Genomic DNA, 46,668 nt, shown 5'->3' with positions numbered 1-46,668 from the left:
CCTAGGCCTCTAGACGAAGGGGACCCTGGACTGAAACTTTACTCTGTTTCCTGAGGCGGTATGAAACCTGCTGACTCCTTTATTCCACCGATATAAGGCTGTATCAGTAAAATTGGCATCCCGAAGGACCCTGAATAAGAAATTGGTGGAGCTATGCGGGATCGAACCGCAGACCTCTTGCATGCCATGCAAGCGCTCTCCCAGCTGAGCTATAACCCCTAATCTCTTAAACATTTGAGCATGCTACAGCGAACTGTCACCCATGTCCCAAGTGCGAGGCGCATTCTATGCAGCACACCCAAATGTGTCAACGCATTTTTTAGGAATTTAATCTGGCTGCTACAAATTCAACCGCTTTGGAGATTCTTTGCTCGCAGCGCGCTTTTCCGATAAGAAACAGCGTAATATCTAAGGATGGAGATTGGCCGACACCAGTCACGGCAACACGCAGTGGCATACCCACTTTACCCATACCCACATCGAGTTCTGTCGCGGTTTCTTCAATGGCCTGATGCACCGCTTCCTGAGTCCATTCGGGTAAAGCGGCTAGCTTCTGCTGCACCAATTTTAATGGCTCCAGCGCCACCCCACGTAGATGCTTTTTGGCAGCGACTTCTTCAAACTCAGCAAAGTCTTCATAGAAGTAGCGGCTATGCTCAGCCATCTCCTTCAATGTTTTGCTACGTTCTGCCAAAGCAGTCACAACAGCAGACAATGCTGGACCATTGCTGGTATCAATCTTTTGATCCTGCATATGCCATTGCAAGAAACCGGCAACATACTCAGAGTCCAGCGTCTTCATGTAATGCTGGTTCAGCCATTGCAGTTTCTCGGTATTGAAAGCAGATGCGGCTTTGTTGATGTCATCCAGCTTGAAGTACTGCACCATCTCATCAAGAGAAAAGATCTCCTGATCGCCATGGGACCAACCCAAACGTACCAGGTAGTTCAACAATGCTTCCGGCAGATAGCCATCGTCACGATATTGCATCACACTGACTGCACCATGACGTTTTGACAATTTGGCACCATCATCACCAAGGATCATGGACACATGTGCGTACTCAGGAATAGGAGCGCCCAGTGCTTTCAATATATTGATCTGTTTCGGTGTATTGTTGATATGGTCTTCACCACGGATCACACAGGTGATCCCCATATCCCAGTCGTCCACTACCACACAGAAGTTATAGGTTGGAGTGCCATCACTACGTGCGATGATCAAGTCATCCAATTCTTCGTTGGCAATTTCAATACGGCCACGCACGTGGTCATCAAACACCACGCTGCCTTCTTGTGGCATTTTAAATCGGATTACGTAAGGCTCGTCGGTGTCACGCGGAGCGGCATCACGACAGCAGCCATCATATTTCTGACGTTCACCTTTAGCGGCCTGCTCTTCACGTAGCGTTTCCAAACGTTCTTTGGAGCAGTAACACTTGTAGGCTTTACCCTCTTCCAGCAGTTTTGCAATCACTTCATTGTAACGGTCAAAACGCTTGGTCTGGTAATAAGGGCCTTCGTCCCAATTCAGGCCAAGCCATTCCATACCTTCAAGAATGGCATCCACTGCTGCCTGGGTTGAACGCTCCAGATCCGTATCCTCAATACGCAGTACAAACTCACCCTTATTGGCCCGTGCATGAAGCCAGGAATAAAGAGCTGTACGGGCACCGCCCACATGTAAATAGCCGGTTGGGCTAGGAGCAAAACGCGTCTTGGTGGTCATAATCGAACACAAACCTTATTGATAAGGAGCCTGTTCACAGGCGAGTGAAAAAAGAGCGCTTATTCTACCAGCCCTGGCAACAAAGGGGAAAGATCAAACCGTAGCGATATCTTGGTGATACCTCATTGCTATTGCGCAGTTAAATGGGTGGAATTCCACCCATCGACCATTTAAATGTGAGCCATTTCTCACACATATATATTTTACATGTGACATACGTCAAACAATCTACACTTTAAGAACCAATAAGTTACAGGAAAGTTAACAAATTGGCGCGCAACTTGCCTTTAGTCAGGGCAACCATTGGGAAATAAAGCTGTTTTCCCGGGTACAGATACGGATTTTATGGGGCTCGTATCTGGAAAACATATAAATCAGAAGGATTAAACGATGACTATAAAAAGTACTAAGCACATCAGTCTGTTGTCTCAGTCGTTGAAGACGTTGGCAAAACTGGCAATCGTCGGTTCAGTGATGGCCACCAGCTTCTTAGCTTCTGCTGAGCCGATAGAAATCAAGTTTTCTCACGTAGTAGCTGAAAATACCCCTAAGGGTCAGGCAGCACTGAAGTTTAAAGAGTTAGTGGAAAAGCGCTTACCAGGGGAATACACCGTGAGTGTTTTTCCTAACTCACAGTTATTTGGTGACAATAACGAATTAGCGGCACTGCTACTGAACGACGTTCAGTTTGTTGCGCCATCCCTCTCTAAATTTGAACGTTATACCAAAAAACTGCAGCTGTTCGATCTGCCGTTCCTGTTCAAAGATATGGATGCGGTAGAGCGTTTCCAGCAAAGTGAAGAAGGTCAGAAGTTGCTGGGGTCCATGAAGCGCAAAGGCCTTGTCGGTATTGGTTATCTGCATAATGGTATGAAGCAGTTCTCTGCGAATGAACCATTACTGTTACCAAAGGATGCAGAAGGTAAGAAATTCCGCGTAATGGCATCTGATGTGTTAGCCGCACAATTTGAAACATTGAACGCTATGGCTGTTAAAAAGCCATTTTCTGAAGTGTTCACGCTGCTGCAAACTCGCGCAATCGACGGTCAGGAAAACACCTGGTCTAACATCTACTCTAAGAAATTCTACGAAGTTCAGTCATACATTACAGAAAGTAACCATGGGGTGCTTGACTACATGGTGGTGACTTCAGATACCTTCTGGAAGAGCTTACCTGCAGATAAACGCAAAGTAATCAAAGAGTGTATGGATGAAGCAATTGCCTACGGTAACAAAATGGCCGCAGACAAAAACGCTGAAGATCGCCAGGCCATTATTGATTCAAAAGAATCAAAAGTGGTTGAGCTGACGCCGGAGCAACGTCAGGCTTGGGTTGATACCATGAAGCCTGTATGGGGCAAGTTCGAAGATCAAATTGGTAAAGAAGTGATTGACGCTGCGGTAGCAGCCAACCAGTAAAGTTGTCTGGGGGCTGGCGACAGCCCCCCTTTTCCACTGGGGATGGATTATGTTATCTCGATTCTTTGCTTATTTCGAAGAAGGCTTTCTTAATGTGCTGATTTCCGCCATGACCATTCTGGTTTTCGTGGAAGTCGTCGCCCGGTTCTTCTTTAACGTTGGTTTTCTGTGGATGCAAGAACTAACACTCACCATAGCTGGCTGGTTTGTCCTATTTGGGATGTCCTATGGCGTCAAAGTAGGTGCGCACATTGGTGTAGACGCCTTTGTGAAAAAACTGCCCCGCAGAGGCCGCAAATATACCGCATTGGTAGCCGTCATTATCTGTCTGGTGTATTGCTGTCTGTTCCTGATCGGCAGTTGGGATTACCTGAAGCAGATGTATGAGACGGGTGTTCCAATGGAGGATATTTCTTTCCCGCAAGCCTGGATGGCAAACCTTGATGCAGACAAAATCTGGGACACCTGGCGCATAGATGTGGAAGATCCCCGAGTGCCATTATGGATGTCACAAAGCATTCTGTTATTCGGCTTTTCAATGCTGACCTGGCGCTTTGTCGAACTCTTCATTGCCGTAGTACGTAACCAATCTATTGGCTTTAGCTTCCATGATGAAGCCAAAGAAAGCATGCAGTTGGCGGATGAAAATTCCAACAACGGTAACACCCACGACAACAATCATTCAGATCCACAGGTGAAACCATGACAATTGCTACGCTGTTTATCACACTGTTTCTCTGTATGCTGCTCGGGATGCCGATCGCAATTGCGCTGGGTTTCTCCAGCATGCTGACCATTTTGTTATTTTCCAATGATTCGCTAGCTTCCGTGGCGCTAAAGCTTTACGCCTCGACTTCAGAACACTATACCCTGTTGGCAATTCCATTTTTTATCCTGTCTTCGGCTTTTCTATCGACCGGCGGTGTTGCCAGACGCATTATCGATTTCGCGATGGATAGTGTCGGCCATATCCGTGGCGGCCTGGCAATGGCATCCGTCATGGCGTGTATGTTATTTGCTGCGGTATCAGGTTCATCACCCGCGACCGTAGCTGCCATTGGTTCAATTGTAATCGTCGGGATGGTTCGCGCCGGATACCCGGAGAAATTCGCCGCTGGGGTTATTACCACCTCGGGAACACTGGGGATCCTTATCCCACCATCCATTGTGATGCTGGTGTACGCTGCCGCGACTGAAGTCTCTGCTGCCAGAATGTTTATGGCGGGCTTGATCCCAGGTCTGATGATGGGTGGTTTATTGATGGTTGCCATCTATATTACAGCCCGTATCAAAGGTCTGCCGTCCCAGCCATTCCCGGGATTTAACAAATTGTCCATCTCTTTTGCCAAAGCAATGGGTGGACTGATGCTAATCGTCATCGTCCTTGGCTCGATTTACGGTGGTGTAGCCAGTCCGACTGAGGCGGCGGCGGTAGCGTGTATCTACGCCTATCTGGTTGCAGTCTTCGGTTATCGAGATATCGGGCCATTGAAAAATGTCGCTTGGCGCAACAAAGGTGAAGCACTACCGGCAGCGATTCTTCGCAACCTGTGGCATGTAGTACTGGGTATCATAAAAACGCCGACGGATAAGGAAGTGCGCACAGTGGTGCGTGATGGGGCCAAAGTGTCCATTATGCTGCTGTTTATCATCGGTAACGCGATGTTGTTCGCGCATGTGCTGACGACCGAACGCATTCCGCATCATATTGCTGAAGCAATTGTAGGCTGGGGACTACCAGCATGGGGCTTCCTGATCATCGTTAACTTGCTGTTATTAGCAGCAGGTAACTTTATGGAACCCTCCGCGATTCTGCTGATCATGGCGCCAATTCTGTTCCCTATTGCCGTCAAACTTGGTATCGACCCGATCCACCTGGGCATTATCATGGTGGTTAACATGGAAATCGGTATGTTAACGCCACCGGTAGGACTCAACTTGTTTGTGACGTCGGGAATTACCAACAAAAGTATCGGCTGGGTCATCAAAGCCTGCCTGCCATGGCTGCTGTTGTTACTGTTCTTCCTCGTGTTAATCACTTATGTGCCGCAGATATCGCTGGTACTGCCAGAGTTTCTTGACAGTCTGCGAAATCCTTAGCCCTTGAAAAAACATGAAGTATCGGCGAGTCTAGGCCAGACTCGCCGTAATTCAAGGCAATGGCCCGACATGCAAACGCAATCCTCTCCGCGTAAGCGCCTGCTGATCAGTATCTTGCTGATCGCAGGGCTTATTGCGATGTTAAAACTGACATATTGGTATCATTTGGAACAGGGCTTCTCCAGAGCACTGCCATTGGCCAATCGGCAATTAGAAGAAGTCATTAATTTCATTGATGGCGCCTTAATTCGCTACGAAAGCATTCCCCATGTACTGTCAACCAACCCGCTGTTGGCTAAAGCATTGAAACTCAGTAATGACAGTAACGAAATAAAACATATCAATCGCTATTTTGAAGAAATTCAGCACGTCACTGAAGCTTCGGACATCTATCTACTCAACCAAAGCGGCGATGCCGTGGCGGCCAGCAATTGGCAAAAACCTTACTCATTCATCGGGCAAAATTACGCCTTTCGTCCTTACTACACCGAAGCAATGGCTGGCCGACTGGGCAGTTACTATGCAGTGGGAACATCCTCTGATACTCGCGGCTTTTATTTCTCCTATCCGATCCAGGAAAAGGGAGAAGTCCTGGGAGTAATTGTGGTCAAGGTCGATATCGCTGATATCGAAGAACAGCTCACTGGCCTGGCAAAATCAGGACAATATGAACTCGCTATCAGTGGTGACGATCAGGTGATCTTTGTTGCCAGCATGGACAGTTGGCGGCTCAAATCTCTGGTTCCGTTAGATGAGAATAGTCGTCAGGCAATCTATCAAAGTCGCCGTTATGCTAACCGGATCATTACGGCGCTCACCGTAAAGCCGCCCTACTCGCCTTTTGAACATTCGGTAACAGCACCGATTTATCAAATTCCCACCGATGATGGTAAAGCTCAGTATATTGATTCTCGCAGTGAAATGACCAAAGCTGGCTGGAATGTGCATGTCATGACTCCGGTAAAGCCATTATATTCCGCGTTACCGCCGCTACTGATGTTATCTGCTTGCCTTTATCTATTGGCGGCGTTGGGATTACTGTTCAGTCTTGAACGTCGTAAAAACATGCAGCGAATGCAGTTAGCACAACAATTGTTGGAACATCGGGTTCAGGAACGTACACAAGAGTTACAAGATGCCAACGATAAGCTTCAGGAAACACAAGACGAACTAGTTCAGGCCGCAAAACTGACGGTTATAGGCAGCCTTTCTGCCAGCATTAATCATGAAATCAACCAGCCGTTAGCCGCGTTACGCAGTTATGCGCAAAATACCCAAATTTTGCTGAGCCGCAATATGCAGGATAAAGCGCAGGAAAATCTGACCACTATCATCAGTCTGGCTGACCGACTGGCGGATATTGTCTCGCAATTCAAAAGTTTTACCCGCAAAAACAAAGGTCAGGATAAGCTTACCGATATTCGTGCGACCGTCGAAGATGCATTGACCATTGTCACTCCGGAAATTGAAAAGCAACATGTTGAATTGCAGATACAAATACCAGACACCCCATTACGGTTTTTTGGTGATAAAGTAAGATTACAGCAGGTGCTGGTAAATCTAATCAGCAATGCCATCACCGCGATGCAGCAATCTGTAGAGCGGCGGCTAAACATCACTATCAGCGCCGGAGACCAACTTTGTATTGAGATCCGCGATTCCGGTCCCGGGGTAAATGAAAGCCAAATGGAAAAGATATTTGAACCGTATTTCACAACCAGCCAACGACAAGGACTAGGATTGGGCTTGTCTATCTCCCGAAGGATTGTGGAATCGATGAATGGCAGTATCACCGTAGCCAATGCCGCTAGCGGCGGTGCCGAATTTAAGATCTTGCTGCCATTATGTCCTGCAGAGGAACACGCATGAGCAATGAAGACATCACTGTGCTTGTTTTGGATGATGAGCCTCACATCGGTACAGTGTTAACACAATTATTTGAATTAGAGGGTATTTCTGCCAAATCCAGTACCCAGCCTCAAGACATTTTAAAACTGCTTGATAGAAACTGGATGGGCGTTGTCATCACGGACGTCAATATGCCGGGGATGGATGGCATCAGTGTGATGCATCAGATCCAGCAGCGAGATGCCGATATTCCGGTGATTTTAATTACCGGTTTTGGTGATATAGCAATGGCAGTCAGTGCCGTAAAACAAGGCGCTTATGATTTCCTGGAAAAGCCGTTTAACAACGAACACATTCTTGATGTTGTCAAACGGGCATTGGAGAAACGAGCACTCACATTAGAAAACCGTAAGCTGAAACAGGAACTGGAATCCCAGAGTCTGCCGGGCCCCCGCATCCTCGGTAATAGCCCTGGGATCCGCCAGATGCGTCACATCATCCATCAGGTACTGGATACCCCCGCCGATATATTGGTACATGGCGAAACGGGGACAGGGAAAGAGCTTGTCGCTCGTTATCTGCACGACCACAGCCCCAGAGGTGCCGCTAATTTTGTTGCCATTAACTGTGGTGCTATTCCAGAAACCATTATCGAGAGTGAATTATTTGGTGCCGAAGCCGGCGCGTTTACTGGTGCGGAAAAGACCCGCATTGGGAAGTTTGAATATGCTAACGGCGGCACTTTATTTCTGGATGAAATCGAAAGCACGCCAATGTCACTGCAGGTTAAATTATTGCGGGTTCTGGAAGATCGTAAGGTGGTACGTCTAGGATCTAATAAAAGTATCGATCTGGATATTCGCATTATCGCTGCAACTAAAGTGGACCTAAAAGCCCTGTGCGACAAAGGGGAATTTCGTCATGATCTCTTCTATCGGTTGAATTTAGTAACCATTGAAATCCCGCCGCTGCGAGACAGGAGAGAAGATATTTCGTTGTTATTTCTGCATTTTTCCAGAGTAGCGTCCGCCAGGTATCACAAAGAGCTCATTGCATTGGATGCGTCACAGGTTGCCCGATTAAGTACTTATGAATGGCCAGGTAACGTGCGCGAACTGCGTAATCTTGCGGAACGTTATGTGTTACTTGGCGCAGACGCAGCTTTTGGAGCCATGAGCAGTGGTGACCCACTCCACAGTGGTATGTCACTCACTCAGCGGGTGGAGTTTTTCGAACGCCTACTGATTGAAGATGCCCTTAACCATAATAAGGGCTCAATTAAAAACACCATGGAACAGTTGGAATTGCCACGTAAAACGCTCTACGACAAAATGCGCAAATACGGACTGGAACGCAAAGATTTCATTAATGATGAGCTTTAACTAGCTGAGGTTGTGATGCAGCGGCGGCCAGCCGTTGCTCACTGCCCAATCGCCACACCGCTATGGTTATCACCACCATCAACAGTAATGAACCCACCACAATGCCCTGCCAGGCATTATGATGCCAGAACATCATCAGATAAGGCCCCCCCATCGCAGCGCCAAAATAGTAAAAACATAAATACAGAGATGTTGCCTTAGCTCGGTGACGATTTGCCCGCATCGCAACAAAAGAGTTACAACAACTGTGCGTAACAAAGAAGCCACAGCTACTGAGCAAAAAGCCAATACAAATGGTGATTTGATTTTCTACCAGTGTCAGTAAGGTGCCGGATAGCATCAATAACAAGGAGATCTTGAATAACGGTAACTGCCCATGGCGTGAAATCCAGCGCGCGGTAAAATATGAGGCAATGGTACCGCTGGAATAGCAGAGAAATATCAAGGTAGCCTGAAACCGGCTCCAGTCATAAGGTTCATCCATCAACCGCAATTGAATGAAACTGTACTGGTTCACCATCATCATAAAGGTCACACCACCGATGATATAAGCCAGCCGCATTTGGCTGTCTTGCAGATGCCGCCAGAAGCCGCGCAGATCGATGAGGCCTTCCTGGCTGAATTGCCAGTGCCGAGCACGATGTTCTCGCTTGGTGGCACTGTCAGTACTGGGCAGCAACCATTGGGTAATCGCCACGCCAATCATGCTTACGACTAACAGCACCCACATAGCACTTTGCCAATCCAGATACTGAGATAACGCCCCACCAAGTAACCGCCCGACAATCCCCCCAAAACTGTTGGCCGTGATATAGACTGCGGCGGCTTTTAACATGGTCTGCGGCTGCAATTGCTCTTTGAAATAAGCCATTGCAATTGCCGGTAACGATGCCAATAAAACACCTTGCAACAAGCGCACAGCAACCAGGCCATTAAAACTATCCACATAAATCAGCAACAGATTGGACAATGCCAATGCCCACAGGCTCCAAACAATCGGCTTGTGGCGCCCAATACGATCCGAGATTACCGCATAGATAAGCAACGAAAACGCTAGCGTAAAACTGGTGACAGATAACACCAAGGTAGAGCGGGCAGTCGATACATGAAAGTGTTCAGCGATCAGCGGTAACATCCCCTGCATCATGTACAAATTGATGTAAATGCCAATTGAAGCTACGCATAACGCCCAGATCAGCCGGGTATCCCGAGACATGCGTGCCAGTGAGCCGCTTACCATGATGTGACATACCTCAAACTTTTTATCAACTGCACTAAGATTAGCACGCGCTAAAACATAACAATAATAGATAAAAAATATGACTTTCATTGTTTTTTGTTATGCTAGTCACTACCCATCCTTACCTTTATTGATAAAGCCGGGCAATGGACATCAAACAGCTGAAACATCTGGAAGCACTTATCCGCTATGGCAGCTTCACCCGTGCGGCGGAGAAACTTAACATGGCACAGCCAGCGCTGAGCCAAAGCATTAAACGCCTGGAGCTGTCATTGGGGGTAACGCTGGTAGATCGAAGTCAGCGTAAGCAAGAAAGCGGCCTCAAATTAACGGCTGAAGGCGAAACGCTACATCAACATGCACTGTTAATTCTGAAACAGGTACAACAGGCCGAAAACCACATCCGTTCGATGGCCCAATTGTCATTGGGGGAAGTACGCGTCGCCGTGCCTGGCATGCTCGGTTCTTTTTATCTCCCCAGTCGTCTGATGGCATTTCGGCACAAATATCCTGGACTGAAACTGTCGCTATTTGAGGGTGGAACCCGCGATGCATTGCGGATGCTTGATCAGCAGGAAGTCGATATTGCGATCATCACTGCACAGGATCTGAAACCTGAATTTGATTCGAAAGTACTGATCAACGAACAGATGGTGGTTGCCACGTCACCAGAACATCCATTAGCAGAGCAAAGCAGTGTTACCTTGGCACAATTCTTTGACCATGATTTAGTGATGTTCAAACGCGGCTATTACCACCGTGAGTGGATCCTTCAACAAGCAGAAGAGTTAGGGCTACATCCGAAGATCGCATTTGAAACCAACCTGATCAATCTTATCAAGCAGGTCGTCAGTCAGGGATATGCCATTACTACCGTATTGGAAATGGTGATCACCCCCAAAGATGGCATCGTGGCGTTACCTTTTTTACCGCCAGTGTATCTGGAACTGCATATTGCCTGGAAAAAACAGCGACCATTAAGTCAGGCCGATCAAGCGTTTGTCGCATTTTTGCTAGAAAACACCTGATCGCTTCAGCTCATTCCTTATTGATGCCGTAATCACGCAACTTATTAGCAATCGCGGTATGTGATACTCCCAGCTTTTTGGCCAGTTGCCGGGTGGATGGATAAGCGGGATAAAGACGACGCAGCAAGTTGGCCTCATACTGTTTCATCGCTTGCTCCAACGTCCCGTCGAACTGAGCATCGACGTAACCTTGAGCTTCATCATGATTAGGCAGTTTAAGCTGTTCAACTGACAGTTCACCGGCCCCATCCCACATAGACACCGCGCGGAAAATAGCATTTTTCAGCTGCCGTACATTTCCCGGCCAAGCGTATGACTGCATAAAGCTACGACATTTAGGGGATATCCGGCGTACCGGACAAGATAACTGAGCGCAGTAATGTGCCAAAAACATCTCTGCCAACGGCAAAATATCGACTTTGCGTTCCCGTAACGCTGGTAGATGAAATGCCAGCACATGGATCCGATGATACAGATCATCTCGAAACAGTCCTTGCTGACAGCGAGCAGGCAGATCCTCTTGGGTCGAACAAATAATTCTGACATCCGGTCGGACATCCTCTTCGCCCCCGACACGTCGAAAACTGCCATCCTGCAACAATCGCAACAGTTTTACTTGCGCCGCAGAAGACATCTCGGCTACTTCATCCAGAAATACGGTGCCGCCCTGGGCTTCCTCAAAAAATCCACGCTTTATCAGCTGGCCCTGACTGGCATATCCGAACAGTTCTTCTTCAACCGCACTATCAGGGATCGCCGCACAGTTGATGGCAACAAAGGGCTTTTCCCGACGCATACTGGCGTCATGACAAGCCCTGGCCATCATCTCTTTTCCGGTTCCAGTTTCCCCGGTGATAAGTAGCGGCGCATCAAGTTGCGCCATGCGTTCTGCTTGTTTGAGCACTTGCTGCATACGCTCACTCACAGCCAGCACATTGGCAAATCCTTTATTCTGACTTTGCAGTGCATTGAACTGCTGACCGACCCTGGCCGGACTTTTCAGCATCACCACGGCTCCGGCCCGAATTTCTCCTTCTTCGTCATCCGGTAGCATCACAGGTAACATCTCGGCCAGATATTCACTGGTGCCAATACGAACTCTGGCTGACTGTGGCAATAACTGCGGCTCACCCAGCCAACGTCCAAAATTGAATCCTTGCACCCAGTGATTTAAAGGTTCATCCAAAATTTCATGAACCTGCATTCCCAACATAAACTGGGCAGCGTCATTAGCAATACGTATTCGGCCTTTGGCATCGAGAGAAAAGACACCATCCGGCAGCGTCTTCAGCAGTGTTTTCAGCGCATAGTGCTCCTGCTCTGAAGGCATAAAGGCAACCGTTCTGACATCGTAGACAGCTTCGATTTTGCGGATCTGCGGCATCAGTGCGCTGAGCACATCAAATGAAATATCGGCAAATTGCAGATAGAAAAAACCTTTATTGCTGGCATCGATAGACATCAGATTGATGCCGTACGTTTCCAGCACAATCAATATATCTTTCGCCAGACCGACTCGATCCTGACAGCTGATTTCCAGACGCATAATGACGGCATTCCCTTATGATCTTTTAAGGCTTTTAGTTGGTGCTGCGGCATCTATCAGATACCCACACAGACTCGTTTATAACGTTAGAGGGTTCTGATCAAAGTGGCAAGACATCTTTACACTCAAAGATGGATTTGCACGTGACTGCCGAGAAAATAACCACCGCTACTAAATAACGATCCCGTTGTTAACCCCCTATAATTTTTATCGGATAAATCAGTTAACTCTTAGCCATGCAGGTTAAAACTGTCATGAAGCCCTCACGATTCACATAGCATTTATTTGCTGTTTGTTTACAATGACAAGCTTTCAGATGGCCTAGAAATAAAGGAAATGGAAGCCAATGAAATCCAGCATTATTCGTAAAGCCGTTATCCCTGTCGCCGGACTTGGCACCCGTATGTTACCTGCAACCAAAGCAATCCCTAAAGAGATGTTGCCGGTAGTAGATCGCCCGTTAATCCAATATGTTGTGAATGAAGCCATTGCCGCGGGTATCAAAGAAATTGTATTGGTGACACATGCCAGTAAAAATTCTATTGAGAACCACTTTGACACCAGCTTTGAGTTGGAAGCCCAACTGGAACGTCGTGTAAAACGTCAGTTGCTGGATGAAGTTCAGGCAATCTGCCCGAAAGACGTTACCATCATCAGTGTCCGTCAGGCAGAAGCCAAAGGACTGGGACATGCCATTTTATGTGCTAAACCTGTGGTCGGTGATAATCCCTTTGCTGTATTGCTGCCCGATGTCCTCATCGATGAAGCCAGTTGCGATCTTAAGCAAGATAACCTAGCCGCTATGGTTAATCTCTACGGTGAAACAGCTAATGGGCAGATCATGGTCGAAGGGGTACCACAGGAATTAGTCGATCAGTATGGTATTGCCGATGTCAGCGGTCAGAAGCTGCACCCAGGTGATTCAGCGCCGCTAGCAGAACTGATTGAAAAACCTGCCGTTGATGAAGCACCGTCTAACCTCGCCGTGGTAGGACGTTACGTCTTGCCAGCGGAAATCTGGCCACTATTAGCCAAAACACCTAGTGGGGCCGGTGGAGAAATTCAGTTAACTGATGCCATCGCTATGTTGATGCAACAGCAGCAAGTTAACGCTTACTACATGAAGGGTAAGAGCCATGACTGCGGTAACAAATTAGGATACATGCAGGCGATTGTTGAACATGCCGTACGCCATCGTGATTTAGGCGTCGAATTTACCCGTTATTTGAAGCAATTTGTGAAAGGATTGGATTGATGAACGTTTTGGTTACCGGTGGCGCTGGCTACATAGGCAGCCACACTTTGGTAGAAATGCTCAACGCTGGCATGGATGCGGTGGTTGTCGATAATCTTTGCAATTCATCGGCTGAATCGCTGTTACGTGTGGAGCAATTAACTGGAAGAACCGTACAGTTTTATCAGGGCGATATTCTCAATAAACCCTTGATGCAAAAAATATTCGCTGATCATAAATTTGATGCGGTTATTCACTTCGCTGGTCTTAAAGCTGTCGGAGAGTCCGTCGCAAAACCGTTGAAATACTATCAAAACAATGTGTGCGGCACCTTAATTCTGTGCGAAGTCATGCAGGAAGCCGGTGTGCATAATCTGGTATTCAGCTCTTCTGCTACAGTTTATGGCGATCCTGCCAGTCTGCCGATCACGGAAGACTTTCCCACCAGCGCGACCAACCCCTATGGTCAGTCCAAACTCATGGTGGAAAATATTCTGGCAGATTTTCAGCGCGCAAACCCACAATGGAATATCGCCCGGTTACGTTATTTCAATCCAGTAGGTGCGCATGAAAGCGGCATTATAGGGGAAGATCCCAATGATATTCCTAACAATCTGATGCCTTACATTTCACAAGTCGCCATCGGCAAAAGAGAAAAGCTCAGCATTTTCGGCAATGATTATCCAACTCCTGATGGAACGGGTGTCCGTGACTATATTCATGTTGTGGATTTAGCCATTGGCCATGTTAAAGCCCTGGAAAAGCTACAAACATCCCCAGGATTAGTCACCTATAACCTGGGCACCGGTCAGGGTTATAGTGTGCTCGATATGGTGAGTGCTTTTGAAAAGGCATGTGGTAAGAAAATTCCCTATCAGATAGCGCCACGCAGAGCGGGTGATATTGCCGCTTGCTATGCCGATCCTACATATGCGTTGCAGGAACTGGGATGGAAAGCGACACACACGCTGCAAGATATGGTGAATTCAAGTTGGCACTGGCAATCTAAAAATCCCAATGGATACCATGCCTAATGGTTGACTCTTTCCGTCGCCGTTTATTTTCTGGCAGTTCCAAAGCGGGCTCACTAATAAGACCGCCTTGGAGCGTGCCAGAAACAAAATTTACCGATCACTGTAGTCGCTGTAACAAGTGCATAGAAAGCTGTGAAACAAGCGTTCTGGTCATCGGTGATGGCGGATTCCCAGCCATTAACTTTCAGCGGGCAGAATGTACATTCTGCGGGAAATGCGCCGAAGTCTGCCCAGAACCGGTGTTTGAGTCCACGATTCTTCCACCATGGCAAATCGTGGCCAGTATCAAGCCAACTTGCTTAACATACCAAGGCGTCGCTTGCCAAAGCTGTAAAGACTTCTGTGGCGAGTCTGCAATCGCTTTTTCTCACAAAGTGGGCGAAATGCCGCACCCCCTTGTGAATATCTCACAATGCACCGGGTGTGGAGCCTGCGTGAGTGCCTGCCCAATATCCGCAATTAATATCAGTATCCCTAATACCTGATCCAATGACCAAATAAAGCGAAAGTTGTTTTGCTGTCGCCTGTCAAATCTTTGTGGTTTTGCTAAGGATAATTTCCCGATAACATCATGCTAACTTTGACTGCGATAAAAGGTTCGATAATGTTTGGTAAAAGCAAAAAAAACGCAGAAATTACTTATATTGCCGCCGGATGTACCATCACTGGAGAAACCGAGTTTATCGGCAACGCCCTGATTGGTGGCACTATTTTTGGGAAAGTGGTCGCAGAGCAGAATGTCACCATTGAACCTAAAGGTTTGATTGATGGCCAACTTGCCTGCCAAGAATTAAAGGTATCCGGCATATTTAAAGGCAAACTTCAGTGTGAACGACTCATCATTACCAGTTCTGGCACTGTGGAAGGGGAAGTGGCAAGCAAAACCATGGAAATTTTTGAAGGTGGCCAATTTATTGGGGTTCGAGTCAAAGAAGAGATGAACCTGCTGCAAGATCTTAATAGCGAAAATAAACTTAATAAAAACAATTTGTTTGAAGGGCTTGAGTTGCAATCTGAGTAATTGAGCAAAATTTGAATGTAATTTTGTCTAACCACGTGGCGAGGCTTATGACATAGATCACAATTTTATTACATGAAAAGCTGAAATACGCATATAAGGCGGGTTATCACAGTTATTTTCAAAACTTATGTTTAGAATTACATGATATTTCGTAAGTTAATTAACTTTAACTAGATTTCAGCTTTCGAGTAGATATCTCTATGGCAAGCCGACTTTTAAAGCAATTGTGTGATTTAGACATTTTCACACTCATGGTGTTCAAAACCATTTACGAAACCGGACATGCGAACATAACGGCAAGGGAATTGTCAGTCTCAGCTCCCAAGATTAGTCGTTGCCTTAGTTCTCTCCGCCTCGCCTTTGATGACGAGCTGTTTTATCGACGCCAACAGAAACTGAAAGCAACACCGCTGGCAGAAAATCTGTATCGTCCCGTATGTGATTTCATCCAATCAGTTTACCAACTGGAGTTGCAGGCTAACGGCAGTCGAGATTGCCGTGCTGAAGGTTGTCTGCACATCGCCGTGGGTTACGGTTTGATGAGTGCCCTATCCAAAATATTTGGTCAGAAAGACATGGCCGACAAACTCGGCAAAGTGCGCTTGTATAAATGGCAGAGTGACTCTGCTGATCTGATCCACAGCGGAGAGCTCGATCTTGGGATCAGTATGGATTTGCCTGAAAATCAGGAATTGCAACTGACCAACATCGGTGAGTGCCAGGAAATTGGATTGGTCTGCAGAAAAGACCATCCGATTTGGCAGCAATCCCCGAATATCACCTTGGAACAGATAGCACGTTACCCCTTCGTGTACATGTGCATCCGCAATTTTAACGAACGTATTGATCCGTTTGAACTTTATTGCCAGCAGGAAAATATTCCCACACCAGAAATGGATTGTGTTGAAGATTTCGAAGAATGGTATGCGCATCTGCTGACAATGAACAGTATTGCATTTGTACCCGCGACAGAATTGTGTCAAGCCGAAAGGATCAGCGAACTTAAATGCCGATTGTTACCTGCAAGTGAAGTGAATAAATTGCAGAGAACGCTGGCATTACCTTGCTATCAATTGATTGAAAAAGCGGACGACTATAGACGGTACAGCACAGAGCAACGCCAGCTAATTTTAGATGTTATTTCCAAGTTACTGAGCTTCAGAGCTATTTCTGACGAACGACAATTTGGCACCTAAAACACCTTTGATCGAGATGGCCAGTACCTTGCTGTAGTGGAAAGTTGGCCATTGATTCACTTAGTTTTTCTTATTTTTTAGACCCTCATTTGTAAATTTCTATAATTAAAATTACTTATTTCAGTTTTAGAAATTTCTATTTTGCTTTTTTAACCCATATTTCACAAATTGTGCATGTACTAACGTAATACCTCATTAGTTATAGGTATATTTATGGGTACTGCAAAATAGCAGTACACATATATGAACAAGGGACGCAATGATGAAAAATCATAACAAGTCATTACTCGCGTTATTCCTGGTGGGCCTTTTCGGGCTCTCTGCCTGTACATTTGATGGCAGCGATGGGAAAGACGGTGTAGACGGTACTAATGGTACTAATGGTACTAATGGTCAAGATGGAAAAGACGCTAGTTCAGCTGTTTCTGCCGCTTACAAAGCTGGCGATGTTACTTTAACGATTAAGCCAGAAGAGAGCACATTGGCAGGTGCCGGTACATTTATGCTTAAATTTACCGCCACCGCTAAAGACCAACTTGGTGATACCAAACCGCTGTCCGGTCTTAACAAAATCCGCCTTTTTGCTGCTGCCGTAGTGGCCAACACCAGCCATGATGGTCCAGCGCTGTACTGGAACCCCGTTGGCTCTTCTATGTATTGTACAGACAATGGTCTGAGTGGTTCATCAAACGCTTGTACTTTAGTTGAAGATCCTGCCAATCCAGGCAGCTATACCGGTACATGGACCTATGATGGTGCAGCCCCCATTATGGCTGCTGACGATGATCTGAATGCCCCTCATCGCATTGTGACTCGTATATACAATGTGAAAGACGCTAACAGTGTTGACGGTGCTTACATCACTGACAATATTCTCTCTACTTTAACTTATATTCCTGCGACAGGTGAAACAGGTGTTGCTTCTGGTAAAGACACTGTATCCGACAGCGCTTGTAAAGGTTGCCACGGTGAAAACCCTAGTACTGGCGGTATCTGGAATATCAAAGCACACGGCAGTTACCAAAGTGTGCAAAACTGTGTTTTGTGCCATAACCCTTCTCGTCCTGAACATACCGATCCAAAAGATAAGGTCTTTGGCCGAACAGTTGACCTGCCAGCGATGATCCACCGCATTCACGCCGGCGCAGAAATTGCTCCGACAAGAGTAGTTGATGCTGCAAGTGGCCTGACCATGGGTGATTTAGGTTTCATACAGGACTCTGAATGGGTTGATATCAAATATCCAGCTCCATTGACTGAATGTACTGTTTGTCACAGCAACGACGAAGGCAAAACCACTTGGAAGACCGAACCTACACGTGCAGCGTGTGGCGGCTGTCACTCCAATATCAACTTTGCTACTGGCGAAAACCATTTTGGAGGCATAGGTCTAGCTGATGACTCCCAGTGTAAAGCTTGCCACTCCAGTGGTAACTATTCTCCAGAAGTTGCCCACAATGTTGGTAAACGTGCTGAATATGCGAAACTGGTAACTGTAGACTTTACTAAGGCTACAGCAGCCGTGAATGCTACTGACAGCAGCAAAACAGATGTTACTTTGACCGTTGAAGTTTCTATCAATGGCACTCCAGTTACTGATGCCTCAGTACTGAAAGCTTACGATCCTAATATAACCACAAAAGATAAAAGCGGTAACGTCATCACCAATAGTGCATACAATCCTACTGGTATGTTCATGAAAGACAGCCTGATCATTGGTACTGTTGACTCTACAGGTGAAGTAACTGCATGGTCAGACAAAGGTGTTTCAACTCCTAAACTGTCTGCTTTCGATTTCACTGACGGTGTAGGCACATTAACAGTAACAGTTCCTGCTGCTATCGGCACTGGTACTATCTATGTTGGTACTGAAGATAGTTTCTGTGCTGATAATGGTGCAGCGGTTTCTTGTGGCACTGCGGATGCTCAGTTCGGTTCTGACAATCCTATCGGCGTGACTTCTACAGTGAAGTTCATTGATGTTGATGGCGGTACTGCCGTGACTGCACGTTTTGATGACCCAGCACGTATCACTGTAGCTGAATCCAAGTGTAATGCTTGCCACAGCACTCTAGACTATGCAAAGGGTTCACACGGTGTATATACCTTTGATCAATGTATGCAATGTCACAACAATACCCATGCAGGTTCAAGCACTAGACATGTTGATGGCTATGTAGATGCTGACGGCAATCTGGTACCTACTGGTGTTGTCTTCGCTAACCGTGACTTGGTAACTGTAGCTCACCGTATGCATAGTGGTCACTTTGGTGAAACTGAAGGTATCGTACTGGCTAAAGATGGTACTGTAACCGGTTACCCAGGCGTTCAAGGCGATTGCTCTGCCTGTCACAAAGACGGTGCAAGCTTCTTCGCTGCTGATGGTGGTTTGACATCAGGTAAACGCTCTATCGCTGTATTGCCATTCGATACTAACAATGATGGTACAATTGATAGCAAAGATACTACTTACTATGTATCACCAGTAGCTGAATCATGCCGTAGCTGTCATACCAGCGAATCTGCTGCGGCTCACTTTAGTTCAAATGGTGCAATTATGGCCAGCGACAAGATTGACGACCCTAATGACATATCAATAGAGTCTTGTGCAACTTGCCATGCTCAAGATAAGTCCTTCGGTATCGAGAAGTTCCACGTAATCAAGTAAGGAATCTTCTGGGCTTCCTGCAAGACCCCAGATATTCCCCCCAAAAGGAGACCCGCAAGGGTCTCTTTTTTTTTGCCCGTTACTCGTCCTAAATAACGTTTACACTTTTCAGACTTTTTGAGAATGTAATGACATCAACAACTAAAGGCACTCAAGGTGATTGTTCCTTTGCTTTGAAATTGGCTGTTGTAGACCAAGTTGAAAAAAGGCGAAATGACGTATCTTCAAGCTCAGACGTATTTAACCGCGAGTTTCCAAATGCAGAGTCCCCCCTCGGGAACTATTACATGTGCTGTACTGCTAGTCGTCCGGCAATGACATCCACGCTACTTATCGACATTCAGCGAAAGGAACAGTACGTTACTGGTCTCTTTGCAGAAAGCATGAATAAATTGGCAATGAGGGATAGAGGATTAAATCCCGATTTACTTAACCTGTCTTTTTACTTCGGTCGTAATCAAACTAAATATTTTAGAAGGGTAGGAACAATATCGGGATTGTAACGACGATATGCCTCATTCAAAAATTTATTGGTAATTTCGTTAAATATTGGGTTATCGCGAACACCATAATATAGCGGAGAGGTAAGCATAAACACCCCAAGTCCTGGATCCCCACTATCAATAAGCTGTATTGATTTTTCGAAACTCGTAAAAAGCGCTTCAGGTGAATAGTGATTGCTAAGGTAGGCCGCAAGTAAACAGCATCCAGAACCCGCAGTATAATCGCCAAAGAAACAAATTAGGACTTATTTGGGACTGTCACTATTGAAGACCTGCTGGACTTTATATTCCTTTAATTCCTTCAGCAGTTGTTGTGGTGCCATCGGCAGGAATTCGGTAGGGATATACAGGTGAAAACCAAGATATTTGTCCAACATCAAGCAGCGGCGACCAAACATCGCCAATAAGCCGCGGTATCGATCACCATTCACCACCAACGGCTCAAACTCAGCTGACAGATAGTGTTCCAGGCTTTGCAAATCTTCATCATTCGCTACTGCGGTCATCACCAATGAGCGCTGTTCTGCCAATAAGCCAGTGGCTAACCGAGGAGAAATAACATCCAGTAGCGGATTCACGGCTTTCAGCTTGATCCCCAGATAAGGCAATGTCAGCCAATCGATGCCATGCTGGATCCGCAATAAATCAAAACGCTGAACATTATCCCAAGCGACTGTCAGCTGGCCTCGGCGGTGATAAAAGGTGAGTCCCTCGGGGGCCAGCCGCAACACAATTTCTGGCTCTATGCGCTTGGCAATTCCCAGCACCAGCGCAACCGCCCCACAGGAGAAAAAAATCAATGCGGGGACAAACAGCTCGCGCCAGACAATAAATAAACATAACCCAGTGAATAGGCTGATACTTCCCAGCAAGGTTAGCGTCACAGCATTACGCTTGCTTAACGTGCGAACCTCAATTACATCATTATTCATTTTATTAGGAATGGGCCTCTAGCGGAGTTCACATACCTAACATAATACGAATGCTTAACCAGGTCATACCTAAATATTCGTGGATCGCCTTTGCAGACTTATTCAGATTCTCAGTGCTAAAGCGCCACCAGTGATCACGCCGTGCCAGAAAGTCAGTAGGTGCAGCGACTGGGTCCATTCCTGCCATCTTAAAAATCTTCATGGCACGCGGCATATGCGCTGCAGACGTCACCAACACCAGTTGACGGCCCCCCACGGCATCCTCTCCCATATCGGTCGCCGATGCACCAAAAGCTTTTCTCAATGCCAGCGCTTCTTCTATGGTGTCGCGCGCATCAGACAGTTCGAGGATCCTTTCAGCATTTGCGCCCATATCCACTGCAGCATCATGCATTTGCTGTGCATGAGAGGTTGAATTTATGCCGCCGGTCCAGCCACTCACGACCAGTAGACAATCAGGACTGTTAGCCTTCTTCACCTGAGCAACACCTTCAGTCAGTCTTGCCAATGCGGTGGTGGAAAGCTTATGGCGAGCTTCTCCCACAATTGCATCATCATGCCCAGAACCAAGCACCATCACGACACTGGCATGTTTAGGTGTATCGGTCCTTACAGCGTATTGTTGTTCTAAGGGCCAGAGTAACCAGTAACTGCCAAAACTACTGCTGAGTAATAACAGCCAGGTCATCGACACCAACACTAACCCCTTGGCAAGTTTTGGCTTGCGACGCCAGAACCACAATGCCAATAACAGCAAAATCACGGCCAGAGGTATTGGCATGAAGAGTTGAGATATCAGGTTTTTAATCAGAAACATGGGTATTCACATCTAGGGTATTAATCTTGGATCAGTGTACTGGCAAGGCTTTGTCCCGGCCAGTGAACTAATCTTCATAAAATGACTATAACGGCCATAACCAGGCCGCACCGCGGACGCCGGAAGAACTACCATGCAGGTTTTTCACCACGGGAGTTTCACATTCGCCACCTAATACATAAGGTTTGAGCAAGGCGGGTAAACGCGTATAAATGGCATCCACATTGGACATTCCACCGCCTAAGACAATGACGTCAGGATCGAGAATATTGATCATCGATGCCAACGAGCGCGCCAGACGGTCAAGAAAGCGTTCAAAAGCAGCATTGGCCTGCTCGTCGCCCCGTGCGACCAACTGCATCACGTCGTTACCAGAAACCACGTTGCCATGCGTGGCTTGATTGTAATCTCTCAGAAAGCCCGTACCGGAGATATAACATTCAGTACAGTCATAGTTGCCACAGAAGCACTTAGCGGAGCGAAATTCCTCTGGGCGCATCCAGGGTAACGGAATATGGCCCCATTCGCCGGCAATGCCATTACCACCGGCATGGACTTTTCCATCCACGGCGATGCCGCCACCAACACCCGTTCCAAGAATCACGCCGAATACCATGCGCTTACCGGCACCGGCACCATCAACCGCTTCCGAAACTGCAAAACAATTTGCGTCGTTTGCGACACGGACCTGACGATCAAGCCGCAGCCCCAAATCTTTATCCAGCGGATGACCATGCAGCCATACTGAATTACCGTTTTTGACTTCTCCGGTAAACGGAGACACGACGCCGGGGATCCCCACACCTACAGTGCCCTCATGGCCTAACTGACGTTCAGCATCAGTCACCAAACTGCAAATAGCATCAAGTGTTCCGGGGTAATTTTTAGGCGTGACCACGCGTTGCCGATGGAGCTCTTTTCCGGCTTCATCCAAAGCCACCAGCTCAATCTTAGTGCCACCTAAATCAATCCCAAATCTGATCATTCTGTCTCCCCGGACATTACTTCTGAATCTAACAACCAATCTGCACTGCAGGCAATAAACCAGGGATTGGTCAATTGTGCGGTTTGGTTATATCGTAAAGGCTCACCACCGTCGTAACGCAGTAGTTTACCACCTGCATGTTCCAACACCGCTTGCCCTGCGGCGATATCCCACCAACTGGTATCACCCAATCGAGGATATAGGTCGGCCTGCCCCGCTGCCAGCAGACATAACTTGAGCGAACTCCCCACTTCAAGCAATTCAAAATTCTGGAGAGTTGCTAAAAAGTCTTGCAGTCCGGGCGTTACATGTGAGCGGCTACTTACTATTACCGGCGTATTACGGCGCGAAGGCGCACTGGCGGTGAGCGACGATACTTGATCTTTGATGATTTTCCAACTGCCAAGACCTTTGCAGCCGCAATAACATTCACCAGTCACAGGCACATAGACCACACCAGCAACGGCTTCACCCTTATCAATAAGCGCAATATTGACCGTGAATTCACCATTTCGTTTGATAAATTCCTTAGTGCCATCCAGTGGGTCAACTAACCAAAATTGTTGCCATTCCTTACGTTGTTCCCATGCAACAACAGATTCCTCAGACAACACAGGCCATTGCGGGAAATACCGTTGGAGGTTACGGTTAATGACTTGATGGCTAAGAAGATCCGCTTGGGTGACAGGCGTTTGGTCAGCCTTCAGTTCCACATTAAAGTCTTGTGTGCGATAGACTGACATTATCGCGTTGCCTGCTGCGATAGCAATCGCCTGTAATTGCTGCATCTGGCTATGATTCAGCATAACGACCTCAAAAGTTGCGCAGTTCTACTGCGTCAGCTATTGGAATTAAAGTAATCCAGCAGATCATCTACGGTACGATGCCCCCTACCCTTCAAAAACGATAGTAACGTCTTAGGAGCGTAATTTAATAAACGCTCATGGGTATAACCCGCTTCATCAATAATGCTTAACGCTTGGTCAAACTGACCCAGCGTAAATGCAATATGGGAATCTGATCCCATCACCAACTGCGCATCATATTTAACTGCCAATTTAGCAATAGATAAACAGGTCGGCTCACTCCCCTTTCGTGAGGAAACAAACGAGGAATTATTGATTTCCAACGCCACATTATATTTAGCGGCCGTTTTAACAATAATGTCCTGTTCGATGGGATAACGTGGATTTCCCGGATGCGTAATGATGTCCACCTTGCCGCTTTGAATGCATGCCAGCAGCGCTTCAGTATGGTTAGCCACATCAGTGGGCGGAAACACCGGTTCATGAAAACCTGCCTGCACCAGATCCAGTTCGGCCAGATAATCACCGAAGTAGTCAATATCCCCCCGTTCATTGCTGATATTGGCTTCAATGCCACGCAAAATTGCAACACCGTCGACTACCCGGGGTAACACTCGAAGATTTACAAAATGCCAGAAATGAGGAGCATCGGCCATCGCCGGGCCATGATCCGTCAGCGCAAACAATTGGATGCCACGCTGTTTAGCAACCGCCAGATAATCATGTACGGTACTGTAGGCGTGGGTGGAAGCGACGGTATGAGTGTGGGTATCGACCGGGAACATAACAATCCCTGCTGCAGTAAATGGGTGACTCAGGCATTAATTTTACCGAAAAGGTCACTTAAAAGACAGATTCAAGCCATGAGACATCAGAGCGCTTTCCCATTCCGTAGGTAATGCTGTGGCATTAGGAAAACGCCGATGAACCCAGCCCCCGTTAACAAGTGAGGACTTTGCCTTTATTAATGTCCTGCTGAAAAATTGCTAACTTTTGTTACTACCGATAATCCAGATAAGGCCAAGACCCACGGTGAAATTTGAGTTTGTTTGTAACAGCGGACTGTCAGTTGCACTTGAGCCGGAGAAGTTATCATATCGCGCAAATGCCGCTAGCATCATGTGGTCAAATTTAACCGCTATACCTGACGAAAATTCGGTCACTGCATAACCCGCATGGCTACGGTATGCTGGTCTGTCACTAGTCGCGTACTGATCAGAAACGCCATAAAAATAATTCAGATACTCAGCGTTCGCCCAGTTAAACGTGAGGCGATTGCTCCAAAAGAGCGTTTTGTCATTCCAAGTTGAGATAACTTGCTCTGACTCCAACCCGAAGCCTGCACGATAACCTATCTGGTCCAAATAACTAAAATCCGTAGCAAAGGCCTTTCTACCAAAGAGTTGGGCCCGGAGATATCCTTTGCGTTTTTCGGGCTCAGTAATATAAAACAACAACCGTGGTCCTGCTTCTAGCGTCCATCCCAGATCAGGCATGCCTGTGCGTACTGAAGACTTATCGCTGTTAACCGGAATAGCACCTGAGAATGAGGCTTCCAATTTCCAACGGTTGGATTGAAATAAATTGCCTACCAACCCTTCTCGGTCAACCTTGATGTGGTCATCTTTATAATAAAAATATGGCAAAGGTAAGACATACGAATCCTGATCTTTAGACCCCGGATAAGCGGGCAAACTAACAGCAACGACTCCAGCGCCATATTCAAATACTGTTTCAGCACGCACAGATGCGCTAAAGCTGATAAGCCCCATTAACACGATTGCAATTTTTCGCATAATTACTGCATTTTCCCCTGTCGATAGAATATCCACGCAATTTTTTACTATATTGTATTCTTTAAAAAAAATAACACGCCAACCCTAGTACAATCGTCGACCAAGCTAGTTTTATCGAATAATTCCGAGAGCAAACAGTATTTAGGGCAAAGATAGGTAACAGAGGAGTTTCCCCACGCGAAAAATGACTGAATTTAACCTCAGGCTATGCAAGTTTTCGGATTAATTACTGCCATAGTTCTGTAAATGTTGAGCTTCGCTATGTAACAACTCCGCTTGTGCACGTTTTAAATTTTTTTGCGCTTTTTCAAAATAGCTAGGAGATGCATCTATTGCTTGCTTGAATATGCTAATTGCCTTGTCATATTGTCCCTCCAGCATTAGAAAATAGCCAAGATCATTTAATGCGTCAGCTTTATTCATGGTTTGTTCAAACATCGACAACGCCAAATCATCTTGGTGTTTTCTAATATATATCAGCCCAAGATTAGACCAAGCGCGGGCGAAACTTGCATCATCTTGAATTGCTCGTTTTAAGTAGCTCTCAGCCTGTTGCAAATCGCCACTAAGGTAGTAGGAATAGCCTAAGTTAGTCGCAAGAGCTGCTGAATGTGGCTGATAATCGAGCGCCAGATGGAAATAGTCTCTGGCCAACTGATGGCGATCTTGTAAGTCATTCAATACACCTAATGCATTGTAAACCCGCAGTGGCGATTGTTGATCCAGTGGAAAGTTGGCCGGTTGGGATATCGTGCTGCCTTTGTTTTCTTTTAATCGGCGCTGATCTAATTCGATGGCTTTTTCCAAATGAATACGCGCTTGGGCATATTCATGTTGATCCATTTCAATAATTCCTAGCTCTGCATGAGCCAATATAAAATCTGGATCTAACTGTAATGCCTCATTAAAAGCGCGAAGGGCAATATCTTCATTACCTCGCAATGTATGAATTTTAGCAATCTTGTAGAAAGTTTTTGCATTGGTCGGATTGAAATCCAGCGCCTGAATATATAAATAGAGCGCTTTATCCAAACGCCCTGTTTGTTCCTCCTTCAGGGCTTTATCTAATGCTTCCTGTTCACTTTGAGGAGGAGCTTTCGGTCGCGCGACCAGCCGCGTTTGATCGTCGAAAAGATCTTGTCTTTGAGGTTCCTGTTTAACTGCCTGGGGTGCCGAATGGCTGGCACATCCCGTAAGATACCCGCCAGCTATTATCAACATCCCCAAAAGAAGTGGTGTGCTAAAATTGCGAGCGTTTAGTTTCGACAATGACCCCATAGTTTCGCTCCATGCAAATGAAAGGCATCAGCCATTTAACAGTGCTTAAAATGCTTGTCCCCACACTTTCATAACTTTGAGTACTGCAGGCCCTACGGCCACAATGAAGAATGATGGCCAAATACAGAACATCATTGGGAAAATCATCTTAACTGCCAGCTTGGCCGCTTTTTCCTCAGCTTCCTGAAGCCGTTTATTCCGGTATTCATCGGAAAATACCCTCAAGGTTTCAGCAATCCCAGTCCCTAACCGGATGCTTTGTGAAATGGCTGAATTAAGCCCCTTAATATCTTCCAGACCAGTACGTTCAGTAAATTCTTGTAACGCCACCTTGATCGTCAACCCCGCACGAGCTTTAGAGCAAACCAGTTCTAATTCACTGGCCAGTGCGGGGTGACTAAACGCCAACTCCTTGGCAACGCGGCTTAATGCTGCGAGTAACCCTAAGCCGGCCTCACAGCAGACAACCAACAAGTCCAACGCATCAGGAAAACCTGTTCGCAATAGCCGCATGCGTCGAGTCGCCATGGATTGCAAAACTAACGACGGTGATAAAAAAGCAATGCCAACAATCAAACACACAATGTAAATACTGGCAAGTGCCGATAAATCCGAAAATATGTTGAGGACAAGAATCGAAATGCCGGCCCCCAGTAACAGCAATAACAGGCGAATAGCACTAAACACCGCTAACGCACTTTCAGAATGTAACCCCGCATGGATCAATAAACGCCGGGTTTCGTCATTCGAAAGGTTTAGAAATGGCTGTTTACCTAACTTACTTATCCCATGTTCCAAGGTACTTGTCATATTGTTAGAGGCCTTGGGACTCACAGCTTCATGTTGACTCAGCCCCTGCATTTTTCGCCTGACAGGCGAATAGACTCCGGAGATCAACAAGGATACTGAAATGGCTAATGTCACCCCGGCAATCGCTGCCACAGAGTAGATGGCCCACTTTACATGCAGGGGGTCATCAAAAATAGTACTGAATAGTCCGATTAAGTATTCCATATTATATGTCTATCCTAATCAGTTTACGTATCCACAATCCACCGACGACCATGCCGATGGCGCCCCAAATCAGTAATCGTCTCCCATCTTCAGTACCGGTTAATTCAGCAACATAACCCGGCGTTTGGATATAGATAACCGCAAATAAAACGAAGGGGAGCAAAATCAAAATCCAGGCAGATAAACGACCTTCTGCCGACAATGTTTTAACACGACGTCTAAAGGTAAAACGTTGACGTATTACCGTTGAAAGATTCTCAATGTTCTCAGCAAGATTACCGCCCGTTTCTTTTTGCACCATGACAGCGCTAGCAAATGCCATCGCAGAAACACTTGGAACTCGCTCGATAAACCCCAATAGTGCACGTTTAGTATCTTTGCTGTAATTGATATTGGCGAACATCAGGCTAAATTCTTTTGCCAGAGGTCCCTGCATTTCTTCTGTGACTAATTTGATTGCATCCGAAAATGAATATCCGGCCTGCAATGCCCGGCGTATTACATCCAATGCATCGGGGAAACTGCTTTCTATCGCATCCATTCGCTTTGTGATATCACGATTAAGCTTGAAGTAAAACAGCATGATAGTGACTATACCAACGAAGCCACCGGCCAATGGTTCACGTAGGTAAAACCAACTGCCGATCCCAAGCACTAAAGCACTGCCGACTGCCATCAATAGAAACTGATGACCCAATAATTTGTAATCAGCCAGTTCCAACCGGTCGCTCAAATTCTCAATAAACTCAATGCGCTCTAATGCTCGGCCTATAACCCCTACTTTGCTCAGACGGTTTCTACGTAATAGCGACGTTTCAAAATTCTTGTCACCTGCCTCCTCTGATAACTTTTTAAGACGTTTACGCACTAACGACGTATTTGCCCGCTGAGGGCTGTATACCGGTAAAAATAGCGCCTGTGAGAGAAATATCACCGCAATAAATATCAACCCCAGGAAAATAACTTCATTAGAAAACATAGGCAAAATCTCCTAATAATTCGCGAAGTTGTCATCACAGTTAAACAGCTGATAAGGTAAATCGATACCTTGTTGCTTCAATTTGCTATGGAAGCCCGGGATAACTCCCGTGGCTTCAAAGGCCCCGATGATCTTGCCGTCAGCATCAATGCCTTTACGCACAAAATGGAACAATTCCGACATAGTGATAACCTCACCTTCCATGCCGTTGATCTCCTGGATACTGGTGACTCGCCGGCGACCATCTTCCTGTCTTTCAAGTTGCACAACGAGGTCTATTGCTGACGCAATCTGAGTCCGGATATTACTGACAGGCATATCAAAACCCGCCATACACACCATGTATTCAAGGCGCCCCAAGGCATCTCTCGGACTATTAGCATGTAACGTAGTTAAGGAGCCTTCATGCCCGGTGTTCATCGCCGTCAGCATATCCAGAGCTTCGCCGCCACGCACCTCACCGACGACGATCCGGTCCGGCCGCATACGTAAGCAGTTTTTAACCAGATCCCGCTGAGTCACTTCACCGCGGCCTTCGATGTTTTGTGGACGTGTTTCCAACCGCACAGTATGAGGCTGCTGCAACTGCAGTTCTGCAGAATCTTCGATGGTGACGATACGTTCATCGGCTGGAATATAACCTGATAGCATATTAAGCAGGGTTGTTTTGCCACTGCCTGTCCCACCGGAAACCAAAATATTGAGCTTACCTTTGACGGATCCCTTAAGCAGTTCGACCATATCTTCTGTAATTGAGCCGTACTGAATAAGCTCACTCGCAGTCAGTTTATCAACCGAGAAGCGACGAATTGACAGTGCTGGACCGTCCAGCGCCAATGGCGGAATAATGGCGTTAACCCTGGAGCCATCATCAAGCCTGGCATCTACCATAGGTGATGACTCATCAATGCGGCGACCAACATTAGACACAATACGATCGATGATATTCAGCAGATGGGAATTGCTGTGAAACTTGATGTCGACGGCTTCTAGTTTTCCGTAACGTTCTACATAGACACGGTCAAATGAGTTAACCAAAATATCTGAAATCGTAGGGTCCGCAAGTAAGGTCTCCAAAGGTCCTAACCCAAGGACTTCATCAATAATTAACTTAACGAGACGCTGACGGGATGCCAAATTGATCGGCATATGCATGTCACCCATCAGTCGCTCACAAATCTCGCGGATCTGCTTTCGGGCATCGTCTTTGGAGATGGTCTCGATTAACGACAGATCCATAACACTCAGCAATTTATTGTAAAGCTGGATCTTCAGTTCCTGTTCTTCAACACTGAGGGGTTGATATGGTTGAGTCGATACCTTGCTTTCCATCCGTGATCCCCCTTATCTCTTATTTCCCGAATAGACGTGACAAAAAACCTGATTTGTTTTTTTCCTGGCTATCATGGATCGGAAGAAAATGCGTTGTAAGCGCTGTTAGATCTTTGAACATCTGTTGTCTTTTTGCCACTTGAGTGATGGGTAATCCGAGGTCAACACATTCACTTGCCAGCTTGAAATCGTTCGAGACCACAAATACTGAATCAACGCCTACCACATTCTTGATATCAGAGAGCTTGATAGCCGAGTTAGCTTTATCATATCGGTTGACCAGCAGATGAATGCGATCTTTGCTGATACCCATTTTATTGACGAGCTGATGCACCAGCGCCTGAGTTTCGCGAATGAACGCCAGATTCTGTTGTGTGACAACCAGGAGATCAGCATTACGCAGAAGTTCAGCGTTCCAGGCTTCCAGACCGCGCGAAAAGTCGATAATGACTTGAGAATAATGTTGGCGACATTTCCATATCAAATCATAGATTTTATTGAGTTTAATTTCCTCACGGGCATTCATTAAGGAGAACGGTGCCGCTGCCAATAAATGCAGACTATTCCATGAAGTCATAGCACTCTTCAGCGCGATCTCATCCATGTCATCCAATGACTGTAAGGCTTCTGCAATGAAATAGTTCGGTTCGAGACCCAATATGTGGGCCAACGAGCCATATTGCAGATCAGTGTCCAGCAATGCTAAATCGCTGTGTTCCATCTTGGCTGCAATCACCGCCATACATGCAGCAATAAAACTGGCACCGGCGCCCCCTTTGCCATTGACCACTGCCAGTACCGGCGACAACTTCGCAGTCTCGCTTAATTGCAGAGATATTTTTTGTAGCGCTTGAAATAATTCAACATCGTCGGCACCCAGCGGGATAAAATCACTTACCCCATATTGAAAAGCCAGACGAAGGACAGTTTGTGGCGAATCCTGCCCGAGAATAACAATATCAACACCATAACTTGCTGCGCATTGCAGCGCTGCTTCAGCTTGAACAGTATTATCCGGCAACACTAACAAGATGAGATTGAAATGCCGACCAGTGTCACTAGTGGTTTTCCTACGGGTAATATCAGCAGTCTTTTCCCATGTAAGATTGATGCAACTATCCAAGTTCTTTTCCAGATGCGGTAAGAACTTTTTTTGGCTGTCCAATAGCAATGCAGTAATTGGGAAGGACATAGTAATCGTTGCCTTATCATTAGGAACAGCTGATTCATTGACGTCTGAAACCAATAATTCCAACGGCTTATCCATGATTTCTCCCTTACATAAAACGCCTTATGTTTACTATAGTCGTGATCCGTAAGGTTCACTGTTATTTATTGGCATGTTGTGGTTCCTCCAGGAAAGACACCCAGACTCTCGCGTGGCAACGTGGTGGTAAATACTGGAGAATTAAGTGTGCGGTACAAACCTGGAACGAGAAACTCGTGCTGATAATTACGAATTTGCGCCTGAACAAAAGAAATATCGGCGCCATTAGCTTGAGTTGCCGCGGTACCGTCATATTTTAGGTAACGAATAAGCACATTACTGGCGCTGAGATTGGGAATTAACTTAGCGCCATTGAACAGCGCCAAATTGCTAATATCAGTCGCAGGACTACATACCACGGCGAGACGGGCAGTCCGACGTGAAGCTTCCTGCAACACACTGTAGGTGTAGAACAAACGCCCGATTTCTATTGCGCTAAACAACAGCACAAAAAAAACACCTGCGACAATAGCGAATTCCACCACATAAATTCCGGATTGCTTTTTCATAATGCAGTCACCGCGTAACTGGCATTGAGATTAAAACTCAGATCAATACTCTCGCCGAATCCAAATACCGGCAGTGTCTCAGAGAACAACGGTTGCCAATCATAGTTCGCACTTACCATGACCTGTCTGCTCCCCGAAGGCGCATTGGCAATATTGACGTTAGCGATTGATAAACCATAAAGCAGTGGCGTTCCGCTGCCAGCAATGTTGCCATATACCAACAGATTTTTAGTTTGAGTGATGCAATTGCCACAATTAGCGTCAGACAGCGGACTGGGTAATGTTGTTGTCACCCTTTTATCCGCGTTATTAGCGAGGTATCGGCCAGCATCCCTGACCAGCTTGGTTAGGGTATTGTATTGATATAACGCACGGCCTAGCTCAGCCGTGGCGAAGATCACCAACAAAAAAAACGGTAATAAAATGGTCAGTTCTACTGCGGCAACACCTTTTTGACTTGATATATGCATGTAGACCCCCTATGAATCCGGACTGTCAGGATCTCGATATAAAACAATCGTCGAGGTATTGCTGACAAAATTAGGATCCAGAGAAGCATTGCCAGCCCCGGCGCACTCTTCAACAAATTCACCGATAACATAGGCTTCATTACCTTTTTGCTCCACATCCTGCGTTAAGAAGAAACATCCTGTGGTCAAGGTCGTAATATCATTTCGCCCGTTAGTTAAGCCGTCACACTTACCAATGACTACTGGCAGATTACGTCTGCCTGCCGCTGCAGGAGGTGTTTCATCAATACAGTTGCCAATATCCTCATTAGCTAGGTACTGTGCATGCGAATAATAGGCCTGTCCTGCCGGCATCGGAATGATGTTGCCATCGCTATCAACATCCACGCGATCCCCCTGACAAACATTAAAATCCCGGGGATGATCAGTGGCATTCAGCCCCCCGCCTTGCCACTCACCAAAGCGCGTGTTAAGTCCCTGTACTACCGGTCCAACTTTGTCACCTGGCTCGGTTGGCACAGTGTCGCCAGCTTCAATACAAGTATCAGGAGAGAATTCGCCCGCCAAGGCCTTACGGATCTCATCGCCACCGGTACCGGACAGCGCAAGCAACTGAAAATTACCTGGGCCTAGCGCACTGTTCTGATTGGCGCTGGACTTCATCGCATATAGTGTTTCCGTCTTAATACCATAGGGTCCATCAGGGTCATCTGGATCATCATTCACCGCACACACCAATAATGGCACTATGCGATTATTACACACGATATCTGTACTACGACCTGCCACCGCAGATGCACGAACACGTTTATTAAAGTTCATTACCTGCGCCAGATAATTACCTAATGACACCTGTTCAACCCTCACCCGCACATATTCGGAACCTTCGGCTAGCGTGGGGACGAAGGGATCTGGAAGGGCTGAAAACTCAACAACCACATTGGCTGTCACCTGGGTGCTGGTATAGATAGGAGAATCTAACGAAATATTAGAGCGAAGCGCATGGTTTTCACCATAAGCAAGGTTTTGAGACAGGATTAAAACCGCCGCCTGACGGGCATCAGCCAGGGTACTCCCGCCCTGCAACGATTTGGCAGCACTTAATGCTGCTGCATCCACGGCATTTTGCAGTCGCCCTTTGCTAAGCAACATATCGCTACCATCTAGTGCTAGCGCCACTACAGCAATAATGGCAAACAAGCCGATGGTAAACATTACAGCAATTGCTCCGCGCTGGCGCGACTTACGTGATACCAATACCTTTTGCATGATGGGCTCCAACCGAACTCATATCATTTCGAATTCGAAATGATTGAGGTGTCCATCTGTTGACCACTAGTCGGTGCTACGCTGCTTTCTCGATAAGTCACCATCACCTTACGGCCATAGTTACCCTCGAGACTGAGGATCATGCCGTCATTGCGTTCGGCCGCGCTCGGATCGAGCACTTGCACCTGCTTGATACGGTTGTAGCTGTCGACCATTGAAAAATCGTACAAACTAGTACAAGCCGACAACAATGCCAGTGGCATTAGAACAATGAAGTAGCAGGTAACTTTCACACTTCTATATAAAAATTTCATATAGCTAGCTCCGTTCTAAAGGGAATGACCGTACTTCTGTTGGGTGCCACTGTCTTCCAAATTGGCATTAGCTTTCGCTGGGACATATGGCGTCTCACTACGTTGCTGCGGATGCTCTTTTCTAGACATCTTACCTAAGAGATAAAACTCCACATCTGATGGCGTAACAAAACCATCAGTGGGTAAGGAAATATCTTTCTTATTGAAGGGTCTAACTAACCTTGGGGTGACCAGAATGACCAGTTCACTTTGACCACTGGTAAAGCTCTTACTCGAAAATAGTTGCCCCAAGATTGGGATATCGCCTAACCCGGGGAATTTATCGACGTTTTCCTGTAAGTTATCGCTGATCAATCCACTAATCGCTATTGTCTGCCCATCAGCTAATTCAACAGTAGTGGAGGTATGGCGTTTTACCAGCGCTGGAACCACCATCACTGTTGAGGTTGTACTGGAAGATAGCGTTACCGAATTAGCAGTGCTGATATCACTCACGACAACATTTAAACTCAGGTTGATCTTGCCCGAATCCAACACCGTTGGCACAAACTTCACTCCGACCCCATAATCCCGATATTGGATGGTGGTATCCCCATTTCTTCCCGGTACCGGAATAGGGAATTCGCCACCGGACAAAAATTCGGCTGCTTGTCCGCTCATCGCCGTCACATTCGGCTCGGCGAGTACTTTTGCCAGTCCATTCTGTTTAGCCACATCGAGCGCATAGTTAACCAGAAGCTCCTTATTGATAAATTGGGCAAAGAGCCCCTTACTTACGCCACCGGTGTAATCTTCCAGAAGTCCGGTTCCTCCACTGAGAATACCGCCAGACAGTTTGGCATCTGAGTTATAAAACAGGAACTTGGAGTCAAGCTGACGAGCAACTTCCCGTTGAACTTCAGCAACCACGACCTCCAACATCACTTGATGGCCACCACCAACACTCATCATGTTCAGCACCTGCCCCTTAGACTTGTCGATGGATGCCGCATCCACATACGCTTGGGCTAATTCCACTGCAGTATTCATTTTCTGCAGATTCGATGCTTGTCCACTCAGTACCAACTGCCCCTGAGAAGTCTGCACTCCGAGCGTCTCATCCGGTAAAAAATCATGTAATCGTTGTTTTAACCCATTGAGATCATGGGTAACTTCTATGTCCATCACCTTGACAAGGACATCGTCTTTATTCCAGATCATTACGTTGGTACTGCCTAAGTGCTTGCCCAACATATAGAGTTCGCTGTTGGGCAATAATTTGATATCTGCAATATCAGGGTTCCCCACCGAAACACGATTCACATCTTTAGATAGTTTGATAACCCGCGATTTAAAGATGGGGATCAGCTTGGTGTCATTTTGGGCTCCTATCGGACCACCAGCTAACGCGGAATTACTGATAAACAGTATGGGAAATAACACCAGCAGACAGCATCCCATTTTAAACAGAGGTCGAGTTATGCTCAGCATGGGGCACTCCTTTGTAACTTCTTGTTATAAAATGTAAATTAATAAATTTTTATAAAAATCACCTAAAATCAGTGCGAGCTTTTATCAATTCTGAACCTTCACTTCCTGCTCGCTGATGCCTTTCAATACAAAAACTTTTCCATTACGTTTAGGCGTTGGAACGTAAACTACTCGCTCCACCGGCATAGGTGCGGGCTTAGACTCTGCGCCGACTTCAGCAGGCGGTACTTTGTTAATATCAGCGATTTCCACCTGTGCCTCGTCGTTAGGATTCCTCAATGCCAACTGTAATGAACCACGCCCCTCGGCAATCATTAACACTTCCGCCTGTTCCAGGCTCAGTTCCAGAGTCACGGCCCGTACCAGCACAGGTTTGTTCTCATCGTTGGATGAACGCTGATCGATAGCCAGAATTTTTACATTAGCAAGCACAACATCGGTTTTCAGACTGCCCTGCTTGTAAAGATTGATGACATCTACCCGATTTCCGGGTAACAAGAACCCGGCGACACCAACGACATCATTGACACGAATAGTCACTGCCCGCATTTGCGGCGTGATCAGACTGGATAAAGTACTTCCCTCACCTTTTTTGGTCAGACGTTCCGCTCTGAGCACTTCGCCTTGATAAAGTTTCTGGTTAACGACCATGCCTTCAGCATCTTCTAATTTACGAATTGAGCCTTTGGGGATCATCGACTCGGGAACGGACGTTAGCATCATGTGTTTTCGCTCAAGAATAGTTCCCATCGGTACCTGTGTTGCCATGGTAACGACAGTATGGGTCTCTGCGGCGGTATTCTGTTTTGTATTGGAGTTCAACCAGGTGTTTGCCAGGTAGACGGCAAAGACACCAAAGACCAGAGATAAGACAACAAACAGTATAGTTTTATTGTTCATAGTGAGCTCCCTGAGTTTAATGACAGGTGTACATAACCCGCCGTATCAAACAAAATAAATAGACCAAGCGGAATCAATCAGCGACCGGGTCACTTCAGGTTCTAATTTCATAAAACTCATCTGATCAGAGATGATGCCTAGTAGATCTCTTGGGTAACAGGGGATCAACGGCTTATTACAACGTTGGTGGTATTCACGTAAAAAATACTGAAATACCTCCTCCGGGCAATGAAGTTGCAACTCCTCACACACACGGAACCAAATCTGTCGGTAAAGCGTTTCGTTCAGCGCATCGAAATGAATTTTGTAGCCCAGACGCCTTAAAAAAGCTTCATCCACTAATTCTTTTGGATCTAAGTTAGTTGAGAACAGCAGGATCAATTCAAATGGAATTTCAAAATGCTCGCCAGATTGCAGCCCCAGAAAATCTCGGCGCTCCTCCATCGGAATAATCCATCTGTTAAACAGTTGCTTGGCACTGATGCGCTGCCGGCCTAAGTCGTCCAGCAACAATATGCCGTTATTGGCCTTAAGCTGCAGAGGTGCCATGTAAGTTCGGCTATAGGGATCAAATCTGACCTCCAGCATCTCCGCGGTAAGTTCCCCACCAGTTATTCTTAGCGGACGATGACAACGGAGCCATCGCGGATCATGTCCTTGCGCGAGATCCAGCGGATTGTGATTTTCTGTGAGATCAACCTGATGGTGTAGTTCAGGATCGAACACCTGAATGATTTCATTGCCTATAGCTAACGCATAGGGGATGAGTACATCGTCCCCGAGTGCCAGATTGAGGTGACGACACAAGTAACTTTTACCCGTGCCCGGTGGGCCATAGATCAGAACCGGTCGACTGGAGTTCATCGCGGGTCCAATCTTGTATAGCAAGTCTTCCGGCAATACCAAAGCCTTTAACCCTTGCTGTAACATTTCAAAGGTTACAGGATTAGCCCGGCTCGACTGCTGTCGACATATTGGAGTGTATTGTTGCAGCGGCACCGGGGCCAATCCCAGATACCCGTTTTTGGCGAATGCCTGCTTAGCATGAATATCTCCCGCCATGCTTAATGCATAACGCATCTGACCGTCCACCGTAGTCTGACGATTTTCAATCCACGCAAGTTTCTTGGCGGTATCCAGCAACCCCTGCAAGATACCGCCAGTGATGCCCATCTTGTTGGCGAGTTGCTCTCTGGTTAATACACCGTCAGTGAAAAGGTGTTTAGTCAGGAGATCTAGCAACAACGATTCCGACAACCCTGTTTCGGCGATAGTTGTAGGACGTCTAGCAACTGCAGCATGTGGAGACACATCTCGCGGTGATGGCTCGACCTGATACAGAGAAGCCTGTTGATTGTTTTGCAACATCTCAGACACCTCCGATCCAGTGCTGTACGGCACCGTACAGTTCGATTACCTGATTATCTAACGAGCAAGCCCACACCCAGCCAATAGCCAGAGCAGGCGCATAAGGAACCTTCTGTCCAGCCGCTTCGCCAGCTTCAGGCCGGAAATAAACATGGTAATAAACACACAGCCAGTAACGCTTAATCGTTGTAAATACGCCTCTGAAACCAACTTGCCATAACACCAACAGTAATGTTGTCACTGCCCCAGCAGTGATGCCATAGAGCAAACTCCACATCAGCAGCTTGGGTCCCATTAAGGCACCAATACCCATCATCAATTTAATGTCGCCGGCACCCAATACTCTCAGCACAAATACTGGGAACAACACCCCAAAGGCCAAGGCAAAGCCCGCCATGGCCATCAGTACGCCATTGAGTTGAGCAAAATAACCATTGACGGCAAAGCCACAAAAAATGGCACATAGACATAACAAATTAGGAATACGGTGGTAATAGAGATCCAGCGCAATTGCCACGAGGAAAAAGGCACCAGCCAATACTATCTGCAGTAGCAATTGCGTATCATTCATGGCGATCTATCCTTCTCCCACATCTATCCAGTAGCGCTAAGAAAGTGTCTGGCAGGTGGTTAGCCCTGCGCAGACACCTATGAGATCTCTATCATGAGGAACAATCTGTAGTGGCACCGTTCACTGCTTTGCCTAAGCAATCAATCTTCGCTGTTGCGTTATCACCTAAAGTAACAAAGGCAGCGATCATTCCCCCTACCACTAAACCGCCAGCGATGGCGTACTCTACCGCTGTTAAACCGCTTTCATCCTTTACAAATTCCGTTAATAAACTTCTAAAGTTCATATCACTCTCTCCTCTACACACTTATAAAAATCTGTCATATAAGGTACTTACCGGGACAGTCACGGCTGAGGGGCGGTATTCCAGTATTCCCATCAATACTTAGCTGAAGAGAACTTAAACCACAGTACTCACCCTTTACTCAACTTCGTCTGGCAATTTACCTAGCGGTACGTTTTTCCCTATGCCTGACTGAACCCAAAGATTCCCGAGATCCATACAACTCTTACGCTATGTGCCACATTGATAATGGCCTAATAGCTGTATTTAAAGGTAGCAAAGAGGAGGATTAGAAATTTATTGAATAAGTAAGTGATCAGTTTGTGATTGCAAAGTCACAGCATAACCAAATGGTTAGAAATGTTCATAACATGCTGATATTAATCATAAATATATTATTCGACTTCACAAAATGACATAAAAAATAATATTTATGAAGGTATTAATTAAATATCCTCGGTCTAAAAATTTAGTTAACTAATTGTTTAATTTGATTTTTATATTAATGACTGATGCTTGTTAATTTATTGTGTAAATACTGAAAAATATGATCAGTTAATTATTCAAAAATAATCGATTTGGTCTAATCTTTAGTACGCAACTAAACCACCAGTGACACTTAATATCACTGTCTTTTAGTTTTAAAATCGTATTTTAATTCTGCATATTAGGTTAACTGACCGAAATTTTGTTTAAAATACGATAAACAGTTGATATTTCATAGTCTATACCAAAAGACCTTGCAATATAGGCTTGAATAGCTTGTCCGGTCACACTATGCTCGTCGCAGTGAGATTGACAGCGCACGATGTAGTCGGCAAGTTGTCTTTGTTGCTCATAACTCAGCGCTGGAGGCCGTCCAGAACGCCTTTTATCAGCCAGACCAGCAATACCATGAGACAGGTAAACGCTCACCCATTTGTTTACACTCGTGCGGCTGACTTTTAAATAGTCCGCAATCTGGGAACGAGACTGACCTTCAATAAAATGTTGCAATGCCAATAATTTAATCCTCATTTTGGCATTTTTTTCTCTGCGAATTAACGACGCCAATTCTTTAATATGTTTGTTCATAGTTCGCGCCCTTTATTGCCAAATGTGACTGCATTAACTGACGTATTTGTTCGTCTTGCTTATAAATATCCTGCCGGATCTGTAACAGGCCGTCTTCATCCACCCAAGTTGTATGATAGTCAACAAAAACCGCTATCGGATTAACAATACGAAAATAACTAGGAGTGTTGCGGTTTAACGAATGTTCGAGATCAGTCACACCAATCTCAGACTGTTTAGACATTATGTATTGCAGTAACCCTTCAGGATTCTGTAAACGAATACAACCGTGACTCAGGGCTCTATTATCACGATTAAATAATGACTTAACTGGTGTGTCGTGCAGATAAATGGCACTGTTATTCGGGATAGAAAAACGAAATTTACCCAACGCGTTCCCGCTACCCGGAGCCTGTACCAATTGATAACGATTTAATAATTTCGACAATTGTTGTGATGACATATGGGCTAATGACAATGGTGGTGCTGATGCACTACGTAACTGAAAGCCCTGGCGCGCTAAATAGCCGGGATCAGAGCTATTTTTCGGCAATAACTCTTCATTGATAATACTTGCAGGAGGTGTCCACGTAGGGTTAACCGTAAAATGAGTAAGATAGGTGCTCATCAACGGTGTCGGAGTTGCAGACTTACCAACGATGATCTTCATCGTCATAACATCAACATCATTTTCTACGACATGCAGCTGGTAAGCTGGCAGATTGATCCAGACATAATTAGCCGGTAATGGTGCTGGCAATGCTGACCAACGCCACAATGAAGCTTGCATCTGTTTAAATCGCTGTAATGGTGAGACATTCAGTTCTCTCAATGTCTGCGGATCCAAAGTCCCAGTTTGTTCGAGCCCGTGTCTGGCCTGAAAATGCTTAACGGCTTGTCCTAAATCAGGATCATAAATTGCGTCACGATAGGCATCTGCCATTTTTGGCTTAAAATCCCCCAGTTGCGTTAACATCCACCTCAGTTTGGCAATATCCGGGGTTCGTTGCCCTAATCTAAAAGTAAAGGATGTTAATGTCGGCCAAGCATAACGCCCCAGTTCACGATAGCGTGCCATTATCTGCCGTAATTCAGAGATCCTTGGCGTGTTGGGCAATAAATTATCGACGATGCTTGCCAACAGTTCTTGGGATTTCAGTTCGTATAAATCCTGCTGTGTATGAGGATACCTTTTCCCTGTAACCTCGGTCAGTTGGGCTAATACATTGAGGAAAAATTGCGAATATGTTTCATCTATACTAGCAACTGCGGCATCGACGGTAGTTGTCGATAACGTAAAACCCAGATCGCTTGTCAACGCCAACATACGGGTGGTATGAGGTTTGATATGACCATACTCATCAAACCAGATAAATTCATTTGAATGCGCTAATGTATTGCTCTGCTGTTCTGGTAAAACTTCCGATGCAATAATGGTTGCCGCACTAACTTGAGTGAAACATAAGTTCATCAGTAAACATATTCCTGCCACCAACAATCTAACTGTAATAAAGCGTGTCAAAGCTAGAACCTCGGTGATGCGCAACACATTCAAAACACTTTGTTTTCTCAACATAAACAGAGACTGGCACATTAATGTGTCAGACGGGCGCGGCATAAACGAGGCAATATTAACGTTTTCGCTAGTAGGTTTAGCGTCAATGGTGACCAACTTCCCCTTTTCACGATTTGCAATAGCAAGTGAAGTAAACACCCACGTGAAGCGATTCATGAATACGGCGCTCCCTGTCGACATTATTGACTAATCGGATTAAGTAAACTGCTCCATAAATCTCTAGTACAAAATCCAGCAGGCAACAACTTTGGCAGATAGATAACCCAGGACATCCGTATGAGTGTTCATTAATTGGCTATCTATGCAAATCTCCCCCGTAATACACGCTCCCCAAATTCTGCGTTCATCATGTAACTTATTGTTGTTTCGTTGATTAACTGATCGATATCCATGATTACTCCCCTAAAAAGCAAGCATAAAATCACCGACTGGACTACTGGTCAATCAAGAACCTATTTTGCATAAAAACGTTCATGTTCTACCCATGATGCAAAACTTTTAATGCACGAAGTTGATTATTACTAGAAATAAACTATAGATAAAATCGTAAATATGTTTAATACAACGTCAGGATGACATTTATGATCAACTATAAAGCAGTGGTACTTGCATCAAGTCTAGCCTTTAGTTCTATTCAACCTGCTCTCTCACAACCAAGCAATGTGGGAAAAGGATATATGGGTATTGGGATATCATTTGCATCTCTCGACTTCTCGGGTCTAACAAGCAACTATGATCAATATGATGTTAGCGTGAGCAACAATACGCTTTTAGGCGCAATTATCGGTTATAAATTTACCCCATATACTGCTGTAGAATTTAGAGGATATGGAAATGTGTCTGAAGGTGATTATATGGGATATCAGGTATCTGTAGATCACTATTTTGCTTTGTATGGACGTCTAATATATCCGCTAAATGAAGATTTCGAAGTTTATGGTTTACTTGGTTATGGGAAACAACAAGCAACAGTTTTAAATGTAAGCGATAGTGATAGTGATGTAGCTTATGGTATAGGGTTTCAGGTTATGAATGGTTCGTCACTCGCACTACAAGTGGAATGGGTCAAAACCTATGATGAAAATTATTCGGGTTATGATTCCGACTTGGGAAATTACAATATGCATATAAAAGAAAGTAATATTAATGTTAATCTTATTTATGAGTTTTAAGTTTTCTTTGGTAGTGTTTAGAAATCATGTGTCATTTCAGTATTATGTATAAAGCAGGAATGACACATGATCAAAGTGTTGATTTAGAACCAGCAATGAAAGCACTTCAATCGGAAGCGATGACCAGCCACACATCAAGAATGGTTACACCAAAAAAACCGTTAAATCATCCGTCTGAACATTTGAACTGAATACTCAACCTAACAGAGGGTGAAGTTAAGAGAACCAGACTAAACAGACCGACGAGATTGACCGTAAAATTTTATCCATGCTCTCACTTGGCATAAGCTACCGCAATATTCGTGGGTATGTCGAAGATATTATGGCATGGATATCTCTGTCCTCCATCACGGGCGTTAAAGACTGAGAGATGTCCCTTCACTTTACAAACTTTGGATACGAGAGAAAAAGCAGTATCAGCGGTAGATACCAAAATCCCTACTATACTTTACAAATCATGGGAAAGGGATTGGTGCAAACAGGTGACTATAAATAAAAACCAAACAATACAAATAGCACTGACACTGATTATCTTGCTGTTATTGTCAGTCATTCTCTTGCCTGCATGGCAGACGGCACAGGCGCGTTTTGCTGTGGATTCTGGGGAAGAGTCAGGAAAAACGCTAGCAGAGCGCTATTTGATTTTGGGTGACTGGCCTTCTGGAAATACCGTCAATGCGCTGCTTCAGGCAGACCGTTTTCAAGTGAAGAACACTCGCCAGACTGAACAGGAAAAGTCATCAACGTTAGACAAGAAACAAGTTACGCAACCCTTTTACAATCAGCAAAAACCTGTAGAGCGCGAAGCTGAACAATAACAAAAGTAAGAAGATTTAGTGAATATCAGTTTGTTAAATCGAAATGTGGGAATAACCGTGCAGTACTAAGCTGTAAGTGCGCTAATGCAATTGCAAATTAACAGGGACATTCCATGTCAGTAGCAGTTAATCAAAATAATCATCCTGTCTCGCTGTTACGAACTTATCTCCGTACACTGGCCCTAATGCTGCTGTTGTTGGTGGCATTTGTTAACTACAAACAAGTGATCCAGTTTTATTCCGCATTTTCCCTCGCGAGTACCATGACGGCTATCAATAAAGATGAGTTACTCAGTCGAGGACTGATACTGGATATCAGCTATTTTTTAGGTATTGCGCTGGTACTACACGCGGGCTGGGCTGCAATAATTACCCTATCCTGCCGCCCTTGGTATCAACATATTTCCAACGAGGCTATCAAGACGCAGATCTGGCTATTGTTGGTGTTACTGCATTTTATTTTAGCATTGGCAGCCAATGCCTATTTGTACCCGACTTCGCTGTTAAGTATTTTCCGCAACACACCATTATCTAGTCTTCCATTTATTACACTTTTGACCACTTTATTAATAGCAAACTTTCTATATGGATTGATGAGTATCCTGTATCGCTTTCTCTACTGGGGTTGGGTCAATAGCCTATTGGTGTTGCTGCTGCTCTCTGGCGGCGTATTAGCGCTTAACAGCACCATCCGCAACACCAGTACAGCTCAAGCTAGACCTAATATTTTTATTATTGGCATTGATGCCTTAAGGCCAGATCATCTCGCGTTTCGGGGCGCCGATACCAGTCTGGCACCATATCTAAATTCTCTGCTGTCAAAAGCAGTGATTTATGATCGTACCTATACCCCATTGGGACGCACCTATGTTGCATGGATGAGCATATTGTCGGGTCAATATCCAACCACCATGGGAGTACGTTTTAACCTGGCACCACCAGAACTGGTACAGAACAGATTTCCGTTGGTGCAAGCCCTGTCAAAGAGCGGCTATCAGACCCATTACGCCATGGACGAGCGACTTTTCAATCAAATAGATGAACATTATGGCTTCGATAAGGTTGTGGGTCCTAAGATAGGTGCTGCCGATGCCATTATTTCCAACATGGCAGACCTACCACTGATTAATCTGTTAGTTAATACCCCAATAGGTAAGTATCTTTTCCCTTATCTTTATATCAACCGCGCCTATGGCAAAGTCTATGATCCCATGGTTTTCAACGAGGAGGTGTTGTCCAGCCTATCTCTGACCAGCCCCAACTTTTTGGCAGTTCACTTTTGCCAACTGCACTGGCCTTTTACTTCGAAGGACTTTGTTGAACTCGATTTTTCACGTTGGGATGGCAACTACAACCACTATATGTACCAACAAATGTTGAAAAAGCTTGATCAGCAACTCTATGACTTTTTTCAAGGGCTGCAACAACGTGGGCTATTAGATAACGCCATAGTGTACTTACTGTCGGACCATGGTGAAGGCTTTATGCTGCCACAGGATAAACTTGAAGCGACTGATAACCAGAGTAAACCGAAACTTAATGTCATTGCCTGGGGACATGGAACCAACATTCTGGATCAACAGCAGTCACAAGTGCTGCTGGCACAACTCAGATATCACAACGGTATTGTGGCGCACAGTCCCCAATTGGTCGAAGGACTGTTCTCTTTGATAGATATCGCACCAACGATATTTGCCAAATTGCGTTTACCACAGGAGCGAAAACTCAATTTCGACGGCCAACCGCTGCCATCATCCCCTCAAACGTACACCCAAAATCGTAAAATTTTTATTGAGTCGTCGTTGCCGGTAAGCGCCATTAATTCTAGCTTTATCAATGAAAAAAAAGTTATGTCCGAAACCGCCTCGCATTACGAAGTCAGAGACAATGGTAGAGCAGTTATGAAATCCGCTAATTACAAGCAGAATATTGCCTTAAAACAACGAGCGGTCTATTACCGCCATTGGCAGTTGGCAATGTTGCCCCAATACGATGATCTGGTTCTCGTTGATACAACATCACAGCAGTGGCAACGGTTAACCAATTACCATGGCGATGCGCCATGGCGGGACATGCTCTCCGAATTATGCAAACATTTCGCACATGACGCTGGTATAAATGAATCCAATGATTGTAGATCTTCTGTGAGCCCTTCTACTACTCAGGCGGAAGATCCACATGACAAATCGATGAAAGTGAAAAATGGCGTTATAAACAGTTTATAGCTGTGTAGGTGCGACTGTTAAGTAAGATGTATTTCTGTAGCACAGGCTGGAGAATTTCATTGAAAACAAAAACGTACTCTTGGTTGCTGTTAATTTCATTTATAACTGTGATATTGTTAGGAACGATATATGCCAACAATTTATCAAGACTTATTGATTTTAGTAGTGTATATGATTTAAAAAGATTTCTTGTTGTAAGTTTTGTATGTTTTTTTACATTATTATTATGCTTCATTAATAATTTTAAATTTATAGATATTAACAATTCCATAAAAATCACATTAATTATGTTTACTTGTTTATTTTTAATTTCAACCTTAAGGAGTGAACATATTTATTGGAGCATAGTGGAAGTTGAAAATATTGGTTTATTAATAATATCTTTCTGTTTATTCATTATATGTTTCAATTCAATTGATAAAGATAAATTGATTTTTTCAGTCTATATTTTTGCATTGACTTTTTCAATATTAACATTTATACAATGTATTATACTCCTGCGTTCTTCTTACATACATGCACAAGGCTTCGGTATCCACGGGTTGATTTCAGGTTACGTTAATGTAAGATTTTTCAACCAACTACAGGTTATGTTGATACCATTACTATTGTTACCATTTTATTTTTTGCATTTATTTAAATTTCGCATTATTTCTATAATAATAATGGCATTACATTGGATGGTAATTTTGCAATCAGAAGCCAGAGGCAGTTTAATATCACTCATTTTTGTTGCTGTCTTATTGTATTTTATTTTACCAAGAGAAAGCCGTAAAAATTTTTCTCGGCCATTACTGCAATCTATGCTGCTAGGCATCTTACTTTGGTTGATTTTAATTATCGCCATACCTTCATGGCTAATAGGAGACACTGATTTTAAAGTCAGAACAGGCAGTTCCGGTAGGTTAGACTTATGGCTCTATGTTATTAGGACTATACCTGAACATTTATGGTTCGGGTATGGCCCAATGGCATTTGCATGGGCACCGGATAAACCTCTACCTCATGCGCATCCACATAATGCTTTTATGCAACTATTGTATGAATATGGTGTTATTACAACTGTATTAGTCAGCAGCGGATTGTTAATTTGGATTTATAGAAAACTGAGACATTTGCAAAAAGACATGGAACCCCAAAATATTGTGGTTATGTATTCCATATTATCAGGGATAGTTTATTCAATGTTTAGTGGTGTTATAGTAATGCCTTTTTCACAATTGATATTAACATTTTTATTTGCATTTATATCTAAGTCAGAATTAAAAACATGCTATAAAATGACAAATTTTACTCGTTTTTTAATATTCCTCTATATAGTTTCAATATCAACATTGCTTTTTAATAGTTACCAAACTCAGGATTTGAAAGATGTATATCCGAAAACATTATATCCCAGAATTTGGGTTAATGGGGTAATTAATTAAGACATTAAAAATGTAAAAAACCACCTTCTGAAGAAGGTGGCTTTGTGATTACCCCCTAAAAGGGGGCCTTCTATACTAGAGCAAGCTCA

At 45.2% G+C, this 46,668-nt stretch carries 42 protein-coding genes and 1 tRNA gene; 17 read left to right on the top strand and 26 right to left on the bottom strand.

From position 1 onward, the window contains the following. Positions 1-143 precede the first annotated feature (143 nt). Positions 144-219, bottom strand: a tRNA-Ala gene (locus tag PY479_RS15620). A 100-nt stretch (positions 220-319) separates the two neighbouring features. Continuing rightward, entirely contained in the window at positions 320-1,729 is a 1,410-nt protein-coding gene (gltX, locus tag PY479_RS15615; RefSeq protein WP_212595981.1) for a glutamate--tRNA ligase, read from the bottom strand. Between the two features lie 390 nt (positions 1,730-2,119). Here gltX and PY479_RS15610 point away from each other — a divergent pair, with 390 nt between their 5' ends. From PY479_RS15610 to PY479_RS15590, 5 genes are all read left to right on the top strand, one after another. Beyond that, the gene (locus PY479_RS15610; RefSeq protein ID WP_212595980.1) at positions 2,120-3,148 is read left to right on the top strand and encodes a TRAP transporter substrate-binding protein; all 1,029 of its coding nucleotides are present in this window, start codon (positions 2,120-2,122) and stop codon (positions 3,146-3,148) included. Positions 3,149-3,197: 49 nt separating this feature from the next. Then, on the top strand, positions 3,198-3,854 hold the full coding sequence (locus tag PY479_RS15605) for a TRAP transporter small permease (protein WP_212595979.1): 657 nt from the start codon (positions 3,198-3,200) through the stop codon (positions 3,852-3,854). Further along, a complete protein-coding gene (locus tag PY479_RS15600) occupies positions 3,851-5,248 on the top strand; it encodes a TRAP transporter large permease subunit (RefSeq protein WP_212595978.1) in 1,398 nt (465 codons plus the stop codon). The genes PY479_RS15605 and PY479_RS15600 overlap by 4 nt, the downstream gene beginning before the upstream one ends. 69 nt (positions 5,249-5,317) lie before the next feature. Beyond that, positions 5,318-7,117: an ATP-binding protein gene (locus PY479_RS15595; protein WP_212595977.1), complete on the top strand. Its 1,800-nt coding sequence runs from the start codon at positions 5,318-5,320 to the stop codon at positions 7,115-7,117. Further along, entirely contained in the window at positions 7,114-8,478 is a 1,365-nt protein-coding gene (locus PY479_RS15590) for a sigma-54 dependent transcriptional regulator (protein WP_212595976.1), read from the top strand. Before PY479_RS15595 ends, PY479_RS15590 begins: the two co-directional genes overlap by 4 nt. Here the strand turns inward: PY479_RS15590 and PY479_RS15585 are convergent. After that, positions 8,462-9,718 carry an MFS transporter gene (locus PY479_RS15585; RefSeq protein WP_275484314.1) on the bottom strand — a complete coding sequence of 419 codons (1,257 nt, stop codon included), beginning with the start codon at positions 9,716-9,718 and terminating at the stop codon, positions 8,462-8,464. The genes PY479_RS15590 and PY479_RS15585 overlap by 17 nt on opposite strands. Before the next feature lie 146 nt (positions 9,719-9,864). On the opposite strand from PY479_RS15585, the gene PY479_RS15580 reads away from it, so the two are divergent. After that, positions 9,865-10,746 carry a LysR family transcriptional regulator gene (locus PY479_RS15580; RefSeq protein WP_275484313.1) on the top strand — a complete coding sequence of 294 codons (882 nt, stop codon included), beginning with the start codon at positions 9,865-9,867 and terminating at the stop codon, positions 10,744-10,746. Between the two features lie 10 nt (positions 10,747-10,756). On the opposite strand, the gene tyrR is transcribed toward PY479_RS15580, so the two are convergent. Then, on the bottom strand, positions 10,757-12,292 hold the full coding sequence (gene tyrR / locus PY479_RS15575) for a transcriptional regulator TyrR (RefSeq protein ID WP_212595973.1): 1,536 nt from the start codon (positions 12,290-12,292) through the stop codon (positions 10,757-10,759). A gap of 346 nt (positions 12,293-12,638) precedes the next feature. Between tyrR and galU the strand changes: the two genes are divergently transcribed. From galU to PY479_RS15540, 7 genes are all read left to right on the top strand, one after another. Beyond that, complete coding sequence (gene galU, locus PY479_RS15570) at positions 12,639-13,547, top strand: UTP--glucose-1-phosphate uridylyltransferase GalU (RefSeq protein ID WP_212595972.1); 909 nt, start codon at positions 12,639-12,641, stop codon at positions 13,545-13,547. Continuing rightward, a complete protein-coding gene (gene galE, locus PY479_RS15565; RefSeq protein ID WP_212595971.1) occupies positions 13,547-14,560 on the top strand; it encodes a UDP-glucose 4-epimerase GalE in 1,014 nt (337 codons plus the stop codon). Before galU ends, galE begins: the two co-directional genes overlap by 1 nt. Next, complete coding sequence (gene napF / locus PY479_RS15560) at positions 14,560-15,045, top strand: ferredoxin-type protein NapF (RefSeq protein WP_275484312.1); 486 nt, start codon at positions 14,560-14,562, stop codon at positions 15,043-15,045. The genes galE and napF overlap by 1 nt, the downstream gene beginning before the upstream one ends. Positions 15,046-15,164: 119 nt before the next feature. Then, the gene (locus tag PY479_RS15555) at positions 15,165-15,581 is read left to right on the top strand and encodes a polymer-forming cytoskeletal protein (protein ID WP_275484311.1); all 417 of its coding nucleotides are present in this window, start codon (positions 15,165-15,167) and stop codon (positions 15,579-15,581) included. 200 nt (positions 15,582-15,781) lie between these two features. Continuing rightward, positions 15,782-16,777: a LysR family transcriptional regulator gene (locus tag PY479_RS15550; protein WP_275484310.1), complete on the top strand. Its 996-nt coding sequence runs from the start codon at positions 15,782-15,784 to the stop codon at positions 16,775-16,777. A 259-nt stretch (positions 16,778-17,036) separates the two neighbouring features. After that, a complete protein-coding gene (locus PY479_RS15545) occupies positions 17,037-19,445 on the top strand; it encodes an OmcA/MtrC family decaheme c-type cytochrome (protein ID WP_275484309.1) in 2,409 nt (802 codons plus the stop codon). A gap of 128 nt (positions 19,446-19,573) precedes the next feature. After that, a complete protein-coding gene (locus PY479_RS15540; RefSeq protein ID WP_275484308.1) occupies positions 19,574-19,948 on the top strand; it encodes a hypothetical protein in 375 nt (124 codons plus the stop codon). A 245-nt stretch (positions 19,949-20,193) separates the two neighbouring features. Here PY479_RS15540 and PY479_RS15535 read toward each other — a convergent pair whose 3' ends face one another. The 22 genes from PY479_RS15535 to PY479_RS15430 all read right to left on the bottom strand — a co-directional run bounded on the left by PY479_RS15535 (position 20,194) and on the right by PY479_RS15430 (position 40,832). Next, positions 20,194-20,880, bottom strand: a complete 687-nt coding sequence (locus tag PY479_RS15535) for a DUF2982 domain-containing protein (protein WP_275484307.1) — start codon at positions 20,878-20,880, stop codon at positions 20,194-20,196. A gap of 28 nt (positions 20,881-20,908) precedes the next feature. Continuing rightward, the gene (locus tag PY479_RS15530; RefSeq protein ID WP_212595964.1) at positions 20,909-21,697 is read right to left on the bottom strand and encodes a YdcF family protein; all 789 of its coding nucleotides are present in this window, start codon (positions 21,695-21,697) and stop codon (positions 20,909-20,911) included. Between the two features lie 85 nt (positions 21,698-21,782). After that, entirely contained in the window at positions 21,783-22,682 is a 900-nt protein-coding gene (gene mak, locus PY479_RS15525) for a fructokinase (RefSeq protein WP_275484306.1), read from the bottom strand. Beyond that, positions 22,679-23,488 (bottom strand): 3'(2'),5'-bisphosphate nucleotidase CysQ, encoded by an 810-nt coding sequence (gene cysQ, locus PY479_RS15520; protein ID WP_275484305.1) that lies wholly within the window; start codon positions 23,486-23,488, stop codon positions 22,679-22,681. Before cysQ ends, mak begins: the two co-directional genes overlap by 4 nt. Positions 23,489-23,520: 32 nt before the next feature. Next, entirely contained in the window at positions 23,521-24,273 is a 753-nt protein-coding gene (locus PY479_RS15515) for a phosphatase (RefSeq protein WP_275484304.1), read from the bottom strand. 201 nt (positions 24,274-24,474) lie between these two features. Beyond that, entirely contained in the window at positions 24,475-25,320 is an 846-nt protein-coding gene (locus PY479_RS15510) for a MipA/OmpV family protein (RefSeq protein WP_275484303.1), read from the bottom strand. A 186-nt stretch (positions 25,321-25,506) separates the two neighbouring features. Then, positions 25,507-26,562, bottom strand: a complete 1,056-nt coding sequence (locus PY479_RS15505; protein WP_275484302.1) for a tetratricopeptide repeat protein — start codon at positions 26,560-26,562, stop codon at positions 25,507-25,509. Between the two features lie 45 nt (positions 26,563-26,607). Then, complete coding sequence (locus tag PY479_RS15500) at positions 26,608-27,576, bottom strand: type II secretion system F family protein (RefSeq protein ID WP_275484301.1); 969 nt, start codon at positions 27,574-27,576, stop codon at positions 26,608-26,610. Position 27,577: 1 nt separating this feature from the next. Then, complete coding sequence (locus PY479_RS15495; protein ID WP_275484300.1) at positions 27,578-28,555, bottom strand: type II secretion system F family protein; 978 nt, start codon at positions 28,553-28,555, stop codon at positions 27,578-27,580. 12 nt (positions 28,556-28,567) lie between these two features. After that, positions 28,568-29,887 (bottom strand): CpaF family protein, encoded by a 1,320-nt coding sequence (locus tag PY479_RS15490; protein WP_275484299.1) that lies wholly within the window; start codon positions 29,885-29,887, stop codon positions 28,568-28,570. A gap of 19 nt (positions 29,888-29,906) precedes the next feature. Further along, on the bottom strand, positions 29,907-31,154 hold the full coding sequence (locus PY479_RS15485; RefSeq protein ID WP_275484298.1) for an AAA family ATPase: 1,248 nt from the start codon (positions 31,152-31,154) through the stop codon (positions 29,907-29,909). Between the two features lie 65 nt (positions 31,155-31,219). Continuing rightward, positions 31,220-31,663: a TadE family protein gene (locus PY479_RS15480; RefSeq protein WP_275484297.1), complete on the bottom strand. Its 444-nt coding sequence runs from the start codon at positions 31,661-31,663 to the stop codon at positions 31,220-31,222. Continuing rightward, entirely contained in the window at positions 31,660-32,133 is a 474-nt protein-coding gene (locus PY479_RS15475) for a TadE family protein (protein WP_275484296.1), read from the bottom strand. Before PY479_RS15475 ends, PY479_RS15480 begins: the two co-directional genes overlap by 4 nt. A 9-nt stretch (positions 32,134-32,142) precedes the next feature. After that, entirely contained in the window at positions 32,143-33,402 is a 1,260-nt protein-coding gene (locus tag PY479_RS15470) for a pilus assembly protein TadG-related protein (protein WP_275484295.1), read from the bottom strand. A 23-nt stretch (positions 33,403-33,425) separates the two neighbouring features. Beyond that, the gene (locus tag PY479_RS15465; protein WP_275484294.1) at positions 33,426-33,716 is read right to left on the bottom strand and encodes a hypothetical protein; all 291 of its coding nucleotides are present in this window, start codon (positions 33,714-33,716) and stop codon (positions 33,426-33,428) included. Between the two features lie 15 nt (positions 33,717-33,731). After that, the gene (locus PY479_RS15460; RefSeq protein ID WP_212595952.1) at positions 33,732-35,186 is read right to left on the bottom strand and encodes a type II and III secretion system protein family protein; all 1,455 of its coding nucleotides are present in this window, start codon (positions 35,184-35,186) and stop codon (positions 33,732-33,734) included. Between the two features lie 84 nt (positions 35,187-35,270). Next, positions 35,271-36,086, bottom strand: a complete 816-nt coding sequence (cpaB, locus tag PY479_RS15455) for a Flp pilus assembly protein CpaB (protein ID WP_275484293.1) — start codon at positions 36,084-36,086, stop codon at positions 35,271-35,273. 45 nt (positions 36,087-36,131) lie between these two features. Then, positions 36,132-37,454: an AAA family ATPase gene (locus tag PY479_RS15450; RefSeq protein WP_275484292.1), complete on the bottom strand. Its 1,323-nt coding sequence runs from the start codon at positions 37,452-37,454 to the stop codon at positions 36,132-36,134. A 1-nt stretch (position 37,455) separates the two neighbouring features. Continuing rightward, positions 37,456-38,025, bottom strand: a complete 570-nt coding sequence (locus tag PY479_RS15445) for an A24 family peptidase (RefSeq protein ID WP_212595949.1) — start codon at positions 38,023-38,025, stop codon at positions 37,456-37,458. Between the two features lie 91 nt (positions 38,026-38,116). Beyond that, complete coding sequence (locus PY479_RS15440) at positions 38,117-38,311, bottom strand: Flp family type IVb pilin (protein WP_275484291.1); 195 nt, start codon at positions 38,309-38,311, stop codon at positions 38,117-38,119. Between the two features lie 669 nt (positions 38,312-38,980). Further along, complete coding sequence (locus tag PY479_RS15435) at positions 38,981-39,382, bottom strand: helix-turn-helix domain-containing protein (protein ID WP_275484290.1); 402 nt, start codon at positions 39,380-39,382, stop codon at positions 38,981-38,983. Further along, positions 39,366-40,832 (bottom strand): L,D-transpeptidase family protein, encoded by a 1,467-nt coding sequence (locus PY479_RS15430; protein ID WP_275484289.1) that lies wholly within the window; start codon positions 40,830-40,832, stop codon positions 39,366-39,368. The genes PY479_RS15435 and PY479_RS15430 overlap by 17 nt, the downstream gene beginning before the upstream one ends. Positions 40,833-41,518: 686 nt before the next feature. Between PY479_RS15430 and PY479_RS15425 the strand changes: the two genes are divergently transcribed. The 4 genes from PY479_RS15425 to PY479_RS15410 all read left to right on the top strand — a co-directional run bounded on the left by PY479_RS15425 (position 41,519) and on the right by PY479_RS15410 (position 46,579). Then, positions 41,519-42,109 carry an outer membrane beta-barrel protein gene (locus tag PY479_RS15425; RefSeq protein WP_275484288.1) on the top strand — a complete coding sequence of 197 codons (591 nt, stop codon included), beginning with the start codon at positions 41,519-41,521 and terminating at the stop codon, positions 42,107-42,109. Between the two features lie 482 nt (positions 42,110-42,591). After that, a complete protein-coding gene (locus tag PY479_RS15420; RefSeq protein ID WP_275484287.1) occupies positions 42,592-42,927 on the top strand; it encodes a hypothetical protein in 336 nt (111 codons plus the stop codon). Positions 42,928-43,040: 113 nt separating this feature from the next. Further along, positions 43,041-45,152, top strand: coding sequence for a sulfatase-like hydrolase/transferase (locus PY479_RS15415; RefSeq protein ID WP_275484286.1), 2,112 nt, complete (start codon positions 43,041-43,043; stop codon positions 45,150-45,152). A gap of 347 nt (positions 45,153-45,499) precedes the next feature. Further along, the gene (locus tag PY479_RS15410) at positions 45,500-46,579 is read left to right on the top strand and encodes an O-antigen ligase family protein (protein ID WP_275484285.1); all 1,080 of its coding nucleotides are present in this window, start codon (positions 45,500-45,502) and stop codon (positions 46,577-46,579) included. The last annotated feature ends 89 nt before the right edge of the window (positions 46,580-46,668 follow it).

It is taken from the genome of Shewanella sp. A32, from assembly GCF_029167175.1.
In the GTDB taxonomy this organism is placed as follows: domain Bacteria; phylum Pseudomonadota; class Gammaproteobacteria; order Enterobacterales; family Shewanellaceae; genus Shewanella; species Shewanella yunxiaonensis.
Note: the sequence above shows the minus strand (reverse complement) of the source record. Positions and strands in the feature narration are given on the sequence as shown.

Bases quoted from the DNA above. Each gene is read 5' to 3' on its own strand.
- PY479_RS15445 (WP_212595949.1), bottom strand. From the start codon at position 38,025: ATGAATGATACGCAATTGCTACTGCAGATAGTATTGGCTGGTGCCTTT.
- PY479_RS15470 (WP_275484295.1), bottom strand. From the start codon at position 33,402: ATGCAAAAGGTATTGGTATCACGTAAGTCGCGCCAGCGCGGAGCAATT.
- PY479_RS15610 (WP_212595980.1), top strand. From the start codon at position 2,120: ATGACTATAAAAAGTACTAAGCACATCAGTCTGTTGTCTCAGTCGTTG.
- PY479_RS15440 (WP_275484291.1), bottom strand. From the start codon at position 38,311: ATGAACTTTAGAAGTTTATTAACGGAATTTGTAAAGGATGAAAGCGGT.
- cpaB (WP_275484293.1), bottom strand. From the start codon at position 36,086: ATGAACAATAAAACTATACTGTTTGTTGTCTTATCTCTGGTCTTTGGT.
- PY479_RS15480 (WP_275484297.1), bottom strand. From the start codon at position 31,663: ATGAAAAAGCAATCCGGAATTTATGTGGTGGAATTCGCTATTGTCGCA.
- PY479_RS15530 (WP_212595964.1), bottom strand. From the start codon at position 21,697: ATGTTTCTGATTAAAAACCTGATATCTCAACTCTTCATGCCAATACCT.
- napF (WP_275484312.1), top strand. From the start codon at position 14,560: ATGGTTGACTCTTTCCGTCGCCGTTTATTTTCTGGCAGTTCCAAAGCG.
- tyrR (WP_212595973.1), bottom strand. From the start codon at position 12,292: ATGCGTCTGGAAATCAGCTGTCAGGATCGAGTCGGTCTGGCGAAAGAT.
- PY479_RS15600 (WP_212595978.1), top strand. From the start codon at position 3,851: ATGACAATTGCTACGCTGTTTATCACACTGTTTCTCTGTATGCTGCTC.
- gltX (WP_212595981.1), bottom strand. From the start codon at position 1,729: ATGACCACCAAGACGCGTTTTGCTCCTAGCCCAACCGGCTATTTACAT.
- PY479_RS15595 (WP_212595977.1), top strand. From the start codon at position 5,318: ATGCAAACGCAATCCTCTCCGCGTAAGCGCCTGCTGATCAGTATCTTG.
- PY479_RS15425 (WP_275484288.1), top strand. From the start codon at position 41,519: ATGATCAACTATAAAGCAGTGGTACTTGCATCAAGTCTAGCCTTTAGT.
- galU (WP_212595972.1), top strand. From the start codon at position 12,639: ATGAAATCCAGCATTATTCGTAAAGCCGTTATCCCTGTCGCCGGACTT.
- mak (WP_275484306.1), bottom strand. From the start codon at position 22,682: ATGATCAGATTTGGGATTGATTTAGGTGGCACTAAGATTGAGCTGGTG.
- PY479_RS15585 (WP_275484314.1), bottom strand. From the start codon at position 9,718: ATGGTAAGCGGCTCACTGGCACGCATGTCTCGGGATACCCGGCTGATC.
- PY479_RS15605 (WP_212595979.1), top strand. From the start codon at position 3,198: ATGTTATCTCGATTCTTTGCTTATTTCGAAGAAGGCTTTCTTAATGTG.
- PY479_RS15415 (WP_275484286.1), top strand. From the start codon at position 43,041: ATGTCAGTAGCAGTTAATCAAAATAATCATCCTGTCTCGCTGTTACGA.
- galE (WP_212595971.1), top strand. From the start codon at position 13,547: ATGAACGTTTTGGTTACCGGTGGCGCTGGCTACATAGGCAGCCACACT.
- PY479_RS15490 (WP_275484299.1), bottom strand. From the start codon at position 29,887: ATGGAAAGCAAGGTATCGACTCAACCATATCAACCCCTCAGTGTTGAA.
- PY479_RS15545 (WP_275484309.1), top strand. From the start codon at position 17,037: ATGATGAAAAATCATAACAAGTCATTACTCGCGTTATTCCTGGTGGGC.
- cysQ (WP_275484305.1), bottom strand. From the start codon at position 23,488: ATGCTGAATCATAGCCAGATGCAGCAATTACAGGCGATTGCTATCGCA.
- PY479_RS15485 (WP_275484298.1), bottom strand. From the start codon at position 31,154: ATGGATAAGCCGTTGGAATTATTGGTTTCAGACGTCAATGAATCAGCT.
- PY479_RS15465 (WP_275484294.1), bottom strand. From the start codon at position 33,716: ATGAAATTTTTATATAGAAGTGTGAAAGTTACCTGCTACTTCATTGTT.
- PY479_RS15450 (WP_275484292.1), bottom strand. From the start codon at position 37,454: ATGTTGCAAAACAATCAACAGGCTTCTCTGTATCAGGTCGAGCCATCA.
- PY479_RS15580 (WP_275484313.1), top strand. From the start codon at position 9,865: ATGGACATCAAACAGCTGAAACATCTGGAAGCACTTATCCGCTATGGC.
- PY479_RS15555 (WP_275484311.1), top strand. From the start codon at position 15,165: ATGTTTGGTAAAAGCAAAAAAAACGCAGAAATTACTTATATTGCCGCC.
- PY479_RS15590 (WP_212595976.1), top strand. From the start codon at position 7,114: ATGAGCAATGAAGACATCACTGTGCTTGTTTTGGATGATGAGCCTCAC.
- PY479_RS15550 (WP_275484310.1), top strand. From the start codon at position 15,782: ATGGCAAGCCGACTTTTAAAGCAATTGTGTGATTTAGACATTTTCACA.
- PY479_RS15475 (WP_275484296.1), bottom strand. From the start codon at position 32,133: ATGCATATATCAAGTCAAAAAGGTGTTGCCGCAGTAGAACTGACCATT.
- PY479_RS15430 (WP_275484289.1), bottom strand. From the start codon at position 40,832: ATGAACTTATGTTTCACTCAAGTTAGTGCGGCAACCATTATTGCATCG.
- PY479_RS15495 (WP_275484300.1), bottom strand. From the start codon at position 28,555: ATGTTTTCTAATGAAGTTATTTTCCTGGGGTTGATATTTATTGCGGTG.
- PY479_RS15460 (WP_212595952.1), bottom strand. From the start codon at position 35,186: ATGCTGAGCATAACTCGACCTCTGTTTAAAATGGGATGCTGTCTGCTG.
- PY479_RS15500 (WP_275484301.1), bottom strand. From the start codon at position 27,576: ATGGAATACTTAATCGGACTATTCAGTACTATTTTTGATGACCCCCTG.
- PY479_RS15515 (WP_275484304.1), bottom strand. From the start codon at position 24,273: ATGTTCCCGGTCGATACCCACACTCATACCGTCGCTTCCACCCACGCC.
- PY479_RS15540 (WP_275484308.1), top strand. From the start codon at position 19,574: ATGACATCAACAACTAAAGGCACTCAAGGTGATTGTTCCTTTGCTTTG.
- PY479_RS15505 (WP_275484302.1), bottom strand. From the start codon at position 26,562: ATGGGGTCATTGTCGAAACTAAACGCTCGCAATTTTAGCACACCACTT.
- PY479_RS15535 (WP_275484307.1), bottom strand. From the start codon at position 20,880: ATGAATAATGATGTAATTGAGGTTCGCACGTTAAGCAAGCGTAATGCT.
- PY479_RS15435 (WP_275484290.1), bottom strand. From the start codon at position 39,382: ATGAACAAACATATTAAAGAATTGGCGTCGTTAATTCGCAGAGAAAAA.